Source organism: Rhodopseudomonas infernalis, from assembly GCF_022271405.1.
In the GTDB taxonomy this organism is placed as follows: domain Bacteria; phylum Pseudomonadota; class Alphaproteobacteria; order Rhizobiales; family Xanthobacteraceae; genus Rhodopseudomonas; species Rhodopseudomonas infernalis.
In genome coordinates this window covers 1-55987 of sequence record NZ_JAJNAL010000005.1, presented here as the reverse complement: position 1 = coordinate 55987, position 55987 = coordinate 1, and the positions used below count along the sequence as shown (strand labels likewise).

General features: G+C 65.9%; 51 protein-coding genes and 1 pseudogene (1 of these 52 cut by a window edge). 28 read left to right on the top strand and 24 right to left on the bottom strand.

Annotation, left to right across the window (positions count from 1 at the left end):
- Positions 1-836: the 3' portion of a GlxA family transcriptional regulator gene (locus LPW26_RS05440; protein ID WP_238733265.1), read on the top strand. 100 nt of this gene lie to the left of the window's left edge; the window shows 836 of its 936 coding nt (coding positions 101-936); the start codon falls outside the window, past its left edge; the stop codon is at positions 834-836.
- A 177-nt stretch (positions 837-1013) separates the two neighbouring features.
- Here the strand turns inward: LPW26_RS05440 and LPW26_RS05435 are convergent, their stop codons facing one another.
- Positions 1014-2114, bottom strand: coding sequence for a sensor histidine kinase (locus LPW26_RS05435; protein ID WP_238733264.1), 1101 nt, complete (start codon positions 2112-2114; stop codon positions 1014-1016).
- Positions 2115-2190: 76 nt separating this feature from the next.
- Positions 2191-3669, bottom strand: a complete 1479-nt coding sequence (gene gatA / locus LPW26_RS05430) for an Asp-tRNA(Asn)/Glu-tRNA(Gln) amidotransferase subunit GatA (RefSeq protein WP_238733263.1) — start codon at positions 3667-3669, stop codon at positions 2191-2193.
- Between the two features lie 178 nt (positions 3670-3847).
- Between gatA and LPW26_RS05425 the strand changes: the two genes are divergently transcribed.
- Both LPW26_RS05425 and LPW26_RS05420 read left to right on the top strand, forming a co-directional pair.
- Complete coding sequence (locus tag LPW26_RS05425) at positions 3848-4135, top strand: BrnT family toxin (protein ID WP_238733262.1); 288 nt, start codon at positions 3848-3850, stop codon at positions 4133-4135.
- Positions 4083-4367: a BrnA antitoxin family protein gene (locus LPW26_RS05420; protein ID WP_406677047.1), complete on the top strand. Its 285-nt coding sequence runs from the start codon at positions 4083-4085 to the stop codon at positions 4365-4367. Before LPW26_RS05425 ends, LPW26_RS05420 begins: the two co-directional genes overlap by 53 nt.
- A gap of 3 nt (positions 4368-4370) precedes the next feature.
- On the opposite strand, the gene LPW26_RS05415 is transcribed toward LPW26_RS05420, so the two are convergent.
- The 4 genes from LPW26_RS05415 to LPW26_RS05400 all read right to left on the bottom strand — a co-directional run bounded on the left by LPW26_RS05415 (position 4371) and on the right by LPW26_RS05400 (position 6354).
- Positions 4371-4577: a hypothetical protein gene (locus LPW26_RS05415; protein ID WP_238733260.1), complete on the bottom strand. Its 207-nt coding sequence runs from the start codon at positions 4575-4577 to the stop codon at positions 4371-4373.
- A 10-nt stretch (positions 4578-4587) separates the two neighbouring features.
- Positions 4588-4875 (bottom strand): Asp-tRNA(Asn)/Glu-tRNA(Gln) amidotransferase subunit GatC, encoded by a 288-nt coding sequence (gatC, locus tag LPW26_RS05410; RefSeq protein WP_238733259.1) that lies wholly within the window; start codon positions 4873-4875, stop codon positions 4588-4590.
- A 75-nt stretch (positions 4876-4950) separates the two neighbouring features.
- Entirely contained in the window at positions 4951-6027 is a 1077-nt protein-coding gene (locus tag LPW26_RS05405) for an NAD(P)H-dependent flavin oxidoreductase (protein ID WP_238733258.1), read from the bottom strand.
- Between the two features lie 90 nt (positions 6028-6117).
- The gene (locus LPW26_RS05400) at positions 6118-6354 is read right to left on the bottom strand and encodes a hypothetical protein (protein WP_238733257.1); all 237 of its coding nucleotides are present in this window, start codon (positions 6352-6354) and stop codon (positions 6118-6120) included.
- A 172-nt stretch (positions 6355-6526) separates the two neighbouring features.
- Here LPW26_RS05400 and ruvX point away from each other — a divergent pair, with 172 nt between their 5' ends.
- A complete protein-coding gene (ruvX, locus tag LPW26_RS05395; protein ID WP_238733256.1) occupies positions 6527-7009 on the top strand; it encodes a Holliday junction resolvase RuvX in 483 nt (160 codons plus the stop codon).
- 32 nt (positions 7010-7041) lie between these two features.
- Positions 7042-7425, top strand: coding sequence for a YchJ family protein (locus LPW26_RS05390; protein WP_238733255.1), 384 nt, complete (start codon positions 7042-7044; stop codon positions 7423-7425).
- A gap of 260 nt (positions 7426-7685) precedes the next feature.
- Here the strand turns inward: LPW26_RS05390 and LPW26_RS05385 are convergent, their stop codons facing one another.
- From LPW26_RS05385 to ipdC, 3 genes are all read right to left on the bottom strand, one after another.
- A complete protein-coding gene (locus LPW26_RS05385; RefSeq protein WP_238733254.1) occupies positions 7686-9335 on the bottom strand; it encodes an isovaleryl-CoA dehydrogenase in 1650 nt (549 codons plus the stop codon).
- A 121-nt stretch (positions 9336-9456) separates the two neighbouring features.
- The gene (locus tag LPW26_RS05380) at positions 9457-10215 is read right to left on the bottom strand and encodes a M15 family metallopeptidase (RefSeq protein ID WP_238733253.1); all 759 of its coding nucleotides are present in this window, start codon (positions 10213-10215) and stop codon (positions 9457-9459) included.
- A 10-nt stretch (positions 10216-10225) separates the two neighbouring features.
- Entirely contained in the window at positions 10226-11857 is a 1632-nt protein-coding gene (gene ipdC, locus LPW26_RS05375) for an indolepyruvate/phenylpyruvate decarboxylase (RefSeq protein WP_238733252.1), read from the bottom strand.
- A gap of 339 nt (positions 11858-12196) precedes the next feature.
- On the opposite strand from ipdC, the gene LPW26_RS05370 reads away from it, so the two are divergent.
- From LPW26_RS05370 to LPW26_RS05350, 5 genes and pseudogenes are all read left to right on the top strand, one after another.
- Entirely contained in the window at positions 12197-13150 is a 954-nt protein-coding gene (locus LPW26_RS05370) for an aspartate carbamoyltransferase catalytic subunit (RefSeq protein WP_238733251.1), read from the top strand.
- A 19-nt stretch (positions 13151-13169) separates the two neighbouring features.
- Entirely contained in the window at positions 13170-14471 is a 1302-nt protein-coding gene (locus LPW26_RS05365) for a dihydroorotase (RefSeq protein ID WP_238733250.1), read from the top strand.
- A 210-nt stretch (positions 14472-14681) separates the two neighbouring features.
- Positions 14682-15293, top strand: coding sequence for a glycerol-3-phosphate 1-O-acyltransferase PlsY (plsY, locus tag LPW26_RS05360; RefSeq protein WP_238733249.1), 612 nt, complete (start codon positions 14682-14684; stop codon positions 15291-15293).
- 234 nt (positions 15294-15527) lie between these two features.
- Entirely contained in the window at positions 15528-16664 is a 1137-nt protein-coding gene (gene dprA, locus LPW26_RS05355; protein ID WP_238733248.1) for a DNA-processing protein DprA, read from the top strand.
- A gap of 13 nt (positions 16665-16677) precedes the next feature.
- A pseudogene (locus tag LPW26_RS05350) lies at positions 16678-16881 on the top strand (NAD(P)H-dependent oxidoreductase); the annotation flags it as partial.
- A 406-nt stretch (positions 16882-17287) separates the two neighbouring features.
- On the opposite strand, the gene LPW26_RS05345 reads toward LPW26_RS05350, so the two are convergent.
- Complete coding sequence (locus tag LPW26_RS05345; RefSeq protein ID WP_238733247.1) at positions 17288-17494, bottom strand: hypothetical protein; 207 nt, start codon at positions 17492-17494, stop codon at positions 17288-17290.
- 248 nt (positions 17495-17742) lie between these two features.
- Here LPW26_RS05345 and topA point away from each other — a divergent pair, with 248 nt between their 5' ends.
- The 4 genes from topA (at position 17743) to LPW26_RS05325 (ending at position 24116) form a co-directional block, all read left to right on the top strand.
- Positions 17743-20478: a type I DNA topoisomerase gene (topA, locus tag LPW26_RS05340; RefSeq protein ID WP_238733246.1), complete on the top strand. Its 2736-nt coding sequence runs from the start codon at positions 17743-17745 to the stop codon at positions 20476-20478.
- Positions 20479-20480: 2 nt separating this feature from the next.
- A complete protein-coding gene (gene rnr / locus LPW26_RS05335) occupies positions 20481-22853 on the top strand; it encodes a ribonuclease R (RefSeq protein WP_238733245.1) in 2373 nt (790 codons plus the stop codon).
- Positions 22850-23284 carry a DUF983 domain-containing protein gene (locus LPW26_RS05330; protein ID WP_238733244.1) on the top strand — a complete coding sequence of 145 codons (435 nt, stop codon included), beginning with the start codon at positions 22850-22852 and terminating at the stop codon, positions 23282-23284. The genes rnr and LPW26_RS05330 overlap by 4 nt, the downstream gene beginning before the upstream one ends.
- 73 nt (positions 23285-23357) lie before the next feature.
- A complete protein-coding gene (locus LPW26_RS05325) occupies positions 23358-24116 on the top strand; it encodes an NUDIX hydrolase (protein WP_238733243.1) in 759 nt (252 codons plus the stop codon).
- A 25-nt stretch (positions 24117-24141) separates the two neighbouring features.
- On the opposite strand, the gene LPW26_RS05320 is transcribed toward LPW26_RS05325, so the two are convergent.
- Positions 24142-25386 (bottom strand): MFS transporter, encoded by a 1245-nt coding sequence (locus LPW26_RS05320; protein ID WP_238733242.1) that lies wholly within the window; start codon positions 25384-25386, stop codon positions 24142-24144.
- A gap of 289 nt (positions 25387-25675) precedes the next feature.
- Here LPW26_RS05320 and rpmG point away from each other — a divergent pair, with 289 nt between their 5' ends.
- The 3 genes from rpmG to LPW26_RS05305 all read left to right on the top strand — a co-directional run bounded on the left by rpmG (position 25676) and on the right by LPW26_RS05305 (position 29600).
- Positions 25676-25843, top strand: coding sequence for a 50S ribosomal protein L33 (rpmG, locus tag LPW26_RS05315; RefSeq protein ID WP_011441304.1), 168 nt, complete (start codon positions 25676-25678; stop codon positions 25841-25843).
- Positions 25844-26611: 768 nt separating this feature from the next.
- Positions 26612-29113 (top strand): hypothetical protein, encoded by a 2502-nt coding sequence (locus tag LPW26_RS05310; protein WP_238733241.1) that lies wholly within the window; start codon positions 26612-26614, stop codon positions 29111-29113.
- A 16-nt stretch (positions 29114-29129) separates the two neighbouring features.
- Complete coding sequence (locus LPW26_RS05305; RefSeq protein ID WP_238733240.1) at positions 29130-29600, top strand: hypothetical protein; 471 nt, start codon at positions 29130-29132, stop codon at positions 29598-29600.
- Positions 29601-29617: 17 nt separating this feature from the next.
- Here the strand turns inward: LPW26_RS05305 and LPW26_RS05300 are convergent, their stop codons facing one another.
- Entirely contained in the window at positions 29618-30991 is a 1374-nt protein-coding gene (locus LPW26_RS05300) for a PleD family two-component system response regulator (RefSeq protein WP_238733239.1), read from the bottom strand.
- A 24-nt stretch (positions 30992-31015) separates the two neighbouring features.
- Positions 31016-31381, bottom strand: a complete 366-nt coding sequence (locus LPW26_RS05295) for a response regulator (protein WP_238733238.1) — start codon at positions 31379-31381, stop codon at positions 31016-31018.
- A gap of 142 nt (positions 31382-31523) precedes the next feature.
- Here LPW26_RS05295 and LPW26_RS05290 point away from each other — a divergent pair, with 142 nt between their 5' ends.
- Both LPW26_RS05290 and LPW26_RS05285 read left to right on the top strand, forming a co-directional pair.
- The gene (locus LPW26_RS05290) at positions 31524-31823 is read left to right on the top strand and encodes a DUF3572 domain-containing protein (protein ID WP_238733237.1); all 300 of its coding nucleotides are present in this window, start codon (positions 31524-31526) and stop codon (positions 31821-31823) included.
- Positions 31820-33106 carry a DNA polymerase IV gene (locus LPW26_RS05285; RefSeq protein WP_238733236.1) on the top strand — a complete coding sequence of 429 codons (1287 nt, stop codon included), beginning with the start codon at positions 31820-31822 and terminating at the stop codon, positions 33104-33106. Before LPW26_RS05290 ends, LPW26_RS05285 begins: the two co-directional genes overlap by 4 nt.
- Positions 33107-33220: 114 nt before the next feature.
- Here the strand turns inward: LPW26_RS05285 and LPW26_RS05280 are convergent, their stop codons facing one another.
- Positions 33221-34045 (bottom strand): cell envelope integrity EipB family protein, encoded by an 825-nt coding sequence (locus tag LPW26_RS05280; protein WP_406677081.1) that lies wholly within the window; start codon positions 34043-34045, stop codon positions 33221-33223.
- A gap of 297 nt (positions 34046-34342) precedes the next feature.
- Between LPW26_RS05280 and LPW26_RS05275 the strand changes: the two genes are divergently transcribed.
- From LPW26_RS05275 to LPW26_RS05260, 4 genes are all read left to right on the top strand, one after another.
- The gene (locus tag LPW26_RS05275) at positions 34343-34810 is read left to right on the top strand and encodes a RidA family protein (RefSeq protein ID WP_238733234.1); all 468 of its coding nucleotides are present in this window, start codon (positions 34343-34345) and stop codon (positions 34808-34810) included.
- 15 nt (positions 34811-34825) lie between these two features.
- The gene (locus tag LPW26_RS05270) at positions 34826-35578 is read left to right on the top strand and encodes a glycerophosphodiester phosphodiesterase (protein WP_238733233.1); all 753 of its coding nucleotides are present in this window, start codon (positions 34826-34828) and stop codon (positions 35576-35578) included.
- An 87-nt stretch (positions 35579-35665) separates the two neighbouring features.
- On the top strand, positions 35666-36895 hold the full coding sequence (locus LPW26_RS05265) for a GNAT family N-acetyltransferase (protein ID WP_238733232.1): 1230 nt from the start codon (positions 35666-35668) through the stop codon (positions 36893-36895).
- Between the two features lie 50 nt (positions 36896-36945).
- Positions 36946-37374, top strand: a complete 429-nt coding sequence (locus LPW26_RS05260) for an HIT domain-containing protein (protein ID WP_238733231.1) — start codon at positions 36946-36948, stop codon at positions 37372-37374.
- A 102-nt stretch (positions 37375-37476) separates the two neighbouring features.
- Here LPW26_RS05260 and tsaA read toward each other — a convergent pair whose 3' ends face one another.
- The 4 genes from tsaA to LPW26_RS05240 form a co-directional block, all read right to left on the bottom strand.
- A complete protein-coding gene (tsaA, locus tag LPW26_RS05255) occupies positions 37477-37938 on the bottom strand; it encodes a tRNA (N6-threonylcarbamoyladenosine(37)-N6)-methyltransferase TrmO (RefSeq protein WP_238733230.1) in 462 nt (153 codons plus the stop codon).
- 69 nt (positions 37939-38007) lie between these two features.
- Entirely contained in the window at positions 38008-38352 is a 345-nt protein-coding gene (locus LPW26_RS05250; protein ID WP_238733229.1) for an AzlD domain-containing protein, read from the bottom strand.
- Positions 38349-39089 (bottom strand): AzlC family ABC transporter permease, encoded by a 741-nt coding sequence (locus LPW26_RS05245; RefSeq protein ID WP_238733228.1) that lies wholly within the window; start codon positions 39087-39089, stop codon positions 38349-38351. The genes LPW26_RS05250 and LPW26_RS05245 overlap by 4 nt, the downstream gene beginning before the upstream one ends.
- A 127-nt stretch (positions 39090-39216) precedes the next feature.
- Positions 39217-40317 carry a transglycosylase SLT domain-containing protein gene (locus LPW26_RS05240; protein ID WP_406677036.1) on the bottom strand — a complete coding sequence of 367 codons (1101 nt, stop codon included), beginning with the start codon at positions 40315-40317 and terminating at the stop codon, positions 39217-39219.
- An 83-nt stretch (positions 40318-40400) separates the two neighbouring features.
- Here LPW26_RS05240 and LPW26_RS05235 point away from each other — a divergent pair, with 83 nt between their 5' ends.
- Both LPW26_RS05235 and LPW26_RS05230 read left to right on the top strand, forming a co-directional pair.
- Complete coding sequence (locus LPW26_RS05235) at positions 40401-41330, top strand: glycine reductase (protein WP_238733226.1); 930 nt, start codon at positions 40401-40403, stop codon at positions 41328-41330.
- A 124-nt stretch (positions 41331-41454) separates the two neighbouring features.
- Complete coding sequence (locus LPW26_RS05230; protein ID WP_238733225.1) at positions 41455-43503, top strand: glycosyltransferase family 39 protein; 2049 nt, start codon at positions 41455-41457, stop codon at positions 43501-43503.
- Between the two features lie 392 nt (positions 43504-43895).
- On the opposite strand, the gene clpA is transcribed toward LPW26_RS05230, so the two are convergent.
- Positions 43896-46286 carry an ATP-dependent Clp protease ATP-binding subunit ClpA gene (gene clpA / locus LPW26_RS05225; RefSeq protein WP_238733224.1) on the bottom strand — a complete coding sequence of 797 codons (2391 nt, stop codon included), beginning with the start codon at positions 46284-46286 and terminating at the stop codon, positions 43896-43898.
- A 211-nt stretch (positions 46287-46497) separates the two neighbouring features.
- The gene (clpS, locus tag LPW26_RS05220; RefSeq protein WP_238733355.1) at positions 46498-46827 is read right to left on the bottom strand and encodes an ATP-dependent Clp protease adapter ClpS; all 330 of its coding nucleotides are present in this window, start codon (positions 46825-46827) and stop codon (positions 46498-46500) included.
- Positions 46828-47305: 478 nt separating this feature from the next.
- Here clpS and LPW26_RS05215 point away from each other — a divergent pair, with 478 nt between their 5' ends.
- Positions 47306-48706 (top strand): TadE/TadG family type IV pilus assembly protein, encoded by a 1401-nt coding sequence (locus tag LPW26_RS05215; protein WP_238733223.1) that lies wholly within the window; start codon positions 47306-47308, stop codon positions 48704-48706.
- Between the two features lie 415 nt (positions 48707-49121).
- Positions 49122-50855, top strand: coding sequence for a serine hydrolase (locus LPW26_RS05210; protein ID WP_238733354.1), 1734 nt, complete (start codon positions 49122-49124; stop codon positions 50853-50855).
- A 376-nt stretch (positions 50856-51231) separates the two neighbouring features.
- On the opposite strand, the gene LPW26_RS05205 is transcribed toward LPW26_RS05210, so the two are convergent.
- The 4 genes from LPW26_RS05205 to LPW26_RS05190 form a co-directional block, all read right to left on the bottom strand.
- Positions 51232-51954, bottom strand: coding sequence for a DnaJ domain-containing protein (locus LPW26_RS05205; protein ID WP_238733222.1), 723 nt, complete (start codon positions 51952-51954; stop codon positions 51232-51234).
- Between the two features lie 52 nt (positions 51955-52006).
- On the bottom strand, positions 52007-52744 hold the full coding sequence (locus tag LPW26_RS05200; protein WP_238733221.1) for a VWA domain-containing protein: 738 nt from the start codon (positions 52742-52744) through the stop codon (positions 52007-52009).
- Between the two features lie 101 nt (positions 52745-52845).
- Complete coding sequence (locus LPW26_RS05195; protein WP_238733220.1) at positions 52846-53673, bottom strand: alpha/beta fold hydrolase; 828 nt, start codon at positions 53671-53673, stop codon at positions 52846-52848.
- Between the two features lie 281 nt (positions 53674-53954).
- Entirely contained in the window at positions 53955-54878 is a 924-nt protein-coding gene (locus LPW26_RS05190) for a division plane positioning ATPase MipZ (RefSeq protein ID WP_238733219.1), read from the bottom strand.
- A 229-nt stretch (positions 54879-55107) separates the two neighbouring features.
- Between LPW26_RS05190 and panC the strand changes: the two genes are divergently transcribed.
- Positions 55108-55959: a pantoate--beta-alanine ligase gene (panC, locus tag LPW26_RS05185; RefSeq protein WP_238733218.1), complete on the top strand. Its 852-nt coding sequence runs from the start codon at positions 55108-55110 to the stop codon at positions 55957-55959.
- Positions 55960-55987: the final 28 nt, after the last annotated feature.

The window sequence follows — 55987 nt, the reverse complement described above, 5'->3', positions numbered from 1 at the left end:
TCGATGTATGCGCGGCTCAGTCTCGATTTTCGGCGACGGGCGGACTGACCATCGAGGCTCCCTTGCCACTGCACGCCGCCAGCGAGGCCGATGTCGTCATCCTGCCAGGCTGGCGCGATGCGCATGAAACGGTGCCGCCGGAGATCACCTCCGAACTCCGCGCCGCGGAGGCGCGCGGTGCCATCGTCGTCGGCCTCTGCCTCGGCGCGTTCGGCCTTGCCGAAGCGGGACTACTCGACGGGCGACGTGCGACGACGCATTGGGCGTGCGTAGAGAATTTCGCTGCACGCTTTCCCGAGGTCGTGGTCGATCGCGGCGCCCTGTTCGTCGACGAGGGACGCATTCTGACTTCGGCAGGAATCGCGTCGGGGCTGGATTGCTGCCTGCATCTGCTCGGCCGGATCGCCGGCACGGCCGAAGCCAACCGTGTCGCCCGGCATCTCGTCGTCGCCCCGCAGCGCGCGGGAGAACAGCCGCAACTGATCGAACGCCCTGCGATCGGCTCCACTGCCGATCTCAGGATCTCCGAACTGCTGGAGGCGCTCCGGGCCGATCCGGTTGCGACGCCGTCGCTGGACGAGTTGGCCGAGCGCGCCGGCATGAGCCGCCGCAGCCTCACCCGTTACATCCGGGCGCGGACCGGCGGCAATCTCGGCGACTGGTTGCGCCGCGTCAGGCTGGCGCGCGCGCAGGATCTGCTCGCCGGCGGCGCGCGAGGACTGGAAGATCTCGCCACTCGCTGCGGCTTTCCGGATGCCGCCGCATTGCGGACGGCGTTCCGCATCGAATTCGGCCTGACGCCGCGGCAATGGCTGGCGCGGCAACGGATGGATTAGCGCGACGCTTGGGCTGTTGCATCAGTCACAACATCATGGTGAGGCGAAGCGCCGTCTCGAACCATGCAGCACTCGCACCAGTGGCCGCATCCTTCGAGACGCCCTGCTTTGCCTGGCTCCTCAGGATGACGAGTCGGTGGATGCGCAGACGTCATCACCGATCAATCGATCACGCGCCTAATGCGGTGCGGGCGTCGGGGCAGCGTCGAAGGTGAGCGTGAACCAGGTGCCCTGCCCGCGAATGGTCCTGGCGTTGAACGCGACGTTGCGAGCGTTCTCTTTCAGGGTCTGCAGGATCAGCGCGCCGAGCTTGCGCGGCGACGGCCATTCCTGCCCTTCCGGCAGGCCGACGCCGTCATCCGACACCACCACCGAGACACGGCCGGCCTCGACGCTGCAGATCACCTTGACGCGTCCGCCGCTGCGCCCGACGAAAGCGTATTTCAGCGCATTGGTCAGCATCTCGTTGACCAGCAAGCCGGCCGGCATCGCGATGTTCACCGACAACGGGCAATAGGTCGTGCTGACCTCGTAGGCGACGCCGTCGCGGCCGTTGGCCTGCATCACCGCTTCGGTGACGTCGGACAGATACTGCCCGAGGTCGATGTCCTGGCTGCCGGCGCTCTCCGCGGACAAGATCCGGTACAAAGCCGTCAGCGCGTCGATCCGGCTGGCGAGCCGCGCCAACGCGACGGTCTCGCCTTCGGCGGCGGAGCGCGCCTCGAGCCGCACCAGCGCGGTGACGAGCTGCAGATTGTTCTTCACTCGATGCTGCAGTTCGCGCATCAGCGTATCGCGTTCGCGGATCTGGATTTCGAAGCGCTCGATCTGGGCGCGCTCGCGGCCGCCGACATCGACCAGCGCGGCGATCCGGAAGCTCTCGGGGCCGTCTTCGCTCTCGATCACCGAGGCGTAGGCCTGCACGATCAGCACGTGCTCGGTCGGCGTCAGCGGCCGGAACACGCCGAGAAAATCCTCGCCGACCCGGATCGCGGCACCGAGCGTCTTGGCGGGATCGTCCTCGTTGACCAGCGTGTCGAGACAGGTCCAGCCCTGGCCTTCGATGTCGGCCTGCGACAGGCCGAGCAGCAGCTCGAAGGCTCGGTTGATATAGGCGATGCGTTGCGCGTCGCCATTGCCGCGCGACACCGCGACGGCGACCGGGACATTGTCGAGCAGATGCTTGTAGCGGTCGTTTTCGATCGCGACCGCGATCTCCGACGAGCCCAAAATTCCGTCGACGCTTTGCGGAGACGGCACCCCTTCGTCAGTGCTCATTCAACCTTCCTGCCCGCTGTCAGCATGGCTGCAGCGCGAAACAAACGCAACGCAAAAGCGGCGCGCGGGTCGCCCCTCAGGCCCACCATTTCCGCGGCGTGAATCGCCCGGCGGATTGCTCGATCACATCGCCGAGCGAGAACAACGTCTCCTCGTCGAACGGCCGACCTATCAGTTGCAGGCCAAGCGGCAGGCCCTGCGAGTCGCTGCCGGCGGGAACCGCGATGCCGGGAAGCCCGGCCATGTTCACCGTCACGGTGAAGATGTCGTTGAGATACATCTCGACCGGATCGGCGCCGCCCTTCTCGCCGATGCCGAACGCCGCAGACGGCGTCGCCGGCGTCAGGATCGCGGACACGCCCTGCTCGAAACACTGTTCGAAGTCGCGCTTGATCAGCGTGCGGACTTTTTGCGCGCGTAGGTAATAGGCGTCGTAGTAGCCCGCCGACAGCACGTAGGTGCCGATCATGATGCGGCGCTTGACCTCGGCGCCGAAGCCGGCGGCGCGGGTCGCCTCGTACATCTCGACGATGTTACGGCCGCCCACGCGCGCGCCGTAGCGGACGCCGTCATAGCGCGCGAGATTGGACGAGGCTTCCGCCGGCGCCACGATGTAATAGGCCGGCAGCGCGTATTTGGTGTGCGGCAGCGACACCTCGACGAGTTCCGCGCCTGCGGCCTTGAGCCACTCGGCGCCCTGCGACCACAGCTTCTCGATCTCGGCCGGCATGCCGTCCAGCCGATACTCCTTCGGGATGCCGATCTTCATGCCTTTCACCGAGCCGCCGATCGCGGCTTCGTAGTTCGGCACCGGGCGATCGACCGAGGTGGTGTCCTTCGGGTCAAAGCCGGCCATCGAGCGCAGCAGGATCGCGGAGTCGCGCACCGTGCGGGCGATCGGACCGGCCTGATCGAGCGACGAGGCGAACGCCACGATGCCCCAGCGCGAGCAGCGGCCGTAGGTCGGCTTGATACCGACCGTGCCGGTGAACGCTGCCGGCTGGCGGATTGAGCCGCCGGTGTCGGTCGCCGTGGCGCCGAGGCACAGGCCGGCTGCGACGGCGGCGGCCGAGCCGCCCGACGAGCCGCCCGGCACCAGCTGCGCGTCAGAGCCGGCGCGGCGCCAGGGATTGACCACCGGGCCGAAGCACGAGGTCTCGTTCGACGAGCCCATCGCAAATTCGTCGTTGTTGAGCTTGCCGAGCAGCACCGCGCCGTCGCGCCACAGCTGCGTCGTCACGGTCGACTCGTAGGTCGGCTTGAAGTCGCCGAGGATCTTCGAGCACGCCGTGGTCCGCGTGCCCTTGGTGGCGAACAGGTCCTTGATGCCGAGCGGGATGCCGGCCAGCGGACCGCCCTCGCCCTTGGCGATCTGCGCATCCGCCGCCTGCGCCATCTTGCGCGCCTCGTCAGGCGTCTCGACCACGTAGGCGTTGAGCACGCGCGCCGCCTCGATGGCGTTCAGATGCGCATCGGTCAATTCGACCGCGGTGAAGGACTTGGTGGCGAGCCCCTCACGGGCCTCGGCGAGCGTCAGCGATGTCAGATCGGTCATGGTTCAGGCACGCCTGGAAGTGGAGCCGGCGCAGGCCGGTCGAGGCGCCGCGGATCGTGCGGCTGCATTGCAGCGCTGGCTAGCACAGCGCCTTCGACAATTGAAGCGATTGTGCCGCTTCGGCCGGCGCGGCTAGAGTCGGGCATTGACGACCTGAATATTGTAGTTACATAATTGCATGTCGATCACATTCGATCCGGCAAAGCGGGATTGGACCCGGCGACATCGTGGCCTCGACTTTGCCACCGATGCCGCATCGGCGTTTGCCGGACGTATCGTGACGAAGCTCGACGATCGCTTCGACTACGGCGAGGACCGCTACATCACTGCAGGATACGTCGGTCCGCGCATGGTCGTGATCGTCTGGACGCCACGTGACGGCGACCATCATGTGATTTCGATGAGGTACTGCCATGCCAAGGAAGAAGTCCGCTGGGCCGCCCTCTTTCGGCAAGGCTTTGACTGACGATCCTGACGATGCTCCTGAACTGCTCGACGAGTTCTTCCGCACCGGGGAGATTCGCATCGACGGCAAGATCGTCCGCCGCGGGCGGCCGCCGCTCGGGGAGCAGCCGAAGAGTTCGGTGACGCTGCGGCTCGATGCCGACGTGCTGGAAGCCTATCGCGCGCTCGGACGCGGCTGGCAGTCGCAGATCAACGCCGACCTGCGCCGCGTGCGGAAGCTGAAGAAGGCCTGAGGGCTATTTGTTGACCGGGCTGCAGAAGAACGGCGACAGCGTCTTGTCGTTTTCAGGGGCGTCGCGATTGGCCTTGGCGGCGGCCTGCAGGCCGTCGAGGACGGCGTTCATCGCGGTGTCCTGATCGACGACCTTGCCCTTGCGCTCCATCGCATCGAGGTAGTCCATATAGGCCTGATAGGCCTTCTCGTCGTCGCACAGCAGGCACATCGCGCGGTTCCTATTCGACCACCTTGGGCACCAGGAAGAAGTGATCTTCCGTGGCCGGCGCGTTGGCGACGACCTGATCGGCGATCTCGCCGTCGTTGACGACGTCGACCCGCTTCTTCATCTGCATCGGCGTCACCGAGGTCATCGGCTCGACGCCGTTCACATCGACTTCCGACAGCTGCTCGACGAACGCCAGCATCGCGTTGAGTTCGCCCTGCAGATGCGGCACCTCCTCGTCGGTCACGGCGATCCGCGCCAGATGCGCGATGCGACGAACGGTGGCGGCATCGACCGACATTATATATGGCCTTTTCCCGAGATGGCGATCCGCGCCGTATAGCAGAGCCGGGTTTAGCGCCGCAACCTCAGCGGATCAGCCGGCAAGCCGGCTCAGCCGCGCCAGCGCGGCGCCGGCCAGCGCCCGCGTCAGTTCCGCCGCCGGCATATCGCGGCCGAGCCGCACCGCCTGCCCGGCCCACAGATTGGTGAAGTCGACCTTGCCCTGCTTCTCGGCGACGGCCTTCAGCGGCCCGAGCGCAGCGGCGGCGTGCGGGAACGCCGGCGCGTCGGCCGACACCGGGCCGACCTCGCGCATCACCCGGTTGGCGATGCCGCGCGCCGGACGCCCGGTCATCACATTGGTCATCACCGTCGCTTCGTCGGTGCCGCGCGCCAGCGCCGCGCGCACCAGTTCGCTGGTCCGCGATTCCGGGCAGCGCAGATAGGCGGTGCCGATCTGCACGCCGGCCGCGCCGAGCGCGAACGCGGCTGCTATCGCCCGGCCATCGGCGATGCCGCCGGCGGCGATCACCGGGACATGAACCGCATCGACCACCTGCGGCAGCAGCGCGAACAGGCCCGGCTGCTGCGCGATCGATTGGGTCAGGAACATGCCGCGATGCCCGCCCGCCTCGGCGCCCTGCGCGATGATCGCGTCGACGCCGTGCTCCTCCAGCCAGATCGCCTCGCGCACGATCGTCGCCGAGGCGATCAACTTGGCGCCGGTCGCCTTGACGCGCGCCAGCAGCGACGCCTCGGGCAGACCGAAATGGAAGCTCACCACTTCGGGCTTCAGCTCTTCGACCAGCGCGCACATCGCCGCGTCGAACGGCGCGCGGCTGGCGGCCGGCACCGGCGCGGCCGGGTCGAGGCCGTGTTCCTGATAGTAAGCGCCGAGCCGCTGCTTCCACGCCGCCTCCTGCGCCGGATCGGCGTCGACCGGCGTGTGGCAGAAGAAATTCAGATTGATCGGCGCCGCGATCTGCTGGCGGAAGATGCCGACCTGCTCGCGCGCCTTGTCGGCGCTCAGCATCGCGCAAGGCAGCGAGCCCAGTGCTCCGCCGCGCGCGGCCGCGACCGCGAGTTCGGCGTCCATCGCGCCGGCCATCGGCGCCAGCAGGAACGGAAACTCGATGGCGAACAGATCAAGGATACGGCGGTCGGGCCACATGGTCGACACTCACAATGACGGGAAGAATGAAGGGTGTGGCGCGCGCCGCTGCGCGCCTGCGCCGGTTTAGCACGGCGGCACGGCGCCCCGCTATCCTGCGCCGGACGGCGCCGGACGCAGCTTCAGTAAAAACCGGCGCAGCGCGATCCCGGCCCAGACGGCGGTCAGGACGCCGAGCGGCCAGACCCCGTGCAGGAAGCTCGAGATCGCTCCCAGCCCGCAGGCGATCGCGAACACCAGAATGAACCAAAAGCTGTGATCCTCCAGCGCGTAGCTGAGCACCATGACGGCGACTGCAGCCAACCCGAACCAGCCAAGCGCGTCCATCTTCAACCTGCCAGCAACCCAAATCCGGATGCTATCTCGCAGCGATCGCGGGGCACGCGCAAGCGCGATGTAGCGCCTCGGGATTGTCCATCGGCGCATGCCGGATCGCCGTTCGACCGGAGCCGTCCGGCCTTGCCTATGCGCGGCCGCCGTCGCGTGCTATGCGGCGGCCATGCCAGCTCTCATCCTTCCGCTGATCGAAGCCGCCGCGCATTGGCCGGCGCGCGGCACCTTGCTCGGCCTCGACCTCGGCACCAAGACGATCGGCGTCGCCGGCTCGGATCCGGATCGCAAACTCGCCACCGGCATCGAAACCGTTGCCCGCAAGGCGTTCACGGCCGACGCGCGGCGGCTGCTGGCACTCGGCGCCGAGCGCGCGGCCTGCGGCTTCGTGCTCGGTCTGCCGCTCAACATGGACGGCAGCGAAGGCCCGCGCGCGCAGTCGACCCGCGCCTTCGCGCGCAATTTTTCGCGGCTGACCGAGCTGCCGATCGGGCTGTGGGACGAGCGGCTGTCGACGGCGGCGGTCGAGCGCGAGCTGATCGCCAACGATGTCAGCCGTGCCAAGCGGGCCAAGGTGATCGACGAACACGCCGCGATCTATATTCTCCAGGGTGCGCTCGATCGGCTCGCCGCGCTCCGCCGCGCCGGCTGATCGCCCTCTGATAGCCAACGATGATGCATGCCATGACCTGCGTCTGCGGCTCCGGCAAATCCTACGACGACTGCTGCGGCCCGCTGCTCGCCCGCGCCCGGCAGGCCCAGAGCCCGGAAGCGCTGATGCGCTCTCGCTACGCCGCCTATGTGCTGAAAGACTTCGACTACATCGTCGAGACCACCGATCCCGACACGACCGCCCTGTTCGACCACGACGCCAACCGCGCCTGGATGGAGCAATCGACCTTCGTCGATCTGCTGGTGCTCGCCAGCAGCGAGAAAGGCAGCCGCGGCAACGTCGAATTCGTCGCCCGCTTCAGCCGCAACGGCACCGACCAGACCCACCACGAGCACTCGCAATTCCGCAAGCACAAAGGCCGCTGGTACTTCTCCGGCGGCGAGACGGCCGGCTAGCCCGGTCCGTCATTGCGAGCGCAGCGAAGCAATCCAGCGCGGTGCACTCAGCTGCATTGCTTCGCGGAGCCTGTGCCCGGACGGCGCGAAGCGCCGATCCGGGTGCTCGCAATGACGGGGAGAGGTTGTGGCAGTGACTCGTCATGGCCGGGCTTGTCCCGGCCATCCAAGCCTTGGCGCGAGGTACGGCCGAAAGGCGTGGATGCCCGCGACGAGCGCGGGCATGACGGGGATGGGTGTGGCAATGGGGCTGATGCGCTTCACATCTCCGGCAGCGCCCGCGCCAGCAAGCCACGCGCCTGCTCGGCGCTGAGATTTGCGGCGCCGTACATGGTGGCGGGCTCCGGGGTCAGCCGCGTCCGCGCGAACAGTTCGGCGTGCGGCGGGTGGATCTCGCTGAGCGCGGCGGCGGCGGCGAGCTTGGCCAGGGTCTCGACGGCGAGCCGCGCGGTGCGTTCATTGTCGGCCTGCAGGAACGCGCGGGCGACGAGGCTCGCGGCGGCGGGTCCGCCGGTCAGGCCGGCGGTGTCCTGGATCAGGCTTTGCAGGACTTCCGTGCCGGCGTCGCTCTCGCGCGACATCGCGCGCAGCACGTCGAGGCACATCACGTTGCCGGAGCCCTCCCAGATCGCATTCACCGGCGCCTCGCGGTAATGACGCGCCAGAATGCCGTCCTCGACATAGCCGTTGCCGCCCATGCACTCCATCGCCTCATAGACGAATGGCGGCGCCGATTTGCAGATCCAGTACTTCACGGCCGGAGTCATCAGCCGCATGTAGGCGGCTTCGAGGTGATCGTGCGGCGCCTGGTCGAAGGCCCGGCACAGCCGCATCACCAGCGCGACCGAAGCCTCGACCTGCAGCGCCATGTCGGCGAGCACCGCCTGCATCAGCGAGTGATCGACGAGGTGTTTCTGGAACACGCTGCGATGACGCGCGTGATGCAGCGCATGCGCGAGGCCCGAGCGCATCAGCCCGGCGGAGGCGATCGCGCAATCCTGCCGGGTCAGTTGCACCATCTGGATGATGGTGCGGATGCCGCGCCCCGGTTCGCCGACCGGCACCGCATAGGCGCCGGTGAACTCGACCTCGGACGACGCGTTGGAGCGATTGCCGAGCTTGTCCTTCAGCCGCTGGAAGTGGATGTCGTTGACCGAGCCATCGGGCTTGAAGCGCGGCATGAAGAAACAGCTCAGCCCCTCCTCAGCCTGCGCCAACACCAGAAACGCGTCGCACATCGGCGCCGACATGAACCATTTGTGGCCGATGATGCGGTAGGCGTCGCCGTCGCGGACCGCACGCGTGGCGTTGCTGCGCACGTCGGTGCCGCCCTGCTTCTCGGTCATGCCCATGCCGATGCTCATGCCGCGCTTCTCGGACCACGGCGCGAAGGCGGTGTCGTAGCGCTTGCTGCTCAGCACCGGCATCACCTGCGCCAGCAGATCCGGCTGCGCGGCGAGCGCTGCGACCGACGCGCGAGTCATCGTCACGGGGCACAGATGCCCGGTCTCGACCTGCGCCGCCATGTAGAACTTCGCGGCCCGCGACACTTCGGACGAGCCACCGGCGGATTGGCCATTGGCGTCCCACGTCGAGTTGTGGATGCCGGCGTGAAAGCTCTCCTGCATCAGCTCGTGATAGGCGGGATGAAATTCGACCCGATCGAGGCGAACACCCTTGGCGTCGAAGGTCTTCAGCCGCGGCGTGTGCTCGTTGGCGAGCCGGCCGCGCTCGGCCATATGCGCCGAGCCCCAGGTCCGGCCGAAGGCTTCGAGTTCGACATGCGCATGGCCGGCATTGTTGAACGTCACCGCCTCGACCAGCGGCCGATCGGCGCCGAACAGATCGACGTCCTCGAACGCCGGCGACTGATTGAAGACCTCGTGGGTCGCGAAAGACGGCTGCGTCATGAGTGTTCCCGGCGGGCGGCGAATGGATTCGCGGGCATCTTATGCAGAAACATCGGCCAGATCACGCCGGATCGGGCGTGACCTCGGCAAATCCCCGATGGTGTTCGCCACCGCAAGGCAGCTATCGGGGTCGCGGCCTGATCGGGAAATCATGCGCCACCCGCGGCGTGCCGGGCAGCGAGAAGTGCCACCATTCCTTGGAGAAGTTGACGAAGCCCTGGCGCGTCATCGCGCCGAGCAGGATGCGCCGCCAGCGCCGCTGCGCCGGGCTGATCGACTTGGCGGCGGTGTAGGCCTTCGCGTCGGAGCAGTCGTAGCTCGTGCCCATGTCGACGCTGTCTTCCGGCGCGCGCATGGCTTCCGGTGCGGTGCAATCCGCATAGGCGCGGTTCGGATCGAACGGCGGGCCTTTCGGCGCCCGCAGATCGACCAGCGTCAGATCGACCGCCGCGCCGGTCGAGTGGCCGGAATTCGCGGCGATGTAACCGAGCCGGAACAGCTCGCTCTTGCTGAAGGTCGGATTGTAGCGCCGTTGCGCAGGCGTCTCGTTGCCGTCCTGCGCCCACGCCACCATGTCGCGCGAAGCCCGCGCCGGGCGGTAGCAGTCGAGCATCTTCAGGGACAACTGCTGGGGTGCCAACTCGCGCTGCACGTTGACCAGCGCCAGTCCGACAGCGCGCTTCACGATGCACTCGTTCGCATCATAGCCCGCGAGCCGCCGCCCGACGAAATTGTTCGCGCCCGTATAGCGGATGTCCTGCCGAATGCTCGGATCGAGATCGCGCAGATAGACGAAGTCATCGGGCAATTGCTGCGCCTGCGCCGCACCCGCCGCGAGGATCATTGCGGCGAGCAGCGCAGCTCCGCGTCTCAACACCATTGTGCCCTGCTCACTTCATCCGCTCGCGCGCGGCCTTGAAGCCGGTGACGAAGCGCGCCAGCGTATGCGAGGTGGCGCCGCGCGGCAGCATTACTTCGATCAGCGAGAACTGCCCGCGCCGCGTCGCCGCGGCATCGAGTGCGGCGGCGAGTTCGGCGCGCGTAGTGACGCGCTCGCCGTGGCCGCCGATCGATTTGGCGATGGCGGCGAAGTGCCAGTCATCGAGATCGTTGAACTTCGACTCCGGCTGAAACACCCGCAGCATTTCCCAGCTGCAATTGTTGAACAGCACCACGATCGGATCGAGCCCGTAGCGCTCGCAGTTACCGAGCTCCCAGCCGGTCATCTGGAACGCGCCGTCGCCGACCAGTACCAGTGGCCGCAGCCCCGTCGCAGCGACGCCGATGCCGGCTGGCACGCCGAACCCCATGCCGGCGTAGTAACCGGGCGCGGCGAGCTGGGTGTTGTCGATCTCCATCGCGGTGAACAGGCAGTCGCCGATATCGGCGGTCATCGGCATCTTGCCATGTTTGTCGAACAGATCGTTGATCGCGGTGGCGATATCGGACGGCGCGATCGCGCCTCCGTCGGCGACCAGCTTGCGCGGATACGCCATGCCGTTGCCGGCGTTGCGCGGCCGCGGCGGATGCTGCGCGGCATGGGCGTCGAGACCGGCGATCAGGTCGGCCAGCGGCAGGTCGCGATAGACGTGATGGCCGATCTGCACTTCGCGGCCGCTCGCCAGCACGGTGCGGCGCGGGTCGGTCATGTTGGTCGACAGCGCGAAGTTGGTGTCGGACAGGATCACGCCGAACATCAGCACCAGGTCGGCCTCCTCGACCAGCGCCGACAGCCCGGCATCGCCGGCGGCGCCCATATAGGTGCCGGCGACGACATCGTCCTCGCCTTCGAGCAGCCCGCGTCCCATGAAGGTGGTCACCACCGGCAGCCCGAGCTTGCGGGCCAGCGCCGCGACCTGCTTCTCGACGCCGTAGCGGCGGATTTCGACGTCGACCACCACCACCGGCGATTTCGCCTTGGCGACGCGCCCCAGGATTTCCTGCGCGCACTCGTCGCGCGCTCCTGGATCGGCGGCGCGTTGCGGCAACTTCGCCACCGCCTCGACTTTGGCATCGACCAGGTCGCGCGGAAACTCGATGTAGACCGGCAGCGACAGTTCCAGCGCGCTGCGCAGCACGCGGGCGATCTCGGCCGGCGCGGTCGCGGGATCATTCAGCACCGCCTGCGCGCAGGTGACTTCCTTGAACACCGCGAGTTGCGAGTCGACGGTGCGGACCTGGTGATGCAGCAGATAACCGCTGCTGCGTTCGCGCATGCCCGGTGCGCCGGCGATCACCACCACCGGCGAACGCTCCGCATAAGCACCGGCGATCGAATTGACCAGATTGAACGCGCCCGCCCCGTAGGTCACCACCGCGACACCGATGCCGCCGCGATAGCGCGAGGCAGCATCCGCCGCAAAGCCGACCGCCGGCTCATGGCTCAGCGTGAAATACGGCAGCGTGCCGCTCTCCTCGATCACCTTGAAGAATGGCAGCACGAAATCGCCGGGGATGCCGAAGATCTCCTTTGCGCCGTGATCCTTGAGCGCGTCGAGCAGAGCGGTCGCAAGCGTCGGCATGAAGACTCCTGGGCATCGCACGAGGGCCCGTCCGCTTTATCAGAGCAGCGACTTTCGACCAACTCACCCCCGTGTCCCGGACGCGCTGCGGCATCTCTGATGCCGCTGCGCGATCCGGGACCCCGGTTTCTTGGACATTCAACCACTCGTGCGTGTCTTCCGCTCAACCGGGGCCCCGGATCTGCAGCGCACGACGCTGCTTGCGCAGCGCCCTGCGCTGCGTCCGGGGCACGGCCCACATTGAACGAGGTAGAGCCTTCACAGCGCGGGGGATTATTCCGCACCCTGACCCGTTCGCGCTTGCCCGCTCTGGCAAGTCTGCCTATAGCTCTTGCTTTAATGACCCCCGCATTGAAATCGACATTTGTCCTCGCTCACCGGCATCTGCTGGGGATCGAAGGGCTTTCCGCCGCCGACATCACCGGCCTGCTCGACCTCTCGGAAGAATATGTCGAGCTCAACCGGCAGGTCGACAAGAAGCGCGCGAGCTTGCGCGGCCGCACCCAGGTCAATCTGTTCTTCGAGGCCTCGACACGGACGCAATCGTCGTTCGAGATCGCCGGCAAGCGGCTCGGCGCCGACGTGATGAACATGAGCGTGTCCTCGTCCTCGATGCGCAAGGGCGAGACACTGATGGACACCGCGGTGACGCTGAACGCGATGCACCCGGACATCCTGGTGGTCCGCCATCACGCCTCCGGCGCGGTGGAACTGCTGGCGCGCAAGGTCGACGGCTCGGTGATCAACGCCGGCGACGGCGCCCACGAGCATCCGACCCAGGCGCTGCTCGACGCGCTGACGATCCGCCGCAACAAGGGCCGGCTCGAAGGGCTGGTGGTGGCGATCTGCGGCGACGTGATGCATTCGCGCGTCGCCCGCTCCAACATTCTGCTGCTCAACACCATGGGCGCCCGCGTCCGCGTGGTCGCGCCCTCCACGCTGCTGCCGCGCGGCATTGAGCGGCTGGGCGTCGAGGTCGCGCGCGACATGCGCGAGGGGCTCGACGGCGCCGACATCGTGATGATGCTGCGGCTGCAGCGCGAGCGCATGAACGGCTCGTTCGTGCCGTCGAGCGGCGAGTACTTCCAGTATTTCGGCCTCGACCAGAAGAAGCTGTCCTATGCCAAGCCGGACGCCCTGGTGATGCATCCGGGGCCGATGAACCGCGGCGTCGAGATCGACTCCGCCGTCGCCGACGGCGCGCAGTCGCTGATCCGCGAACAGGTGGAAATGGGCGTGGCGGTGCGCATGGCGGTGCTCGAAGCACTCGCCCGCAACCTGCCGAACGCTTGAAGCTGGAACGGGACCCGACATGCTGACCGACCGCCGCCCGATCCTGCTCGCCAATGCCCGCCTGATCGATCCCGGCCGCGACTTCGACGGCGTCGGCGACGTGCTGATCGCCGATGGCGTGATCCGCGACGCCCGCCGCGGCATCGGCGCCGCCGGCGTGCCGGAAGGCACCGACATCATCAATTGCAACGGCATGGTGGTGGCGCCCGGCCTGGTCGACATGCGTGCCTTCGTCGGCGAGCCCGGCGCCAGCCACCGCGAGACCTTCGCCTCCGCCAGCCAAGCCGCCGCGGCCGGCGGCATCACAACGATCATCTGCCAGCCGAACACCTCACCGGTGATCGACAATTCGGCGACGGTCGACTTCGTGATGCGCCGCGCGCGCGACACCGCGATCGTCAACATCCATCCGATGGCGGCGCTCACCAAGGGGCTAGCCGGCCTCGAAATGACCGAGATCGGCCTGTTGAAGGCCGCCGGCGCGGTGGCGTTCAGCGACGGCGACCGCAGCGTGATGAACGCACAGGTGATGCGCCGGGCCCTCACCTATGCGCGCGATTTCGATGCGCTGATCGTGCATCACACCGAGGATCCGGATCTCGTCGGCGAAGGCGTGATGAACGAGGGCGAATTCGCCACGCGGCTCGGTCTGTCCGGTGTGCCGAATGCGGCCGAGGCCGTGGTGCTCGAGCGCGACGTCCGCCTCGCCGCGCTGACCGGCGGCCGCTACCACGCCGCGTCGCTGACCTGCATCGAGTCGCTGGAAATCCTGCAGCGCGCGCGCGACGCCGGCCTCAACGTTTCGGCGTCGGCATCGATCAACCACATCTCGCTGAACGAAAACGACATCGGCCCGTACCGCACCTTCCTCAAGCTGTCGCCGCCGCTGCGCACCGAGGACGACCGCAAGGCGCTGATTGCCGCGATCTCGTCCGGCCTGATCGACGTGGTGATGTCGGACCACAATCCGCAGGACGTCGAGGTCAAGCGCCTACCCTTCGCCGAAGCCGAGGCCGGCGCGATCGGGCTGGAGACGATGCTGCCCGCCGGCTTGCGGCTGGTGCACAGCGGCGAGCTGGATCTGTTGTCGATGATCCGCGCGATGTCGACGCGCCCGGCCGAATTGCTCGGCCTGCCCGGCGGCACGCTGCGCGCCGGCAGCCCAGCGGACCTGATCGTGATCGACATCGACACGCCGTGGATCGTCGATCCGAACGAATTGAAATCGAAGTGCAAGAACACGCCGTTCGACGAAGCGAGATTCTCCGGCCGGGTGGCGCGGACCATCGTCGGCGGCCGGACCGTTTATGAGCATGTGTGAGTGAGTTTGAAGGGCTGACGGAAGCCGACGAGCAAAGCGTCGCCCCGTCATTGCGAGCACCCGGATCGGCGCTTCGCGCCGTCCGGGCACAGGCTCCGCGAAGCAATCCAGAAGCGGCGTGCACTGCGCTGGATTGCTTCGTCGCTTCGCTGCTCGCAATGACGAGCTGATAGTCTGAGACTGTTGCCGCGCTAGATTGTTTGGAGAGTTGTGATGATCGGGATTTATATCGTCGCCTTGGTGATCGGCTATTTGCTCGGCTCGATCCCGTTCGGCCTGATCCTCACCAAACTCGCCGGCACTCAGGATCTACGTTCGATCGGCTCCGGCAATATCGGCGCCACCAACGTGCTGCGCACCGGCCGCAAGGGCCTCGCCGCCGCGACGCTGCTGCTCGACGCGCTGAAGGGCACCGCAGCGGTGATCATCGCCGCCATGCTCGCCAACGGCACCGACGCCGTTGCCGCCAACGCGGCGATGCTGGCGGGGCTCGGCGCGTTCCTCGGCCATTTGTTTCCGGTGTGGCTGAAGTTCAAGGGCGGCAAGGGCGTCGCCGTCTATATCGGCGTGCTGCTCGGCCTGTTCTGGCCCGGCGCGCTGGTCTTCTGTCTGCTGTGGCTCGCCACCGCCTTCACGTCGCGCTACTCGTCGCTATCCGCGCTGGTCGCCGCCTTCATCACCCCGATCTTCCTGTGGTGGTTCGGCCACTCTGCCCTCGCCTCGCTGTTCGCCGTGCTGACGCTGTTGCTGTTCTGGATGCACCGCGAGAACATCAAGCGCCTGCAGGCGGGAACGGAAGGCCGGATCGGCGAGAAGAAGTAAGCGGCTTCGTTCGTCGCTCATCTCCGCATCATTGCGAATACCCGGATCGGCGCTTCGCGCCGTCCGGGCACAGGCTCCGCGAAGCAATCCAGAAGCGCAGTGCTCGGCGCTGGATTGCTTCGCTTCGCTCGCAATGACGGCGGTCAAATAGCTCCAAGTACCATTACGTCCTCCGGCCTTCGTCGAGCTTGTCCACCCGCATAAGTTGCGCAACACTCTCCTGCGGGGGTGTGCGTGGCCGGAAGTACCAGCGAACAGTCAACGACGCTTCTCACCGACGCCCAGCGTATCGACTGGTTGCGACTGATCCGCGCTGACAATGTCGGGCCGCGGACCTTCCGGTCGCTGGTCAATCACTTCGGCTCGGCGCGCGCGGCGCTGGAGCGGCTTCCTGAACTCGCCCGGCGCGGCGGCGCGGCGCGGGCTGGACGCATCCCGTCCGAGGACGAAGCGCGGCGCGAGATCGAGGGCGGGCGGCGGCTCGGCGTCGCGTTGGTGGCGCCCGGCGAAGCCGGCTACCCGCCGCGGCTGGCGACGATCGACGACGCGCCGCCGCTGCTCGGCGTGCATGCCCTGCCCGACGCGCTGGGGCTGTTAGCGCGGCCGATGATCGCGATCGTCGGCTCGCGCAACGCCTCCGGCGCCGGACTGAAATTCGCCACGCAGCTCGCCGCCGATCTCGGCGCGAGCGGCTTCGTGGTGATCTCCGGGCTGGCGCGCGGCATCGACCAGGCGGCGCATCGCGCGAGTCTCGACAGTGGCACCGTCGCGGTGCTGGCCGGCGGCCATGACAAAATCTACCCGGCCGAGCACGAGGACCTGCTGCTCGACATCATCCAGGCGCGCGGCGCGGCGATCTCGGAAATGCCGCTCGGCCATGTGCCGCGCGGCAAGGACTTTCCCCGTCGCAACCGGCTGATCTCCGGCGCCGCAGTCGGCGTCGCGATCATCGAAGCGGCGTTCCGCTCCGGCTCGCTGATCACGGCGCGGCGCGCCGCCGATCAGGGCCGCGAGGTGTTCGCCGTCCCCGGCTCGCCGCTCGACCCGCGCGCCGCCGGCACCAACGATCTGATCAAGCAGGGCGCGACGCTGATCACCAGTGCGGCAGATATCGTGCAGGCGGTCGCAGCGATCTTGGAGCGGCCGATCGACCTGCCCGGCCGTGAGCCGGAACATCAGCCGCCGGCGAGCGAGCCGGATGCCAGCGATCGCTGCCGCATCGTCTCCTTGCTCGGCCCCTCACCGATCGGCATCGACGATCTGATCCGGCTGGCCGGGATCAGCCCCGCGGTGGTGCGGACGGTGTTGCTGGAGCTCGAACTCGCCGGCAGGCTGGAGCGCCACGGCGGCGGCCTGGTATCGCTGAGCTGAGGCGTCAGGTCGGATGTCGCGCGGCGGCTTCTATGGCGCCGATACGCCGATGGCGGTCGGCGAGCATCTGGAAAGCTATCTGCGCTTCGTGTTCGGCTTCATCGGCATCACCGATCCGGAGATCATCTCGGCGGACGGCATCCAGGTCGGTCCGGAACATCGCGAGAAGGCAGTCGCCTCGGCCCTATCCGCCGCGGCCGGCCTTCGGGCTGCCTGAGCAAAGTCCAGCCGCGAACGGCCCCTCAAAAAAGCAACGGCCCGAAGTGGGGTCCACTTCGAGCCATCTCGGAGACGGACGTACATCCGGCCCGTCTCCCGCTTAGATAGAACTCTGAATGAGTTGGGTTAACAACACGTAAACGCGCTTTTGGTTCCCCCACGGGACCCACGCGCCCGTCATGCCCCGCCTTGTGCCGGGCATCCACGGCTTGCTGACGGAAACGCATCGAAGGCGTGGACGGCCAGCGCCGCACCGAAGGGGTCGGCAGTGCCTCGCGATCCGGTGCGGCGCAGATCTCGGGAGTCAGGACTTCGCCCGTTCAATCATCGCATGATCGGAATCGAGAGAAATGATGATTTGGAAATGGCTTAAGCCGAAAAGCCAAATTTGCGGATCAACCGCCTCACTCTTGTGAAGAACGGCTCCGGCGTTGGGCACGGCCAAGTTCGGTGGCTTCCATCCGCGCCATGTCGAGCAGGTAACATAGGACATCCAGCCGGTGCAGGTGTGCGATCTGGATCAGATCGGCGACCACTTCGGCAACATAGCCGGCAGCCTCCACCGGGCCGCCGTCGCGATATATGGAGCCGTGGCTCCCCTGTCGTGGCATGGGCTGAAGTCCTTTCGCCGCTGAATCGAGTTGCCTAAACCGCGGAATAGACCCGTGATACTACTCTAGGTTGCACAACTCTAGGTTTAGTTTTCGTTTCCTTCATTCGAATTACGTGTTGTTCAAGCACGACTGCAACGGAGGGTCGATTTGACAGCGACCGTCTCACAACCCATGTTCCGGCCCATGTGGCCGGCGCGAGTCTCGCGAAACAGGCCCAATTCTTCCAGCCAAGTCATTGGATTCCGATGAATCTCGTCATTGTCGAGTCGCCCGCTAAGGCCAAGACGATCAACAAATATCTGGGCCCGTCCTACGAGGTCCTGGCATCGTTCGGCCATGTGCGCGACCTGCCGGCCAAGAACGGGTCGGTCGATCCCGACGCCGATTTTCAGATGATCTGGGAGATCGACCCCAAGGCGGCGGGGCGTCTCAACGACATCGCCAAGGCGCTGAAGGAAGCCGACAAGCTGATCCTCGCCACCGACCCTGATCGTGAGGGCGAGGCGATCTCCTGGCATGTGCTGGAGGTGATGAAGCAGAAGCGTGCGCTGAAGGACCAGAAGGTCGAGCGCGTCGTGTTCAACGCCATCACCAAGCAGTCCGTTACCGACGCGATGAAGCATCCGCGCCAGATCGATGGTGCGCTGGTGGACGCCTATATGGCGCGCCGCGCGCTCGACTACCTGGTCGGCTTCACGCTTTCTCCGGTGCTGTGGCGCAAGCTGCCCGGCGCCCGCTCGGCTGGCCGCGTGCAATCGGTGGCACTGCGCCTGGTCTGCGACCGCGAGACCGAAATCGAGAAATTCGTCCCGCGCGAATACTGGTCGCTGATCGCCACGCTGACGACGCCGCGCGGCGACACGTTCGAGGCGCGGCTGGTCGGCGCCGACGGCAAGAAGATTGCGCGGCTCGACATCGGCACCGGCGCCGAGGCCGAGGACTTTAAAAAGGCGATCGAGGCCGCGAATTTCCGGGTCGCGTCGGTCGAGGCCAAGCCGGCCCGCCGCAACCCCAGCGCCCCCTTCACCACATCGACGCTGCAGCAGGAAGCCAGCCGCAAGCTCGGCTTCGCGCCGGCCCATACCATGCGGGTGGCGCAGCGGCTGTATGAAGGCGTCGACATCGGCGGCGAAGTCGCGGGTCTCATTACTTATATGCGAACCGACGGCGTGCAGATCGATTCCTCCGCCATCACGCAGGCGCGGAACGTGATCGGCGAGGATTACGGCAGCGCCTATGTGCCGGGCTCGCCGCGGCAGTATCAGACCAAAGCCAAGAACGCCCAGGAGGCGCACGAGGCGATTCGCCCGACCGACTTGTCGCGCCGTCCGTCCGAGGTCGGCCGCCGGCTCGACCAGGATCAGGCCCGGCTGTACGAGCTGATCTGGATCCGCACCATCGCCAGCCAGATGGAGTCGGCCGAGCTCGAACGCACCACCGTCGACATCGAGGCGAAAGCCGGCTCGCGCGTGCTTGAGCTGCGCGCCACCGGCCAGGTGGTGAAGTTCGACGGCTTCCTCGCCGCCTATCAGGAAGGCCGCGACGACGACAGCGAAGATGAAGACTCCCGCCGGCTGCCGGCGATGAGCGAGAACGAGGCGCTGAAGCGCCAAGCGCTGGCGGTGACGCAGCATTTCACCGAACCGCCGCCGCGTTTTTCCGAAGCCTCGCTGGTCAAGCGGATGGAAGAGCTCGGCATTGGCCGGCCCTCGACCTACGCGTCGATCCTGCAGGTGCTGAAGGATCGCGGCTACGTCCGGCTGGAGAAGAAGCGGCTGTACGGCGAGGACAAGGGCCGCGTCGTCGTGGCGTTCCTCGAGAATTTCTTCGCCCGCTACGTCGAATACGACTTCACCGCCTCGCTGGAGGAAGATCTCGACCGCATCTCCAACAACGAGGTGTCGTGGAAACAGGTGCTCAGCGAGTTCTGGCGCGGCTTCATCGGCGCGGTGGACGAGATCAAGGAGCTGCGCGTCGCGCAGGTGCTGGACGTGCTCGACGAGATGCTCGGGCCGCACATCTATCCGGCCCGCGAGGACGGCGGCGATCCGCGGCAGTGCCCGAGCTGCGGCAACGGCCGGCTCAATCTGAAGGCCGGCAAGTTCGGCGCCTTCGTCGGCTGCACCAACTATCCGGAATGCCGCTACACAAGGCCGCTCGCTGCCGATGGCGGCGCCGATGCCGATCGCGTGCTCGGCACCGATCCGGACACCGGCCTCGAGGTCGCGGTGAAGTCCGGCCGGTTCGGCCCCTACATCCAGCTCGGCGAGGCCAAGGACTATGGCGAGGGCGAAAAGCCCAAGCGCGCCGGCATCCCGAAGGGCACCTCGCCGTCCGATGTCGAACTCGACGTCGCGCTGAAGCTGCTGGCGCTGCCGCGCGAAGTCGGCAAGCATCCGGAGAGCGGCCAGCCAATCAAAGCCGGCATCGGCCGGTTCGGGCCTTACGTGCAGCACGAGAAGACCTACGCCAGCCTCGAGGCCGGCGACGACGTGCACGCCATCGGTCTCAACCGCGCGGTGACGCTGATCGCCGAGAAGGTCGCCAAGGGTCCGAGCAAGGGCCGGTTTGGCGCCGATCCCGGCAAGGCGCTGGGCGATCACCCGACGCTCGGCGCGGTCGCGGTCAAGAAGGGCCGCTACGGCGCCTATGTCACCGCCGGCGGCGTCAACGCCACGATCCCGAACGACAAGACCGACGAGACCATCACGTTGCCCGAGGCGATCGTGCTGCTCGACGAGCGCGCCGCCAAGGGCGGCGGTGCCAAGGCCAAGAAGAAGGCGCCCGCCAAAAAGGCGGCGCCGAAAAAGGCCGATGGCGACGCAAAGCCGGCCAAGAAGGCTGCGGTCAAGAAGGCCAAGCCGAAAGCCGAGAGCGCAGCCGCCAGCAAGGCGCGCGCGCCGGTGACGGCCAAGACGGCGGCCAAAAAGGCTGCGAAGCCCAAATCCGCGGCCAAAAGCAGCGCCGCCAAGAACGGATAGTTGTGAGCAAGACGCGCGACGCGAAGTTTCCGGACAAGGCCACCCTGCTCGCCTTCATCCGCGCCCATCCCGGCAAGATCGGCACCCGGGAGATCGCGCGCGAATACGGCCTGAAAAACGCCGATCGCGCCGAGCTGAAGCGGATGCTGCGCGAACTGTCCGACGCCGGCACCATCCGCAAGACCGGACGTCGCAAGGTTGCCGAGCCGGCCGCGCTGCCGCCGACGCTGCTCGCTGATATCACGTCGCGCGACGCCGACGGCGAATTGATCGCGGTGCCGTCCGAATGGGACGAGCAGGACGGCGACGCGCCGAAGATCCGTATCCACACGCCGCGCCGGCCGAAGCCCGGCACCGCCGCTGGCCTCGGCGACCGCGCGCTGCTCCACGTCGAGCCGTCCGAAAACCGCGACGAAGGCCCCGCCTATGTCGGCCGCGTCATTCGTGTGCTCGACCGCGGCCGCGCCCGGCTGCTCGGCATTTTCCGCGCTCTGCCCGATGGTGGCGGACGACTGGTGCCGGTCGACAAGAAACAGGCAGGCCGCGAACTCAACATCGCCGCGCATGATGCCGGCGGTGCGCAGGACGGCGATCTCGTCAGCGCCGAGCTGATACGCACCCGCGCCTTCGGGCTGGGCTCCGGCCGCGTCAAGGAACGGCTCGGTTCGCTGGCGACCGAGAAGGCGGTCAGCCTGATCGCGATTCACAGCCACGACATCCCGCAGGAGTTCTCCTCGGCGGCGCTGCGCGAGTCCGAGGCCGCCGAGCCCGCGACGCTGAAGGGACGCGAGGACTGGCGCGAGCTGCCGCTGGTCACGATCGATCCGCCCGACGCCAAGGACCACGACGACGCCGTCTATGCCGAGCCGGACGAGGATCCGCAGAACAAAGGCGGCGTCATCGTCACTGTGGCAATCGCCGACGTCGCCTACTACGTGCGCCCGGAGTCGGCGCTGGATCGCGATGCGCTGCGGCGTGGCAATTCGGTGTACTTCCCGGACCGCGTCGTGCCGATGCTGCCGGAGCGGATCTCCAACGATCTTTGCTCGCTGAAACCAGGCGAGCCGCGCGGCGCCCTCGCCGTCCGCATGGTGATCGGCGCCGACGGCCGCAAGCGCTCGCACACGTTCCATCGCGTGCTGATGCGCTCGGCCGCCAAGCTCAACTACGCGCAGGCCCAGGCGGCGATCGACGGCCACCCCGACGACACCACCGGCCCGCTACTCGACACGATCTTGAAGCCGCTCTACGACGCCTATACGATCGTCAAGCGCGGCCGCGATGAGCGCGATCCGCTCGATCTCGATCTGCCAGAACGCAAGATCGTGCTGAAGCCGGACGGCACCGTCGACCGCGTCATCGTGCCGGAGCGGCTCGACGCGCACCGGCTGATCGAGGAGTTCATGATCCTCGCCAACGTCGCCGCCGCCGAGATGCTGGAGAAGAAGGCACTCCCGCTGATCTATCGCGTGCACGACGAGCCGAGCGTGGAGAAGGTCCACAACCTCGTCGACTTCCTGAAAACGCTGGATCTGTCTTTCGCCAAGGGCGGCGCGCTGAAGCCGGCGCAGTTCAACCGCATTCTGGCGATGGTCAAAGGCGAAGACGCCGAGCCGCTTGTCAACGAAGTCGTGCTGCGGTCACAGGCGCAGGCCGAATACAGCTCCGAGAACTACGGCCATTTCGGCCTCAATCTGCGCCGCTACGCGCATTTCACCTCGCCGATCCGGCGCTATGCCGATCTCGTGGTGCACCGCGCCCTGATCCGCGCACTGAACCTCGGCGACGGTGCGCTGCCGCAGACCGAGACCGTCGAAACGCTGGCGGAGGTCGCGGCGCAGATCTCGCTGACCGAACGCCGCGCCATGAAGGCCGAGCGCGAAACCGTCGACCGACTGATCGCGCATCACCTCGCCGACCGGATCGGCGCGACGTTCCAGGGGCGGGTCTCCGGCGTCACCAAGGCCGGGCTTTTCGTCAAGCTCGCCGACACCGGCGCAGACGGGCTGATCCCGATCCGCACGCTCGGCGGCGAGTACTACAATTACGACGAAACCCGCCATGCGCTGATTGGAACGCGCAGCGGCGTCATGCATCGATTAGGGGATGTGGTCGACGTCCGTTTGGTAGAAGCTGCACCAGTCGCCGGCGCGCTGCGGTTCGAGCTGATCAGCGGCGGCGCAATCGCGGAACGCCAGCATCGCAAGGGCCCGAAGGGCAACGCGATCGGCCGTGCCAAGACGGGGAAGACCAGGGGCGCCAACGAAGGCGGATCCGGTCCACGCGCAAAGAGTTCGAAACCGAAGGGTCACAAGGCGAAAGGCAGCAAACCGCCGAAACCGAAGAAAAACAAACCAGGGAAGGAAAAGCGATGAAAAATATCGCGACGGAGCAGCCAGTGGTCTGGACCGCCGAACAGGCGCCGGCGGAACAACGCAATGTCTGGCTGGCAATGGGGCGCGGCTTGCGTGGACGCTGTCCGCGCTGCGGCGAAGGCAAGATGTTCCGCGCCTTCCTGAAGACCGCGGATCACTGCACGCATTGCGGCCAGGATTTCACCGGCCACCGCGCCGACGACCTGCCCGCTTACCTGGTGATCGTCATCGTCGGCCACATCGTGGTGCCGATTGCGCTGTCGATCGAAACCAATTTCGCGCCGGCGGTGGCATTGCAGCTCGCGATTTATCTGCCTATCACATTGGTGTCCTCGCTGCTGCTGCTGCAACCCGTGAAGGGATCAGTGGTCGGCCTGCAATGGGCATTCCGGATGCACGGCTTCGACGACGCCCATCCGGAGAAGACCTGACGATCCGAACGACGACGGCACCCTCGCCGACGCGCAAAAAACGCAACGATAAGAAACGAGAACAGGGGTGGACATGAGCGAGACAGCGACGCAACAAGCGACCGTCGTCGAACAGGGAGAGAAGGAAGCCGATCACCACCCGTATTTCCGGCCGAAGGATGCCGCGACGCTGATCCTGGTGGATCGCAGCGGCCCGGTGCCGAAGGTGCTGGTCGGCCGACGCCACGACAAGGTGGTGTTCATGCCGGGCAAATTCGTGTTTCCCGGCGGCCGCGTCGACAAGCTCGATCACCGCGTGCCGGTTGCGGCGAACATTCCGCCCGAGCTCGAGGCCAATCTGCTCAAGGGCAGCCCCAAGATCACCCCTGCCCGCGCCCGCGCGCTCGCCATCGCGGCAATCCGCGAAGCCTGCGAAGAAACCGGGCTCTGCCTCGGCTGCAAGACCGGCGCGACGCCGTCGAGCCTCGAGGGCCCCTGGCAGCCATTCGCCCAGGAGGGCCTGCTGCCAGATCCGTCCGGCCTGTTCCTGATCGCCCGCGCCATCACGCCGCCGGGCCGCGTACGCCGGTTCGACACCCGCTTCTTCACCGCCGACGCATCCGCCATCGCTCACCGCGTTGAAGGCGTGGTGCATGCCGATGCCGAACTTGTGGAACTGGTGTGGGTCGAGCTCGGCTCCAGCCCGCTCGCCGATTTGCACGCGATGACCAAGAACGTGCTCGGCGAACTCGACCGCCGCCTCGCCACCGGCCCGCTGCGACACGACGCACCGGTTCCGTTCTTCCATTTCTACGGCGGGAAGATGCAGAAGGACATTCTGCCGGGCGGTTGAGCGTCCGGCAGTGTTGCTCGATCGGCTAGCGGCGCGACCAGCGCGCCGCTAGTTCGAGCACCAGAGCAAGCGCGGCCAGCGCAGCGCCATAGCCGCACACGGCGGCCCAGCCACCGTGCGACCATGCGAAGGCCGCGCCGGCCGATCCGATGGCGCCGCCGAGAAACATCACCGTCACGAACACGGTGTTGAGCCGGCTGCGCGCTTCGGGCACCAGCGCGAAGACGATGTGCTGGTTGGAGATCAGCGCCGCCTGCACGCCGAAGTCGAACACGACCACGCCCAGCACCAGCGCGAGCACGCTGCCCCAGACGCCGAACAGCGCCCACGACGCCAGAACGAGCGCGGCGCCGATCGCGATCACCGGCTCGGGTCCGCTGCGATCGGCGATGCGCCCGGCGATCGGCGCCGCCAGCACGCCGACGACGCCGACCAGGCCAAACAGGCCGGCCGCATCGGCGCCGAGTCCAAAGCGCGGCTCCTGCAGATGCAGCGCCAGCACGGTCCAGAACACGCTGAACGAGGCGAACAGCGCCGCCTGCACCAGCGTGGCGCGGCGGAGCTGCGGCTGTTCGCGCCACAGCGACAGCAGCGAGGCCAGCGCAGCGCCGTAGCTGATCGGCCGATGCGGCACGTGGCGCGGCAGCAGCCAGGCCATCAGCGCCGCCGCAGCGAGCGCCAACGGCGCCGCCAGCCAGAACATCTCGCGCCAGCCCGCATGGCTGGCGACAAATCCCGCGACGGTTCGGCTGAGCAGGATGCCGCACAGCAGCCCCGACATCACCAGCCCGATGACCTTGCCACGCCGGGCCGGCTCGGCCAAAGCGGCCGCAAACGGCAAGATCTGTTGCGCCACGGTGGCACAAGCGCCGAGCACCAGCGAGGCGACAATGATCAGTCCCGCCGTCGGCGCTACGGCCACCGCGACAAGCGCCAGCGCCAGCAGCACGAACTGTCCGGCGATCAGCCGACGCCGATCGGTGAGATCGCCGATCGGCACCAGCAGGAACAGCCCGAGCGCATAGCCGAGCTGAGTGGCGGTCGGGATCATCCCGGTCAGCGGCGACGCACCGAAGTCGCGCTCGATGATGCCGAGCATCGGCTGGTTGTAATAGATGTTGGCGACCGCAATGCCGGACGCCATCGCCATCGCCAGGGTCAGGCCATTGCCGAGCCCGGGTTGCGCCACGCCGTCGGCCGGGTCCCGCTTGCGTGGCGGCTCGGGTCTCGGCTCTTCCGCCGCGCGCAGGGCGGGCTCACTGACGCTCATCGTTCGCCTTTCGTCTGAGTTCGGAACCGTCCCAAGATGGGCCGCGGCTGACCGTTTTCGAGGCCGGCCGAACGAGGATCTGCGATGCACCGGCGTGCGTCTTGTTGGATTTGCACGTAAATCCCCGCCAAGCGCGCAAAAAGCGGAGCACGCCACGAAAATTGCGTCTGATCCGGCACTGGATTGCTGGCCTGAACCTTGACTTTCGGGCATTCGCGGCTAGTTTGCGCGCCAAACGCGGGTCCTGACGTTCGACCTCGCACTGATTCCCGACATCCGAGGTTCCGACATGGCCAAAGCGGTCACCATCAAGATCAAGCTCGTCTCGACTGCCGACACCGGCTTTTATTACGTGGCGAAGAAGAATTCGCGCACGATGACCGACAAGATGACCAAGAAGAAGTACGACCCGGTCGCGCGCAAGCACGTCGAGTTCAAGGAAGCCAAGATCAAGTAAGCCGGCGTCACCTGCGCCTTCAGCTTACTGAACTTGAGATGGGGCCCTTCGGGGCCCTTTCTGTTGCGATCATGCCATCGAACAGCATCGACACCGCCGGTCTCGCGCCCAGGTTCGTCACGGAGCGCGAAGAACGGGCATCATCGCAGTCAACCCTCCTTGCTTCAAAGCAAGATCAGAAGCCGAGCCCGCAAACGCCGGCGGCTTGAGACTGGTTGCCTGCTCCAAGCAGCGCCGTCTCCTCACGCGCAGAGTCGTCATCCTGAGCCGCGCGCATAGCGCGCCTCGAAGGATGCGGCCAAGGTACATATCCAAAGGTGCTTGCGGCTCATCCTTCGAGGCCCGCAGCGCCGCGCCAAAGCGCGGCCCAGCGATCCCCTCGAGATCCGGTCAGAACCGCTCCGGCGCCGCGCCGGGTCAGCTTTTGATGCCGGGCACGATATGAGCGGACTCAATAACTGATTTTATCAGACAAATCGTCCGCCGGACTCACCGATCGCAACTGAGCCCGCAATGACGAGCAACCCGCTCAGCGGACTGTTCAACGTGCAGCGATCGCGAAATTTGCCTTCGCCAACACACCACCACTCGCTTTGCGAACCTGTTGCCCAACAGTGCGGGCTGACGTGCTACATCGTAGGATTACTAATCGACGACTTTGTACTTTATAGTTTTTCAGATCGGCACCAGAGTCGCCCGCGACATCAAATACTCACATACCTTTAAACGATTCAATTACCCCACCTGTTTGGTACCAAGAGCGCTCACATGAGCAACCTCCGCACATTGATTTCGGCTCTCCGGTCGCTTTTCCTCGCGCGACTTTCCGAAAAACGCATCACCTCAACTGCAAACGTCAAAGCCCTCGGCAATTTCAACCGCACGGGCTGGCGTCATCTCGCCGCCGACATCAATGGGCTACCGGTGGTCTCCCAACTCGGCCTTCGCATTTCGGCGAAGGACCTCGAGCCGCTGTCGACCATCCAGCAGATCGCCGAGTTGATGCTCAGTCGCGCAAAATCGAAGCCGGCCGCCAAGGCGAAGCTGGCGCATGATCCCTGCGTGCGCAAATCGGGGACCATCAGAAAAAAATCGCCGTATTTAGGCGGCTCTGGATTGACGATTCCGTCGAGGGCCGAGTCCGAAACTGGCGGAGGTACTCGGCTTGTTCGATCCGGTCGCGACGCGTGCCCTGGCGAAGTTGTCAAACTCCCGTCCCGGCTTCGGCGGCCGTCCGAGACCAAGACGCTGACGCTCGACGGCGATCGTCTCTTGGTGCAATTCGGACGCGACGATGAGCCGATCCCCGACCTCGGCAGCAACCTCATCGCAGCCCCGATCCCGCCCAACGTGCTCGCCTTCCCGGTTGAGCAGCGATCCGAATTCGACGACCGCCAGAGCGAAATCCGGCTGGTCGATCCGGACTCCGGCACTGAGTGGAATGCCAACTGTCCGATCTATTTTGACAAGCAGTGGTCGCTCGACATCGCAATCAGGCCAGCTGCGGAGATTGGCGGCCTGCCAGCCGAGCACCAGCGGCGGCCCATCTTCTTGCCGCTCATGTCGCAACCGGTCGAGCTACTCATCAAATTGACGGATCTCAGTGTTGGCGGCATCGAGCTGCGCGTCGATCAGACGTTTGCAACGCTGGAACTGCCGCCGTCCGGATCCAGCGTCCCGGTGCGACTGTCGTTCACGCCGGTGATCAACGGCGAGCTCCAGAGCGCCGGTGCGAGTTGCAAAGCCCGGCTGCTGGTGCAGATTTTTTACCGACTCAACCTGGTCGATTCGATCGACGTCGATCTGACAGTGGTGGCATTTCAGCCGACTGAGCTCGAGCCAATGCCGGCGCTCGCGCCGCGGCCCGTGCACATGATCGACCATCGCGAGGATGAGGAAGATCGCGCGCGCGCGCTCGGTTGGCTCGGCGACGATGTCGCTCCCCGCACGATGGTGATTTCCGTCACCAGTGACGCAACGCAGACCACACTGGATTTCACGATCCGCCAGACACCGGATTCGACGCCGGACTCACCGGCGAAACGCGCCGTTGGAGACACGACGGATCTGTCCGTTTATCTGTCGGCAAACAGCTTCGTTTCGCATGAGGATCTCAACGCACTGCTGATCGACGTGCGCGTCGCCTACACGAGGCTGATCCTGAAATCCTTCGGCGGATCCGCCACCAGCGACAGCAGCGTCTGTCAGAGCGCTCTGGACGACCTTGCGAAGCTTGGTGTCCGCGCCTGGCGGTTGCTGTTCAATAACACGGCGGCCGACGACTCCCTCGTCGCCGTCGGCAAATATCTGAAGCAACTGAAGCTGCCGAACCGCTCCATCATTCAGATCGTCGCGAGCAAAACGATCTCAGACTTCGTGTTTCCGTGGGCGCTGCTCTACGACGACGACCTCGGCGCAGCCCGGCCGGCGCAATGGGCGGGCTTTTGGGGGGCACGCTATCAGATCGAACAAGCGGTCCGCCGTTCCAATCGCGAACGGCCGCAGCCATCGCAAGCGCTCGACTACACCTATTTGTCGTGGAAGCAGTTCGCCGAGTCCGAGAACCTGCGCACGGTCCTGAGCCGATTCATCGCCAAGCCGCGCGTCGACTTCCTTGGTGACATCACCAGTGCCGACCAGTTGATCGACGCGATCCAGGACGACCGCATCAACTTCTACTGCTTCTTCTGTCATGGCCACACCCAGGCGCCGGGCGACCCCGTGTTCAAGGGCCTCCTCGATCGACAGATGCAGATCATCAAGGACGTCGAAAACAGTTTGGCGCTGCTCGGTGACGAGCAGGCGCCGAAGCGGCAAGTCCTGAAAGACTACATCGTCACCCTGAGAGAGCTTCTGCGATCGAACCTCGCCGCGACCGATCACGAGATCAAGTTCGCCGACATCAGCATCCAATATCAGCCGTTCGCAGCGCTCGTCAGCAATCTCAAATTCCACTCCCAACCGGTGCTGCTGATGAACATGTGCCAATCGGCGCAGCTGTTCCCCGGCGCGAGCGAGTGCTTCGTGGCGCTGTTCCTGAAGCTGAAGGCGGCCGCGGTGATCGGCACGGAATGCGAGATCAGCCCGGCGCTCGGCGAAGCGTTCGGTCGATCTTTCATCGCCGCCATGATGCATGACGGCACGACTGTCGGAGAAGCACTGCTCGACGCACGCAACGCCCTGATTGCCCAGAACAACCCGCTCGGCCTCGTCTACACCTTGTACGGCCAGGCCACCCGTTCATTGATTCCGAAAGCCTCTCCCATTTGACGAAGGAGATTGCGCCATGACCACCCCTGTGGACCAGCAAGCGATTCAGTCGGAGATCAGCAACCTGCTCGGCTCGTCCGAGGACAATCTGATCGAGCAACTCGGCATCCGGAAATTCGCCGTGACCAAGGAGCCCGCGCTGGAGTCGGACATCGCGCTGCGACCGACTTTCGACGCGCAAGCGATGGGGCCGCTCGACGGCGTCAAAGCGCTCGGGCGCGCGGTGCTGGTGCGCTGGGCCAAGGAGCTGCAGCAATTGATCTGCGGCACCGATGCCGCATCCGCCGCCGATCGCGCCAAGCTGATCGACGCTTTCAGCGCCAGCAAGGTCGTCGGCGGCGTGATGCTGGCTTCGGGGCTGATCGCGATCGGCTGCCCGGCCGCACTGGCGCCGATAATCGCCGCCATCGTGATCTCGCGCTTCGTCGGCTCGGCGGTGGAGGTGTTCTGCGAGAAGTCCAAAGTCTGGGTCGACGAGCTGACCTGAGCTCGCCTGTCGGAACCCTACGCCGCCGCCGCCACGACCCGATTTCGTCCGTCGTGCTTGGCGCGATACAGCGCTGTGTCGGCGCGCTTCAGGAGGTCGCGGACCGGCTCGGCCTTGCTTTCAAGGGTCGACAGGCCGATCGAAATCGTGACGTCGATGCGGTGCGCGCCCTTCTCGATCGCAAACGGCTCGGCCGCAATCGCGCGGCGCAGCCGTTCGGCGACCATCTGGGCGACCTGCAGATCGGTTTCCGGCATCACGATCACGAATTCCTCACCGCCATAGCGGCAGGCCAGATCGATGCCGCGGATCGACTTCCTGATACGCGTCGCGAACTCGCGCAGCACGTCGTCGCCAGCATCGTGGCCGTACGTGTCGTTGATCGACTTGAAGAAGTCGATGTCGAGGATCATCAGCGCCAGCGGCTTGCCGCGGGTGCCGGCCTGCTCGGCCAGCGTGGCGAGATGGCTTTCCATGTAGCGACGATTGTGCAGCCCGGTGAGGCCGTCGGTGATCGCCATCTCGATCGAATGCTGCACGTTGTCGCGCAGATGATCGGTGTAGCGTCGGCGGCGGATCTGGGTGCGCGCCCGCGCCAGCAGTTCGTTCTTGTCGACCGGGCGCAGCAGATAGTCGTTGACGCCGATCTCGAGCCCGCGCAGCAGCCGCGAATTGCTGTCCGCATCGGCAATCGCCAGGATCGGCACATGCCGCGTGCGCTCCAGCGAACGCGCCTGGCTGCACAGCCGCAGCCCATCGAAGTTCTCGAGGCCAAGCGACACGATCAGCAGGTCGTAATTGCCTTCCGCGGCGTGGAACAGCGCCTCGGACGGATTGGGCTCGACGTCGATGTCGTGCTCGGCGCTCAGCAGCGGCGCCAGCCGCTCGTAGGACGACGGCCGGTCGTCGACCAGCAGGATGCGCCCGCCGCGGCCCTGATCATTGACCGCCTCGCGTTCCGGCGCCTGCACGCCGATTTCGAACGAGGTGATCGCCCGCATTCGCAATTCGTCGGTCATCATCTTCAGCCGCGTCAGCGACCGCACCCGGGCGATCAGCACGACGTCGGACACCGGCTTTGTGAGGAAGTCATCGGCGCCGGCCTCCAGCCCGCGGACGCGGTCGGCCGGACTGTCCAGCGCCGTCACCATCACCACCGGGATGAAATGCGTCTTCGGATTGGCCTTGAGCCGGCGGCAGACTTCGAAACCGTCCATGTCCGGCATCATCACGTCGAGCAGCACCATGTCGCATTCAGCGCGCTCGCAGATCTCCAGCGCCTGCGCGCCGTTCGACGCCGTCACCACGTCGAAATACTCGGCCGACAGGCGCGCTTCCAGCAGCTTGACGTTGGTGGGAATGTCGTCGACCACCAGGATCCGTGCGGACATGCCTTCTCCTAACCGATGAAGCTCCTAGCCGATGAAGCGGCGCACCGTCTCGATGAACTTGCCCACCGAAATCGGCTTCGACAGATAGGCTTCGCAGCCGCCTTCGCGGATACGCTCTTCGTCGCCTTTCATCGCGAATGCCGTCACCGCCACCACCGGGATGTGGCGCAACTCTGGATCGTCCTTGATCCAGCGCGTGACATCCAGACCGGACACCTGCGGCAGCTGAATGTCCATCAGGATGAGATCGGGACGCAGCTTGCGGACCAGGTCGAGCGCTTCATAACCGTTGCTCGTCCCCGACGTCTGGTAGCCATGAGCTTCCAGCAGGTCGCGAAAGAGCTTCATGTTAAGCTCGTTGTCCTCCACGATCAGGACGGTTTTGGCCATCCCGCCCTCCTATCCTGATACGAGAATGCCCGGGTCTGGGACAAGTGCGCGGTTTGACCGGCCGCCACACTTACCCCATGCAAGACTCGGGCATGATTGAATAAAATAGAGACCAGAAGTTACGGAAAGGCAAACATTCCCGATGCCAAAGCGCGTTCACAATCTGCGGCAAGTTTCTGAAATCGTAGCGGTTCAGGCGCTATCCTTCATCGCCTCCGCCCCCGAACGGCTGGGCTTGTTCCTGGCCGAGACCGGGATCGGCCCGGAGACGCTGCGGCTATCCGCAGCCGATCCGCAGTTCCTGGTCAACGTGCTTCAGTTCATCATGCGCGATGATGCGACGGTGAAGGCGTTCGCAAGCTCGGTCGATCTTGATCCGACCAATGTGGCGGCGGCACTGCAGGCGCTGGAAGAAAAACCCTGGGAGCGCGATATTCCGTGAGCGAATTGCCGCGCGGACCGCTGCGCTTCTGCCGTGACTGCTTCGCCGACAGCGGGGCGGACGCGCGGCGCTGCGTCGTGTGCGGGTCGCCGCGGCTGGTCGGCCATCCGGAGCTGCCGAACCTGACATTGGCGCATATCGATTGCGACGCATTCTATGCCACCGTCGAAAAGCGCGACAATCCGGACCTCGCCGACAAGCCGGTGATCATCGGCGGCGGCAAGCGCGGCGTGGTGTCGGCGGCCTGCTACATCGCCCGCACCTACGGCGTGCGCTCGGCGATGCCGATGTTCAAGGCGCTGGCGCTGTGCCCGTCGGCGGCCGTGGTGCGGCCCGACATGGCCAAATACGTCCGTGTCGGCCGCGAGGTCCGCCAGGCGATGCTGCAGCTGACGCCGCTGGTCGAGCCGCTTTCGATCGACGAGGCGTTTCTCGATCTGTCGGGCACCGAGCGGCTGCACGGCTCCATCGCCGCCAAGGTGCTGGCGCGGTTCGCGCGCGACGTCGAGCGCGACATCGGCATCACCGTGTCGGTCGGGCTGTCGTACAACAAGTTCCTCGCCAAGATCGCCTCCGATCTCGACAAGCCGCGCGGCTTCGCAGCCCTTGGGCAAGACGACGCCCGCGCCATGCTGGCGCCGCGGCCGGTCGGCTTCATCTTCGGCGTCGGCCCCGCCACCGAGGCTCGTCTCGGCCAGCGCGGTTTCCGCACCATCGCCGATCTGCAGAAGGCCGATGAGATCGAGCTGATGCGGCAGTTCGGCGACGAAGGCCGAAGGCTGTGGCGGCTCGCGCGCGGCATCGATACCCGCGAGGTGGTGCCGGACCGCGGCGCCAAGTCGATCTCCAACGAGACGACCTTCGACACCGATATCCGCGACCTGGAAACGCTGGAGCGCATCCTGTGGCGGCTGTCCGAGAAGGTCTCGTCGCGGCTGAAGGGTGCGACGCTGGCCGGCTCGACGGTGACGCTGAAGCTGAAGACCGCCGACTTCCGCCAGCGCACCCGTTCGCAGACCATCCACGCGCCGACGCAGATGGCGGGCCGCATCTTCGCGATCTCGCGCGAGATGCTGGCCAAGGAGATCGACGGCACCGCCTTCCGCCTGATCGGCACCGGCGTCAGCGCGCTGACTGATCAGACGCAAGCCGACGAATCCGACCTCCTCGACCGCCGCGCCGCCACCGCCGAACGCGCCATGGATGACCTGCGGAAGAAGTTCGGCAACGCCGCGGTGATCCGGGGATTGAGCTATACGGGGCCGGAGAAGCCGCGGGAGTAATCGTGCTGCCGCCCCGGATGCAATGCCCGTGCCCCGGACGCTGCGCAGCGCTTTCGCCCGGCACCTTGTACGGGACACGGTGAACGGCCTTGGAGGAGAAGTGAATCAGCCGCACTACTTACACGGCTTCATCGCCTTGACGTCGAGCTTGCCCATGGCGCCGGCGAGGACGAAGTCGTTGTAGTCGAGCACGAGCGAGCGGGAGACGCCGTTTTCGTAGAGCTCGAAGCTCATCGCGTAGACCGGGGTCTGCTCGCCGGTATCGGACTTGGCGCTGCGGTCGTAGTAGCTCACGGTCACCGGCCAGCGGGTCAGCGATTTCATCGACGCCTCGCCGGTCGACGGGTCGGGATTGGTCACGGAGCGATCGCCCGGAATCGGCTGACCGATCACCGTCAGCGTGTTGTAGACCTTCTCGCCGCCGTCGGAGCCGTCATAGACCTGCAGCTCGAGCAGCGACTTGCGGTCGCGCGCCGCGGCGATGATGCGTTCGATCTGTTCGGTCGGGAACACCGTCTTGCCATCGAGCGTGAAGGTCTTCTGCACCGGCTGCTTCAATTTCACCGTGATGGCGTCGCCGGTGCGCTCGGCGACGCCGTCGACGTCGCTGGAGTCGCTGTCGTTCATCTTGGTATCGATCTTGAAGCGATAGCTCTTGCCGGCCGCGTCTTCCCAGCTCGACGAGCGCAGATCGCTCAGCGTGTTCTTGCCCTCGCCGCTCTCGATCTCCGACACCTGGCGAAAATCCGAAGTGTAGCCTTCGCAGGCATTGCCGGAGAAATTGTACAGGATGCGGCCGCGCACCGTGCTCACCGACGCGTTGTTGCGCGTCTTCATCAGGCTGAGTTCGTACAGCGCCTGATGCGGCAGGAAGCTGATGTTCGGACCAGCGGCAGCAGCGGATCCGGTGCCGAGCGCGGCAACGCCGAGCATCGTCATCGCCAGCGTGGTGAAGCGGAGGCTCGTCTGGGGTAGCTTGCGCATGTCGTCTCCGTGGGAACCTCGGTTGAGGATAGGCAGCGGCCCGAACCGCCGCAACAGCTGCCATCGAAGGAACACTCGATTACGGTGAAATCGCGGACGAATTCGCATCAAACCTGGCTGATCGCGCGCGCGGCGGCTTGCTTGCCAGAATTGCCGCAATCGGCCAAACAGGTGCGCCCGGTCGCGCCGCCGGCCGGGACGCATGACTAACAAACGACGAACCGACGTCTGAAAAACATAATGGGGACCGCGATGGCCGGAGCAATCGAGCAGAAACTGACCGCGCAGGGAATCGTCCTGCCTGAACCTACCAGCCCGGTCGCCAATTACGTCGGCTTCGTCCGCACCGGCAATCTCCTGGTGGTGTCCGGCCAGATCTGCTTCGACACCGAAGGCAAGCTGATCGCCAAGGGCAAGCTCGGCGCCAATGTCAGCATCGAAGACGGCAACGCCGCGGCGCGCGGCTGCGCGATCAACCTGCTGGCGCAGCTCAAGGCCGCACTCGGCGATCTCGACAAGGTGGTGCGCGTGGTCCGGCTCGGCGGCTTCATCAATTCGACGCCCGACTTCACCGATGGCCCGAAGGTGATGAACGGCGCCTCCGACCTGATGGTCGCGGCGTTCGGCGACAAGGGCCGCCACGCCCGCACCACGATCGGCGTCGCCTCGCTGCCGGCCGACGCCGCTGTCGAGGTCGAAGGCCTGTTCGAAGTCGCCTGATCCGGACCTGATGCGATGCGCGCTCCCGACTGGCTGACCGCACGCCCGGTCGCGCATCGCGGATTGCACGACCGCGCCCGCGGCGTGCTCGAGAACATGCCGGCGGCCGTCCATGCGGCGATCGCCGGCAATTTCGCCATCGAGGTCGACATCCAGCTCACCGCCGATGGCGAGGCGATGGTGCATCACGACGACAACCTCGGCCGCCTGACGGAGGGCGATGCGCCGCTGCTCTCGCTCACCGCCGCCGAGCTGCGCCAGGTCGCGTTCAAGGATACGCCCGAGCGGATGATGTCGGTCGGAGATCTGTGCGATCTCGTCGCCGGCCGCGTGCCGCTGGTGATCGAGCTGAAGAGCCATTTCGATGGCGACCGTAAACTCGCGTCCCGCTTGATCGAGGTGCTCGCCGCCTATCGCGGCCCGGTCGCGGCGATGTCGTTCGATCCCGACCAGGTGCTGGCGCTGCGCCAGCTGTCGCCCGACCTGCCGCGCGGGATTACTGCCGAGCGGCGCTACGACGATTCCTACTGGGCCAAGCTCGATGAGGCCCGGCGCAGGCCGATGGAAGCGCTGCGCCATGGCCTGCGGACGCAGCCGCACTTCGTCGCCTACCGGATCGACGACCTCCCCGCCCCCGCGCCTTGGATCGCCCGAAACCTGTTCGGCTGCGCGCTGTTAGCCTGGACCGTTCGCACACCGGAGCAACGCGTTCGCGCGGCCGCACAGGCCGACCAGATGATCTTCGAAGGCTTCGTTCCGGAACCGTGATCGCCACACCCTTGCGCCGCGTGCGCGAATTGCCCAATCTCAGGCGATGACGCTGTTGCCCTCATTACCCGTGACCGGTCCGGCTGATTGACCCGTTCGTCCGACATCACGCTCGAAGCCGTCCCCTCGATCGACGCCGTTCCGGCGGCGGAGTGGGACGCCTGTGCCCGCGGCGCGCTCGCACCGCCCGCGCCTTCATCCGACGCGTCAACCGCCTCCTGCACGACGTCGGCAGCCGCCTACAATCCTTTCACCTCGCACGCGTTTTTCTCCGCGCTGGAGACCTCGAAATCGGCCAGCGTACGGACCGGCTGGGGCCCGCGCCACCTGCTCGCGAAACAGGGCGAGCGGATCGTCGGCATCGTGCCTTGCTACCTGAAGGCGCATTCGCAGGGCGAATACGTGTTCGACCGCGGCTGGGCCGACGCCTATGAGCGCGCCGGCGGCAGCTACTATCCGAAGCTGCAGTCCTCGGTTCCGTTCACGCCCGCGACCGGCCCTCGTCTGCTGATCCGCCCCGGCGAGGACGCCGGCGAAGTCGCTGCGGCATTGTCGGGTGGCCTGATCGCGCTGTGCAAGCTGAGCGAGGCGTCGTCCGCCCACGTCACCTTCGCGCGCGAGTCGGAATGGCACTTTCTCGCCGAACAGGGTTTCCTGCAGCGCACCGACCAGCAGTTTCACTGGCACAACGCCGGCTACGGCAGCTTCGACGATTTCCTCGCCACGCTGAACTCACGCCACCGCAAGGCGATCAAGCGCGAGCGCCGCGATGCGCTGGCCAACGGCATCACCATCCATCACCTCACCGGCGCCGACATCACTGAGGATGCCTGGGATGCGTTCTTCGAGTTCTACATGGAGACGGGCTCGCGCAAATGGGGCCGGCCGTATCTCAACCGCGCGTTCTACTCGCTGATCGGCGAGAGCATGGCCGATGACGTGCTGCTGGTGATGGCGAAGCGCGACGGCCGCTGGGTCGCCGGCGCGATCAACTTCATCGGCGGCGACACACTGTTCGGCCGGCACTGGGGCGCGGTCGAGCACCACCCCTTCCTGCATTTCGAGGTCTGCTACTATCAGGCGATCGATTTCGCGATCGCGCGCGGCCTCAAGGTGGTCGAGGCCGGTGCCCAGGGCGAGCATAAGGTCGCCCGCGGCTACCTGCCACAGACCACCTACTCGGCGCACTACATCGCGGATCCGGCGCTGCGCCGCGCCATCGCCGATTATCTGAAGCGCGAGCGAATGTACGTGGACGAGATGGGCCGCGAACTGACCGAGGCCGGCCCGTTCCGCAAGGACACCGATCCGGCTTGACCGCTTCGCGCGTCGCGGCGAAAGTCCGGCCGAAAATCGCCGGAGTCGCCATGACCGCCTATGATCCCCAGAACCCGTTCGCCAAGATCCTGCGCGGTGAATTCCCGTGCCACAAGGTCTATGAGGACGAGCACGTGCTCGCCTTCCTCGACATCATGCCGCGGGTGCCCGGCCATACGCTGGTGATCCCGAAGGCCCCGGCGCGCAACATCCTCGACATCACCGCCGAGGATTTCGCCCACGTCGCCCGCGCCGCGCACAAGGTCGCCGCGGCGGCCATGAAGGCGTTCGATGCCGACGGCATCGTCGTGCAGCAGTTCAGCGAGCCGGCCGCCGGTCAGGTCGTGTACCATTTGCACATGCACGTGATGCCGCGCCACGACGGCGTCGCGATGCTCCCGCCCGCGAGTCGGAAAGAAGAGACGGCGGTGCTGGAAGCGAACGCCGAGAAGCTGAAGACGGCGCTGCAGACCAGCTGATTAAACTGCACCCGCCTCTCCCCGTCATTGCGAGCGAACGAAGCAATCCAGGAGCTCAGTGCACCGGGCTGGATTGCTTCGCTCGCAATGACGACAGATCGGTTACTTCACCACCGAATGCACGCACCTGTCCGGCTTGAGGTCGATCAGCGGGGTGCCGTCGAGGCAGTCGAGGCCGCGAACCAGCACGGTTGCGCCTTCGATACCGACCAGCGCGGCGGCCGAGATGCCGATCGGATTGGGCCGCACCGGCGAACGCAAGGCAAACGTGCCGCGCGGACCGTCGTGACCGTGGCCGCGCTGCAGCACCAGGTCGCGCCGCGCCTGATGCAGCCAGTACACCACCTGCACCTGCTCGAATTTATCGAGGCCGGCCAGCGCCTGCGTCCACGGTTCGAAAATCTCGAGCCGGCAGATCGGCCCATCGAAGCTGCCCTGGCGGGGGGTCTGGCCGCGCGCGGTCCACGGCGTGCGGATGCGGCCGATGAACACCAGACCGGCATCGGTCGGCGGCGGCGGCGTGACGGCGATCTCGCCGTCGCGGAGTTCGTCGTAATTGGTCATCTGCATATCCGTTCGCAGTGATCGCGCAGCGTAGCCATCTGGCGGCGCCCGGCAACCGCGGCAAAAGACTCAGCCGAGCGCAAACTGCCCGGCGATCAGCACCGCCTCGCCAACCACGACGCCGATCAGGATCGAGCGTTTGGTCGCCATGAAGGCAATCAGGCCGATCGCGACCGAACCGTAGCGCAGGCCCCACGGCACGCTCGCCAGCGCGCCGGGCGGAAACACCAGAATTTGCGCGATCACGCCGGCCAGGATCGCGGTCGCCACCGCGCGGACCCAAATCAGTAGTTCCGAGCCTTCGTCGATGCCGCCGCCGAGCCAAAGGCCCACCATCCGCCAGATCTCGTTGGGCAGAAAACCCGCCAGCACCAGCACGAGCAGTGCGTGCCAATCGCCGATGAAGCCGCTCATGCCCGCCTCGCCTTCCAGCGATGCACCCCATAGGCGATCGTGCCCGCCGCGACGCCGCTGATCAGCACGTCAACGCCGGTCTGAAAATACGCCACCACCGGAAACAGCAGCACGCCCAGACCGAGCGCCACCATGTCGGCGATCTCGCGGCAGTTGCGTGCCGTCGACAGCAGGAACGCGAGCGGCGTCAGCAACAGCACGGCGGCGCCGAACAGCTGCGGCAGGTTGGCGGCGAGCAGATAGCCGATCACATTGGCGATCAGGCAGACCGACACCAGCCCGCTACCAAGCCCGATGGCGAAAGGGATCCGACGCTCGCGCGGCACCTGCGGCAGCAGCCGGAAGCACTCGACCCACATCGTCACCGCAACGAAATGCGCCGGCACGATCAGCTGTCGCAGCTTGGTGCTCGGCGTGCGCATCAGCGGCAGCACCGACACCACCATCGGAAACAGCCGGATCGCGCTGAGCGTCACCGCGATCGCCGCCTGCAGCACGGTCGCGCCGGAGCCGAGCGAGGAAATCAGGATGATCTGCGCCGGCCCGGCCCACACCAGCAGCGTGCTCAGCAGCACCCAGCCGAGGCTGAAGCGGCTGTCATGCGCCAGCGCGCCGATGCCGATATAGGTCGCAAACAGCACCAGCGTCAGCACGGTGGAGCCGACAGCGCGGACGCCCTGTAGATAGGCACGGCCCGGACTCATCCATTGCGCGGAATCGAGCGAAGCGAGCGCCATTGGAAAGCAGCATCCTTTAAGGCCTGTCGGCGAATCCGGCACCGTGCGGCGCCGCGCGCACTCTATCGACGGGCCGCCGCGCCGTCGAACGACGAGGCGCATGAGCGAATCGCATGTCTCGCTGCAATCAGCCGCGGTTGCGCAGCACCAGACAGGCGCTGCCGGCCTTGCGGATCCGGCTGCACAGCTCGTTGGCCTCGGGCCGTGTCTCGGCGCCGATCCTCACCTGATAGAACGGCCGCGTGCCGCGGCTGCGGAACACCGAGCTCGACAGGCTGGGATCGTGCTCGCCGATCACCGCGCTGAGCCGCGACATCGCCCGCGCGTACATTGCCAGCGCCCGGTCGCGGTTGAAGCCGGCCGCGAGCTGCACACCCCACGGCTTGTCGGCACCGAGCTTCACCCGTTGCTCGAGCTGCGCGACGAACGGATTTGGCGCGCGGCGCAGCAGCGCCATCAGCGTCTTGCAGTCGGTGTTCGCCTTGGTGTCGGGCTGTTTGGGATTGCGCCCCGCCGCCGCCCAATCGTCCACCGTGGTGCCGGTGATCGCATAGACATAAGACCGGGTCTGCTGCGGCATCGGGCCGGTGCCGGCGAGCCACTCCTGCACGCGTCGCGGCCCCGCATTGTAAGCGGCCGCAGCAAGACCAAGATTGCCGAACTGGCCGCGTAGCTCGTTGAGGAATTCGGCAGATTTCGGCAACGCCTGCACCGGGTCGAACGGATCGAGCAGACTGCGCTCGCTGGCGGTGCCGGGCATGAACTGCGCGATGCCCTGCGCGCGCTTGCCGTTCCGCGTCACCGGCCCGACCGCGTCGGGCTGAAACCGGCTCTCCTGCCAGATCACGCGCGCAAAATACTCCAGCGGCAGATCGTGCGCCTTGGCGGCGGATTCGATCATCAGGCAGATCGACTCGCGGGTGTCGCGATCGGCTGGCTTCTCCGGCTCCTGCTTGGCCGCCTCGGCCGGTTTATCGCTCGCCTTCGGATCGGTCGCCTCGGGCTTGGCCGCCTCGGGCTTGTTCGCCTCAGGCTTGGCCGCCTCCGGGCTCGGCGATGGGGAAGCCGGTGGCTCCGGCTGCTTGGCCGGCGTGCTCTCGGCCGCGGGTGCGTCAACGGGCTTGGCAGGCGCCGCATCTTCCGCACGCACCAACGAGATGGCGGCGGCCGTGAACAACACCGCAAGCCCCGCGCGCCGGCGCAAACTTCGAACTCCGCGCAGTCTCATGCCGCGTCCCGTATCGTCGCGCGTGTTGACAAGGCTGGTCGCCGGAGGTGCAATCGGTCATCCCCTTCAACGCAGATCCTATCATGGCCGACCAGCCCGACACGACCGCCTTTGCTGCCGACGACGACGTGCCGATCGCCTACATGGCGCGGACACGGGCCTATTATCAGGCCATCGGCTACGACGCGCCGTATCGCTGGGCGCATCATGTCGGCGCGCCGTTCCAGCCGCTGTCGAAGCCGCTGGCCCAGTCGCGCGTCGCGCTCATCACCACCGCGGCGCCGTACGATCCGGCGAAAGGCGATCAGGGCCCCGGCGCGCCGTATAATGGCGGCGCCAAGTTCTATCAGGTCTATGCCGGCGACACCGCGTCCGATCACGATCTGCGGATCTCCCATATCGCCTACGATCGCATCCACACCACCGCCACCGACAGCGGCAGCTGGTTTCCACTGCCGGAGCTGCGGCGGCTGGCGAACCAAGGCCGCTTGCAGCTGGCGCCCAACTTCTTCGGCGCCCCGACCAATCGCAGCCACCGCGTCACCCTCGACACCGACGCGCCCGAGATCCTGACGCGCTGCAAAGCCGACAACGTCGATGCGGCGGTATTGGTGCCGAACTGTCCGGTGTGCCATCAGACCGTGTCCTTGGTCGCGCGGCATCTCGAACAAAACGGCATCGCCACCGTGATCATGGGCTGCGCCAAGGACATCGTCGAACACGCCGCGGTGCCGCGATTCCTATTCAGCGACTTCCCGCTCGGCAATTCCGCCGGCAAGCCGCACGACCCGGCGTCGCAGGCGTTCACGCTCGAACTGGCGCTGCGCGTGCTCGAAACCGCGCCGGCTGCGCAGACCACGGTGCAATCCCCGCTGCGCTGGCGCGACGATCCGTCGTGGAAGCGCGACTACAATAACGTCGCCAATCTCAGCGCCGAGGAATTGGCCAAGCGCCGCGCCGAGTTCGACGCCCAAAAACAGCGCGCCCGGACCCTGCGCGAAAACGCGGAGTAAACAATCCGTCCCCGTCGTTTCGAGCGAGGCGGGACAATCCAACTCGTGCTCGGCGCAGGGTCGTTTCCCCGCCCTGTGTCTGTCCGCGGCATGTCGCCTTTCCGGCAATTGCCTCGCCGCCCGGATGCACTACAACGTCGGTCTGATCCACGATCCGGCCCGCGGCTGCGTCGCCGGTCTGCAGAGGACGACGGCCATCAAGCGCAAGCAGCCCAAGACCCGGCGGCCGAAGAAGAAGCATCACGGCAAGCCGCAACCGGTGGGAAAGCCCGCGGCGACGGACACCGTGGACTCCGAGCCGGCCGCTGCGCCGTCGCCGTCCGCTGTCTCGCCGTCCGCTGCGCCGCCACCTGTTCGCGACACTGCCGCGGCGGCTGTGAAGCGTCCCGCGCCACCTCAACCAAGCCCCGCTCCCGCGCGGAAAGCGACGGTCAAATCCGTGCAACGGCCGGCGCTGCCTGCATCCGTGCAGCCGTCCGAGCCGAAGCCCGCCGCCACGCCAGGGCTGGCGCTGCGGGCTTGCGACGCGGTACTCGACATTGCGCGCAACGAGCCGCGGCGGATGCTGCTGTGGATCCTCGGAATCTATGGCGGGCTTTGGTTCGTCGCGGCGTTCAGCTTTCCGAGCCTGCCGGCGGTCGGCTACGAGATGGCGCTGCGCGGCCACGAATGGCCGACCGGCCCGTGGAGCGATCCGCCGCTGGCGCCGTGGCTGACGCAGATCGCGGCGCTGATCACCGGCGGCTGGACCGGATCGCAGATCGTGCTGTCGATCGGCTCGGCGCTGCTGGCGCTGCTGCTGCTGTGGCGGCTCGGTGCGGGCATGATCGGCCGCAGCGGTGCGACGCTGGCGGTCGCGCTGACCATTCTGATCGGCTGCTTCGGCGCCGAAATCCTCGGCTACGATCCGGCCATCGCGGCACTGCCGCTGAGCGTCGCGGCGGTCGCGTTGTATCGGCGCGCCGTGCTGAGCACGATTCGGGCGCCGTGGATTGCGCTGGGCCTTGTCTGCGGCCTGCTCGGCAATGCCGAACACGCCGGCTTCGCGCTGATTCTGGTGCTGGTCGCGCATCTGCTGCTGACGCCCGAGGGCCGCCGGCAGGTACTCACCCCGGGCCCGGTGCTTGCGGCAGCACTCGCCATCGCGGTGCTGACGCCGCATTTGTTGTGGCTGGCGCAGCCCGGCGCCGCCACGGCGGAGGGCGTCGGCGCACGGATCGTCGCCGCGTTCGGCTTCCTGTCGGGGCAGGTAGGTCTGCATCTCGGCCTGATCGGGCTCGCCGTGCTCGCCGCCCTGCCCCGGCTGCCGCTGCAAGGGGAGCCGGCCCAGTTGACGCTGCAAGCGCCGAGCGGCTTCGACCGCTCGTTGATCCTCGCCGCCGCCTTCGGGCCGTCGCTGCTGGTCGCGCTCGGAAGCGTGGTCGGGTGGTTCAGCATCGGCGCCACCACGGGCAGCGCGCTGGCGGCGTTGTCGGGGCTCGCCCTCCTGATGCTGCTGCCGCCGCAGTTCGCGCTGCGCGCGCCCCGGCTCGCGGTCGTTCTATGGTTGCTGGTGCTGGTCGGCGCGCCGTTCGTCGCGATCGGCTCGATCTACAGCCGCGCCTATGGCAGCGGACCGCTGCCGACCGAGCTTTATCCGACGCGCGCGCTGTCGAATGCCATGCAGGCGGTGTGGAAGAGCCGCACCACGCGGCAGCTCGACATCGTCACCGGCAGCGCGCGGCAAGCCGGGTTCGTGGCGCTGTACGCCTCGCCGCGGCCATCGGTGTTCATCGACGCGGATGTCGCCAAGAGCCCGTGGATCAGTCCGCAGCGGCTGAAACAGTCCGGCACGCTGGTGGTGTGGACCACCGACGAATTCGCCCGGACTGACGAGCTGCCGCCGCCCTATCGCGCCGCGCTCGGCGAGGTTGCGCCGGTGTTCGGCACCATGGTGCTGCCGCTCGGCCGCGGCAAACTCAAAGCCTACGGCTGGGCGATGATCCCGCCCGAGGGCGTGACGGTGCAGGGACCCGCGGCCGTGGCACCACCGGTGACCCCGCCCGCGGCAGAAGTGCCCTCATCTGCGCAACCCTCTGAGCCTGCGGACGCGCAGCAGGCTCCCCCATCTGTATCAGCAAAGCCCGCGCCGGCGGGACCTTCATCGCCTGCCACTCCGCCAGCAGCGAACTAGCAAAGCGCGCCTTCAACAATCGCAACGTCACGTCCGTCATTGCGAGGAGCGAAGCGACGAAGCAATCCAGCTCAGTGCACAAGTCTGGATTGCTTCGCTTCGCTCGCAATGACGGGTGGAGAGGTGATCGCCCAAGCCCTTACGCTGAGGAGCGCAGCAAATGCCTTCCCCCCGTCAGGGCCGGGCTCGTCCACCGCCATCCACGTCTTGCCTCCGAACGAAGGTCTGCGTGGATGCCCGGGACGTCCGGGCATGACGGCGCACCAATCGGATGCAACCCGTTGAACGGCGCGCGCTGACCCGGCGCACAGCGGCGCCGCGTAGTTGGGGCGCAACAAAAAGGCCGGCGATCGCTCGCCGGCCTTTGCTAACTCACCACTCGCTCGCCGCGATCAGGCTTCTTCGACCCGATCCTTGGCGCGGGGCTTGGCCTTGCGGGAGCTGCCGCGCTTCTTGGCGCCCGGCAGGTCCTCCGGCTTCGGCGTGACCGGGCCGTCGAGGAATTCGAAGGCGATCTTTTCCAGCTCGACGCCGGCGACCGCTTCGTCCTTGACCAGCACGACCTTGACGTGGCCGCCGCCCTTGAGCTGACCGAACAGAACTTCGTCGGCCAGCGGCTTCTTGATGTGTTCCTGGATCACGCGCGACATCGGCCGCGCGCCCATCTGCTCGTCGTAGCCATGCTGCACCAGCCAGGCCTTGGCCTCGTCGGTCAGCTCGATCGTGACGTCGCGATCGGCGAGCTGCGCCTCGAGCTGCAGCACGAACTTCTCCACCACCATGCCGATGACGTCGGCATTGAGATGAGCGAACGACACGATCGCGTCGAGACGGTTGCGGAATTCCGGCGCGAACTGCCGGTTGATCGCCTCATGGTCATCGCCTTCCCGCTTGTTACGGGTGAACCCAAACGCCTGCTTGGCGAGATCCGCCGCGCCCGCGTTGGTGGTCATGATCAGGATGACGTTGCGGAAGTTGACCTGCTTGCCGTTGTGGTCGGTGAGCCGGCCGTGATCCATGATCTGCAGCAGCACGTTGTACAGATCCGGATGCGCCTTCTCGATTTCGTCCAGCAGCACGACGCAGTGCGGATGCTGATCGACACCGTCTGTCAGCAAGCCGCCCTGATCGAAGCCGACATAGCCGGGAGGCGCACCGATCAGTCGCGACACCGTGTGCCGCTCCATGTACTCCGACATATCGAAGCGCAGCAGCTCGACACCGAGCGACGACGCCAGTTGTTTGGCGACTTCGGTTTTGCCGACGCCGGTCGGGCCGGAGAACAAATAGCAGCCGATCGGCTTCTCCGGTTCGCGCAGGCCGGCACGCGCCAGCTTGATCGACGCCGACAGCGATTCGATCGCCTTGTCCTGGCCGAACACTACGCGCTTCAAGGTCGTCTCGAGATGCTTGAGCACCTCGGCGTCATCCTTGGAGACGCTCTTCGGGGGAATCCGCGCCATGGTCGCGACGGTGGCTTCGATTTCCTTGATGCCGATCGTTTTCTTGCGCTTGTTCTCCGCCACCAGCATCTGCGCAGCTCCGGACTCGTCGATCACGTCGATCGCCTTGTCCGGCAGCTTGCGGTCGTGGATGTAGCGCGACGACAGCTCGACGGCCGACTCGATCGCCTCGTTGGTGTACTTGAGCTTGTGGTAGTCCTCGAAATACGGCTTGAGGCCCTTGAGGATCGCGATCGCGTCCTCGACGGTGGGCTCGTTGACGTCGATCTTCTGAAAGCGCCGCACCAGCGCGCGGTCCTTCTCGAAGTGCTGCCGATACTCCTTATAAGTGGTCGAGCCCATGCAACGGATGCTGCCCGAAGCCAGAGCAGGCTTGAGCAAATTAGAGGCATCCATCGCGCCTCCGGAGGTCGCGCCGGCGCCGATCACGGTGTGGATCTCGTCGATAAACAGGATCGCGTTCGGATGCGCCTCGAGCTCCTTCAGCACTTGCTTGAGACGCTCTTCGAAGTCACCGCGGTAGCGTGTGCCGGCCAGCAGCGTGCCCATGTCGAGCGAGAACACCGTGGCGGCCGCGAGCACTTCCGGCACTTCCGAGTCGACGATGCGCTTGGCGAGGCCTTCGGCGATCGCGGTCTTGCCGACGCCGGCTTCGCCGACGAACAGCGGGTTGTTCTTCTGCCGGCGGCACAGCACCTGGATCGCTCGGTTGATCTCGGAGTTGCGTCCGATCACCGGGTCGATCTTGCCGTCACGCGCCTTCTTGTTGAGGTTGACGCAATATGTCTCGAGCGCATCGCCCTTCTTCTTGGAGTCCTCGCCGCCCTTGGCTTCGGTCTCCTCGTCGACGCCGCGCACCGGTCGCGCCTCGGAGACGCCCGGACGCTTGGCGATGCCGTGGCTGATGTAGTTGACCGCGTCGTAGCGCGTCATATCCTGCTCCTGCAGGAAGTACGCGGCGTGGCTTTCACGCTCGGCGAAGATCGCGATCAGCACGTTGGCGCCGGTCACTTCTTCGCGGCCTGACGACTGCACATGAATCACCGCACGCTGGATCACGCGCTGAAAGCCGGCGGTCGGCTTGGCGTCTTCGGACCCGTCGGTGACGAGGTTCTCGAATTCGGTTTCCAGGTAGTTGACGAGGCTGGCGCGCAGCTTGTCGAGATCGACGCTGCAAGCGCGCATCACGGCGGCGGCGTCGGAGTCGTCGACGAGTGAGAGCAGAAGATGCTCGAGCGTCGCGTATTGATGATGTCGCTCGTTGGCGATGGCGAGCGCGCGATGGAGGGATTGTTCAAGGCTTTGCGAAAATGTCGGCATCTCGTCCTCTGTGTCCCCCGCTCATCATGATCGCCGCTGCATCGTCACGCAACAACAACCTTACGACATATAGTGTCACAACCCGTCGCCGAAAGACCTGTTCCTTTTCGTCGGGCAGACACCAGGCGAGTCCGGGAAAACCCGCCTTTCAGAGCAATGCAAGAGCCGTTCCGAGATCGAGCGCCACTCTTCGTTCAGCGACTTCACTCCCCTACTTCTTCTCCATCACGCATTGCAGAGGATGTTGGTGCTTGCGGGCGAAGTCCATCACCTGCGTCACTTTCGTCTCTGCGATCTCGTAGGTAAACACACCGCACTCACCGATACCGTGATGGTGAACATGCAACATCACTTTGGTGGCGGCTTCGATATCCATCTGGAAGAATTTCTCCAGAACGTGCACGACGAATTCCATCGGCGTGTAGTCGTCGTTGAGGATCAGCACGCGGTACAGGTTGGGCCGCTTCGTCTTCGGCTTGACCTTGGTGATGACCGAGGTGGTCGGGTTGCCCGACCCGGACCGCCCGCCGTCGCCGGCCATCACCGTCGTGCGGCGCGGCTTTGACCCGCGGGCGGTTGGCCATGCGGATGCGTCAGCGTAGTCGTTCGATACATTCGATTGCAGCATGGCTCAGGTATTCGAATCCCCACGGAACTCATTTCACCGGAACCGGAACGCGCACAAATTGTGATCGACGATTCAGCTCCGGCTGTCCGCCACCCCGGCGGCCCGATCCCCGACAATGATCGGGTACCGCAAATATGGGTCGAGTGGCGGTGCGCCGCAAGCGTGGAGATTCCGGAGGTCTTCCAACCTTCCGGCGGCGCAGCAGGCGCCAAGCGTTAAGGCCGTCTTGCGATGGTCCACCGAATTTCGATTTCGCTGTTATCGGGGAATTCACTATCGCAGACGACCTAGTGCATTTGTCACGTAATTTAGGGAGTTTCTGAGGTCGGATTTACCGGACGTTCAGGGCCTCAACTGGAGATTGCGGCAATTCCTTACCTTCGGGTGTCGCATGTCGTTAAGATCTCCTGGCCGATTAGAGAGCATCGCGCGCCGCTTCGGGCGCGCCTCTGGCGGCAATGTCGCCGTCCTGTTCGCGATCTCGCTGCTGCCGATCCTCGGCTTCGTTGGCGCGGCGATCGACTACTCGCGCGCCAGCAAGGCCCGCACCGCTATGCAGGCGGCGCTCGATTCGGCGGCCTTGATGGTGTCGCGAGATCTGTCTTCGGGCGCGATCACCGCCGCCCAGGTGACGGCGAAAGCTCAAACCTATTTCACCAGCCTCTACACCAACACCGAAGCGACCGGCGTCACTGTCACGGCCAGTTACACCGCGAAGGACAGCACCGGCTCGTCGACCATTCTGCTGACGGGCGGCGGCACCGTCGGCACCGACTTTATGAACCTGTTCGGATTTCCAACTCTCGGCATCGGCAGCACCTCGACCGCAACCTGGGGCGGAACGCGGCTGCGGGTCGCCATGGCGCTCGATGTCACCGGATCAATGGCATATGATGACAAGCTGCCGACGATGAAGACCGCCGCCAAGAACCTCATCGAGAGCCTCCGCGCCAGCGCTCAGAGCGCGGACGACGTCTACATATCGATCATTCCGTTCGCCCACATGGTCAATGTCGGCGTCAGCAACAAGGGCGCGGATTGGCTGAAATGGGACGATTGGAACGAAAATGAAGGGAGTTGCACAACTTATCGGAACGACTACCGAAGCTACGACAATCGGACAGACTGCCAGAACGCCGGCCGCACCTGGACGCCGATGTCCACCAACAACTGGCGTGGCTGCGTCACCGATCGCGACCAGCCGGCCGACACCACCAAGGATGCGCCGACCAGCAACGCCACGCGGTTTCCGGCGCGCTATGCGCTGCTCAATTCGACGGTCTGCCCGGCGCAGATCGTGCCGATGACGTCGGTCTATTCGGCCGACAATGCGACCACGCTGAAGGGCAAGATCGACGCGCTGACCGCCAACGGCGGCACCAACCAGCCGATCGGCATGGCCTGGGCCTGGCTGTCGCTGCAGACCGGCAATCCGCTCAACACCCCCGCCAAGGACTCCAACTTCAAATACACCGACGCCATCATCCTGCTGTCGGACGGCCTCAACACCATGGACCGCTGGCCGTCTTACGGAAACGGTCAGGTGCAATACAACGGCCAGATCGACGCGCGGCAGAAACTGCTCTGCGACAACATCCGGGCTTCGGCGACCAACACCTCGCGGACCGTGATCTACACCATCCAGGTCAATACAGGTGGCGATCCTGAATCGGCGATCCTGCGCTACTGCGCTGACAGCGGCAACTTCTTTGCCACCACAACCGCTTCGGGCATCAGCTCAGCTTTCGCTCAGATCGGCAGCTCGCTGTCCAAGCTCCGGATCGCCAAATAGCCTTCGGTCGATTGTCGGCGCTTGGGCGCCCCCCTCAGTACGCGAGCGGACATCCGTCACGAATCGAGGCTAGCTCGGCCTGCCCCCCGCCGAGGTCGCCAGAGCCGGCCGCAGCGGTGCATGGAAGCTCTATGAAATACGCGCATAGATTGCATTCATCGAAAAACTGCGGCATCGCCGCAACGGATGCTTAACGTTTTCGAAACGCACCTCTCCTAACCTCTCCCTCTGATCGTTCGCGCCCTTGGGGAAAAGCCGCGTCAGCTCAGCTGCTTAATCTCGACCATCATCTCGACGAACGTCGGTCGAGCTGCCGCGGCTGATCTTAATGGCCGAATGGACAGCACTGCCGCCGTGTTGGGCATAATTTCGCCTCACGGTCCGGTGATTGATGAAAGATCGGACGGGGACGTTCATGCACCGCAACATCCATGTCAGCTCGCGTCTCCTGCGGGTTTGCGTACTCGGCCTGGCCACAATCTCGGCCGCGGTCATCGCCACCACCGACACGGCTGATGCCCGGCGGAAACACCGTCACCACCGGCACAAGGTCGAGCGCAGCAGCTACAACCCCGCATTCGCGTCGATCATCGTCGACGCCAATACCGGCGCCACCCTGACCGCGACCAATCCGGACGCGCTGCGCCACCCGGCCTCCCTCACCAAGATCATGACGCTCTATCTGTTGTTCGAGCGTCTCGAAGCCGGCAAGCTGTCGCTCGACAGCGAGATGGAAGTGTCCGAGCACGCCTCCTCGCAGGCGCCGACCAAGCTCGGCCTTCGTCCCGGCCAGACGCTGCGCGTCGAGGACGCGATCAAGGGCCTCGTCACCCGCTCGGCCAATGACGCCGCCGTGGTGATCGCCGAAACCGTCGGCGGCAGCGAAACCGATTTCGCCCGGTTGATGACCCGCAAGGCCCGCGCGCTTGGGATGTCACGTACGGTCTATCGCAACGCCTCGGGCCTGCCGAACGACGACCAGGTCACCACCGCTCGCGATCAGTCGATCCTCGGCCGCGCCATTCAGGACCGGTTCCCGCGTTACTATCGTTACTTCGCGACCGCCTCGTTCAACTATCGTGGCGCTTCGATCCGCAACCACAATCGCCTGCTCGGCAATGTGGAAGGCGTGGACGGCATCAAGACCGGCTACACCCGCGCCTCCGGCTTCAACCTCGTCACCTCGATGCATCGCGGCAACCGCTTCCTGGTCGGCGTGGTGCTGGGCGGCCGCAGCGGCAGCTCGCGCGACGCCATCATGCGCAACCTGCTGGCCGAAAACCTCGACAAGGGCGCGACCCGCCGCACCGTCGCGGCGATCACCGAGCGTTCGCCGTCGCAGAGCGACATCGAGGTTGCCGACGATACGCCGACGCCGAAGCCGACCCCAGTGGCGGTGCAGAACCAGGGCGCCATCCAGGTCGCCTCGGCGGCGCCCGAGCCGGCCGAGATCGAATCTCGAGTTGCCGTGCCGACACCGCGCCCCGCCGCCCCGATCGCTGCGGCCCGCATCGAAAAACCTGAGCCCGGCCCCTTCAACAGTGGGTCGCTCGAAAAGCCGCTGGCGCTGGTCCCGAACCCCGGTTCGTCCGAGCCGATGAAGCCGGTCCGGATCAAAACCGTCCAGGTCAAATCCGCTCCGATCAAGCTGGCCTCTGCGGTCGCCGCTCCGCCCGTCACCAACACGATCCCCGCGGCGCGCCGTGACATCGCCGAAACCTCGAACGCCGCCGTCGCCAAGGCCGAGTTGCTCCCGCAGCCCGCCAACCATGGCACCGGCAATGGCATCCTCGGCGTGCTGCCGGCTTCCCGGATGGCACCGTCGACCACCCAGGCGATGGCCTCGGCCGAGCCTGCCGCGCCGACCGTGCAGCAGAACGGCGCGATCAAGCCGGTCACCCACAGCGGCTGGATCATCCAGGTCGGCGCGCTGCAGAGCGAGAGCGAAGCCAAGGCCCGGCTCGACGCCGCTCGCGATCAAGCCCGCGGCATGCTCGGCAAGGCCGACCCGTTCACCGAGACCGTGGTGGCAAAGGGCGACCGCAAGCTCTACCGCGCCCGCTTCGCCGGCCTCGATCGCGACGAAGCCGAAGCGGTCTGCAAGAAGCTGAAGCGCTCCGACATCTCCTGCTTCACTATTAAAAACTGACCTGTCGCCAGCGACGGTTGCCGTTCGCAGTCATTGCGAGCGCAGCGAAGCAATCCAGCTCCGTACACTGAGCTGGATTGCTTCGTCGCAGAGCCTGTGCTCGGACGGCACGGAGCGCCGATCCGGGTGCTCCTCGCAAAGACGGAGTTGGGCTCCTGAACTCACCATCGACGCGGCCGGGTGCTTCCCGGCCGCGTTTTTGTTTGTGCGGGCCCCATCTGGGAGCCGCCGAGAACCGCCCGGCTTGAAACCACTCGTCAATCATTGCGCGATAAAAACATCGACAACAGCCACGCCGAATGGGCGGGCAGTCGGCGTCAAATCAGAGAACAGAAAAGCCCCTCGCAGTCTGTAGCGTAGAGTTGCGTTGCCGGAGTTAGCTGCGATGCGTGCGAAGCAAAGTATCCTTGGCCGCGTTTACACGGGCGGCAAGGTACGTCGACCCCCCTTGATCGGGATGGAGTTTCTTCATCAACGTGCGATGAGCACGCCCGATCTCGTCCGGCCCCGCGCCCGGCTTCAGGCCAAGGACCTCATAGGCTTCCTCGGTCGTCATTTTGCCGCCAAACGACTGGCTGCCCTGCCGCCCTGCCGCACCGCTCTGCGCGTTCTGACGCCAGGCGGGAAACCGGCGGTCCAGATAACTTTCAAGTAGCGCGCAGCTCTCGGCGTCGAAGCCGGTCATCATCGCGGCGAGTTCGGCCAGATCGAATTCGTCGAGCGAGCGGCCGGCCTGCGGCCCGGTCAGGATGCGGCCCCTGATCGCGCCGCTCTCGTGATCCAGCGTCATTTCCAGATTGGCAGAGCGGACCTGAGACGACTGTCCGGGCGAACGCCGTCCGCCGAAAAGTCCACCGAGATTGCCGAAGCCCGCATTGCTCAGGGGGGCCCAGCCGAGCAGACCCGCACCGAACAGCCCAAGCGGGATCGCCACCGCGAGCTGGCCGCGCACGCCCATGAACAGCGCGGTCGCCAGCGTCACGATGCCGCCCGAGACCTTGAGCGCACGCGCCAGCACGGCGGGATTCGCCGAACGGAACATCTGCAGCAGCGTGTAGAGAACGAAGACGGCGATGACGCCGACAATCAGCGTAGGCATGAGGCCAATATAGGCTGCCAGCGGACGAAATGCACCGCCGGCGACGCTGCGGCTATTTCATCTGGCCGAGCAGCAGGGCCGCGCCGCCGCCCTGCCGGGCGAGCCGCAGCAGCGCCTCACGGCCCCCCGCCGCATACGCCGCCGCCGCGCGCAGCAATTCGCGCAGCTGCGCCGCAGCGCCCGGGTCGAATCGGCACCACGCGCCGCCGGTCAGGCGGGCCATCTCGCGGAACGCGCTTTCGGCGACTGGATCGACGCCCTCCTGGAAAATGAAGACCGGCACCTTCAGCATGCCGAGCTCACCCGCTTTGGCGCACAGCTCGTCGACCGATTCTTCCATGGCGTCTCCGACGAAGACGATGGCGCGCACCCCCGAGGCGACGGCCTCCTTGCGCGCGTCCGACAGCACCCGGCCGATCTGGGTATGGCCGCCGCGGCAGTCGATCTTGCCCATCAGCCGCGCCAGCTCGTCGCTCGACGAGATCCAGCCCGAGGCCCGGCATTCGTTCATTCCGCGAAAATACACTAGGCGGATATCGAGACTGCCGAGCGCTGCCGCTTCTCGAAACATTTCGGCCTGCAGCGCGCAGGCCATGTCCCAGGTCGGCTGGCGGCTCATCGTGGCGTCAAGCGCGAACAGCAGCCGCCCGCGTCCCGCCGTGCCGGGCGCCATCGCCCGTGCCTTGGCGACAAACGCGGCGATCTCGTCCGGCGTATTGCTCGGCCGCAACGCGGTGTCGGCGGTCGCGCTGGGAGTCTGCTGTGTGGTTTTGGTCGGATGCTGAGGCATCGAAGCTCGCGTTGTGGAACGCGGCTTATGTGGCGTTCAGCAGCGGGAGGGTCAATGCCGGCAGCTGCGGCCGCTGGCTGCAGCCGAAGAGAGCAGCGCCGTCACCGCACCTGTGCCATCGCGCCAGGATTCTGCCGGACCCGCGCCGGTACTGGCCGTCCGGCTTCGGTCTCCAGGAACTTGTCGAGCGCGCTGCTGATCGATTCCTTGACGTCGTCGGGGCCGCGATCGCTCATGTCGGTGTGCTGGAAGCCGGTGTTGACGACGGTAATGCCCGCTTTGTCGCAGACCGCCTGATCGGGCACGACGCCAGGATCGGGCCTGAACACCGGGTCGTGGGATCGGAACGACAGGATGCGGAATTTGCCGTCGATCATGAACGGAACACGCAAATTGTCGAGCGTGACGACCTTGCGGATCCGGTCGGGATGCAGCTTGGCGTAGTACATCGAGATGTCGCCGCCATTTGAATGCCCGACCATCGTGAGGTGGTCGTAATCGGCGTTGGGCTGCAGCTTCTCGAGTTGCTTCACGGCGAATTCGATGTTGGCAATGCCGCGCTCGTAGACCGGCAGCCGGCCGACATAGGGTTCACCAACCTTGGTCACCAGCGGAGCGTCGGAGTCGAGATCGTGCTGGATGCTCACCGCCATGTAGCCGCGGGCGGCGAACAGATTGGCGAGGAACGAGTACTCGGTGTAGCGGACTGTGTTGCCGTGGTTGAGGATCGCGACCGGCAGCTCCAACAGACCGGCGTCGGCCTGCAGCTCCTTGTCGCGGCGGACCGCGATATCAATCGCTACCGGGCGATTCCGGACGGTGTCGAAGAAGGTCAACGTCTGATGACGGATCGCCCACTTCGAAGCGGTGAAATACGCTGCAGCTGAGACGAGGCACAGCGCGAGCAGAACGACTATTCCGCGCGTCATTGGTCCACCCTGTTTCGGCGCGATCCCCATGCCCGAGGTCTCGGAGGCCGATGCAGCAACTATAAATCACCGCACTATGACAGGAAGATCAAACATTAGGAGAATACCGCTCCTGACTTGTGCAACTGCACAATGCCGCGACAGAGCGGGATGTTTCCCCTGTCGGAGCGCGACTGGTGAGAATCTGCTCACACTGCACAGCCGACGCGCAGCACCGATTTCTCGCTGCCGCTCGATCATCACTACCAAAGCACGAGATAGCCGGGATCAGAACCGGCGCGCTACGCGCCGACGATGTCGTGTAGTTCGAGCGGCTGATCGACTTGCGCGAACCATTCGGCGCGATTGGCGGCCCGGCGGCGGCCGCGCTCGTCCAGCGGCAGCTTGAGCTGGCGAAGCAGCGCGCTGACCTCCTCGCGGGCTGTGACATGGCCCATGCTCGGCCTGGTGCCGAGTGTCGATTCGGTCAGATCGTCGAGCGCGGTCAGTCCGCGCGGAAAGAATTCGCGATACACCGAGCGTTCGGCAAATCCGTCAAGCGGCCGAAAGCCGATCTGCCGCGCGAGATCTTTCAGACTGGCGCCGACGAACTGGGTATTACGCGACGCCATCGTCGACAGCCGGTTGCGCACCACGATCCAGTCGGTATCGACGCCGTCGAGCTGGCGCCGGCTGCGCCGCGCGTCCTGCACCATCGCGGCGTAGTGGCTCGGCCCGGTCACGGAGAGCGTGGCCGGATCGACGCGCCCGAGCACGTCGAAATCCAGAAAGCTGTCGTTGATCGGCGTCACCAGCGTATCGGCCATCGAATGCGCGAGCCGCATCAGGTAACTGTCCGCGCCGGGCGTATCGATCACGATGAAGTCGTGGGTCTGTTCGACGGCCGCGACCGCTTCGGCGAATTGCTCGAACTCGGTCTGCTCATTGTCGGCGACCTGCATGGTCTCGCCGAGCCGGATACAGCAATGTCGCGGTAGTTCGAGATCGGCGCCGACGTGGCGCGCCCAGCTGCGGCGATTAGCGATAGTGCGGGTGAAGCTTTGCTGGCGGCAGTCGAGGTCGATGCTGGCGACGCGTTGCCCGGCCTTCAGCAGCGCCACTGCGATGTGCAGCGCCAGCGTCGACTTGCCCGAACCGCCCTTCTCGTTGCCGAGGACGATTACGTGCGCCGAGCCGGACTGTGCCTGGGTCGCCTGAACCAGCATCACTCTTCCTTTGTGGACATCTTCGAAGCGGCGGACTGCGCCGGTCAAGCAGATTGCGTAGACGCGCGGCGCGATCAATCCCGTTCGCGCTTCATCATGAATCGTAACCCTGTGAGCCGTTGTTCCGGAGGCCGAAATTCCGGTTCGGCTTGGCGCGGGAACACATCGTTTGATAAGATCGAAGTCCTGATGGCCCCGCCGTCGCTTCAATCATCCCTTGCGAGTTGTCATGTCCCGTCCGCCTGTCGTCGCCCGCACCCTTCCCGCCCTCCGCCGCGCGCTCGGCGAGCTGCGACGCCGCAACGCGTCGGTGGCGCTGGTCCCGACCATGGGGGCGCTGCATGACGGCCACGTCTCGCTGGTGCGCCTCGCCAAACGCCGCGCCGACAAGGTCGTGGTGTCGGTGTTCGTGAACCCGACGCAGTTCGCGCCGAACGAGGATTTCGGTTCGTACCCGCGAACCTGGAAGGCCGACGCCTCCAAACTCGCCGCCGAGAATGTCGACCTGATCTGGAATCCGGACGTGAAGGCGATGTACCCGGAGGGCTTCGCCAGCCACATCGGCGTCGACGGCCCGGCCGTGGCCGGCCTTGAGGATCGCTTCCGCCCGCATTTCTTCGGCGGCGTCGCCACTGTGGTCGGCAAGCTGTTCATTCAGGTCCGGCCGGACTTCGCGATCTTCGGCTCCAAGGACTATCAGCAGCTCCGCGTGGTGACGCGGATGGCCGCCGATCTCGACACCGGCGTCAAAGTGATCGGCGCGCCGACGGTGCGCGAGCGCGATGGCCTCGCAATGTCCTCACGCAACGTCTACCTGACGCCCGAGCAGCGCCAGATCGCCCCGACGCTGTACCGCGCCATGAAGGAAGTGGCCAAGCTGCTGAAGGCCGGCAAGAGCGCCGAGGCAGCCGTCAAGGTCGGCAGCCAGATGATCTCCAGCGCCGGCTTCGCGCTAGACTATCTCGAAGCCCGCCACGCTGAAACGCTGGCCCCGGTGCGCTCCCTGAAAGACGGCCCGATCCGCCTCCTCGTCGCCGCCAAGATCGGCACCACGCGGCTGATCGACAACATCGCGGTGTGAACTGTTCTGCATTTGATAAAACCACCGC

Bases quoted from the DNA above. Each gene is read 5' to 3' on its own strand.
- LPW26_RS05435 (WP_238733264.1), bottom strand. From the start codon at position 2,114: ATGAGCACTGACGAAGGGGTGCCGTCTCCGCAAAGCGTCGACGGAATT.
- gatA (WP_238733263.1), bottom strand. From the start codon at position 3,669: ATGACCGATCTGACATCGCTGACGCTCGCCGAGGCCCGTGAGGGGCTC.
- LPW26_RS05425 (WP_238733262.1), top strand. From the start codon at position 3,848: ATGTCGATCACATTCGATCCGGCAAAGCGGGATTGGACCCGGCGACAT.
- LPW26_RS05420 (WP_406677047.1), top strand. From the start codon at position 4,083: ATGCCAAGGAAGAAGTCCGCTGGGCCGCCCTCTTTCGGCAAGGCTTTG.
- LPW26_RS05415 (WP_238733260.1), bottom strand. From the start codon at position 4,577: ATGTGCCTGCTGTGCGACGACGAGAAGGCCTATCAGGCCTATATGGAC.
- gatC (WP_238733259.1), bottom strand. From the start codon at position 4,875: ATGTCGGTCGATGCCGCCACCGTTCGTCGCATCGCGCATCTGGCGCGG.
- LPW26_RS05405 (WP_238733258.1), bottom strand. From the start codon at position 6,027: ATGTGGCCCGACCGCCGTATCCTTGATCTGTTCGCCATCGAGTTTCCG.
- LPW26_RS05400 (WP_238733257.1), bottom strand. From the start codon at position 6,354: ATGGACGCGCTTGGCTGGTTCGGGTTGGCTGCAGTCGCCGTCATGGTG.
- ruvX (WP_238733256.1), top strand. From the start codon at position 6,527: ATGCCAGCTCTCATCCTTCCGCTGATCGAAGCCGCCGCGCATTGGCCG.
- LPW26_RS05390 (WP_238733255.1), top strand. From the start codon at position 7,042: ATGACCTGCGTCTGCGGCTCCGGCAAATCCTACGACGACTGCTGCGGC.
- LPW26_RS05385 (WP_238733254.1), bottom strand. From the start codon at position 9,335: ATGACGCAGCCGTCTTTCGCGACCCACGAGGTCTTCAATCAGTCGCCG.
- LPW26_RS05380 (WP_238733253.1), bottom strand. From the start codon at position 10,215: ATGGTGTTGAGACGCGGAGCTGCGCTGCTCGCCGCAATGATCCTCGCG.
- ipdC (WP_238733252.1), bottom strand. From the start codon at position 11,857: ATGCCGACGCTTGCGACCGCTCTGCTCGACGCGCTCAAGGATCACGGC.
- LPW26_RS05370 (WP_238733251.1), top strand. From the start codon at position 12,197: ATGACCCCCGCATTGAAATCGACATTTGTCCTCGCTCACCGGCATCTG.
- LPW26_RS05365 (WP_238733250.1), top strand. From the start codon at position 13,170: ATGCTGACCGACCGCCGCCCGATCCTGCTCGCCAATGCCCGCCTGATC.
- LPW26_RS05345 (WP_238733247.1), bottom strand. From the start codon at position 17,494: ATGCCACGACAGGGGAGCCACGGCTCCATATATCGCGACGGCGGCCCG.
- topA (WP_238733246.1), top strand. From the start codon at position 17,743: ATGAATCTCGTCATTGTCGAGTCGCCCGCTAAGGCCAAGACGATCAAC.
- LPW26_RS05330 (WP_238733244.1), top strand. From the start codon at position 22,850: ATGAAAAATATCGCGACGGAGCAGCCAGTGGTCTGGACCGCCGAACAG.
- LPW26_RS05325 (WP_238733243.1), top strand. From the start codon at position 23,358: ATGAGCGAGACAGCGACGCAACAAGCGACCGTCGTCGAACAGGGAGAG.
- LPW26_RS05320 (WP_238733242.1), bottom strand. From the start codon at position 25,386: ATGAGCGTCAGTGAGCCCGCCCTGCGCGCGGCGGAAGAGCCGAGACCC.
- rpmG (WP_011441304.1), top strand. From the start codon at position 25,676: ATGGCCAAAGCGGTCACCATCAAGATCAAGCTCGTCTCGACTGCCGAC.
- LPW26_RS05310 (WP_238733241.1), top strand. From the start codon at position 26,612: ATGAGCAACCTCCGCACATTGATTTCGGCTCTCCGGTCGCTTTTCCTC.
- LPW26_RS05305 (WP_238733240.1), top strand. From the start codon at position 29,130: ATGACCACCCCTGTGGACCAGCAAGCGATTCAGTCGGAGATCAGCAAC.
- LPW26_RS05300 (WP_238733239.1), bottom strand. From the start codon at position 30,991: ATGTCCGCACGGATCCTGGTGGTCGACGACATTCCCACCAACGTCAAG.
- LPW26_RS05295 (WP_238733238.1), bottom strand. From the start codon at position 31,381: ATGGCCAAAACCGTCCTGATCGTGGAGGACAACGAGCTTAACATGAAG.
- LPW26_RS05290 (WP_238733237.1), top strand. From the start codon at position 31,524: ATGCCAAAGCGCGTTCACAATCTGCGGCAAGTTTCTGAAATCGTAGCG.
- LPW26_RS05280 (WP_406677081.1), bottom strand. From the start codon at position 34,045: ATGACGATGCTCGGCGTTGCCGCGCTCGGCACCGGATCCGCTGCTGCC.
- LPW26_RS05275 (WP_238733234.1), top strand. From the start codon at position 34,343: ATGGCCGGAGCAATCGAGCAGAAACTGACCGCGCAGGGAATCGTCCTG.
- LPW26_RS05270 (WP_238733233.1), top strand. From the start codon at position 34,826: ATGCGCGCTCCCGACTGGCTGACCGCACGCCCGGTCGCGCATCGCGGA.
- LPW26_RS05260 (WP_238733231.1), top strand. From the start codon at position 36,946: ATGACCGCCTATGATCCCCAGAACCCGTTCGCCAAGATCCTGCGCGGT.
- tsaA (WP_238733230.1), bottom strand. From the start codon at position 37,938: ATGACCAATTACGACGAACTCCGCGACGGCGAGATCGCCGTCACGCCG.
- LPW26_RS05250 (WP_238733229.1), bottom strand. From the start codon at position 38,352: ATGAGCGGCTTCATCGGCGATTGGCACGCACTGCTCGTGCTGGTGCTG.
- LPW26_RS05245 (WP_238733228.1), bottom strand. From the start codon at position 39,089: ATGGCGCTCGCTTCGCTCGATTCCGCGCAATGGATGAGTCCGGGCCGT.
- LPW26_RS05240 (WP_406677036.1), bottom strand. From the start codon at position 40,317: ATGAGACTGCGCGGAGTTCGAAGTTTGCGCCGGCGCGCGGGGCTTGCG.
- LPW26_RS05235 (WP_238733226.1), top strand. From the start codon at position 40,401: ATGGCCGACCAGCCCGACACGACCGCCTTTGCTGCCGACGACGACGTG.
- LPW26_RS05230 (WP_238733225.1), top strand. From the start codon at position 41,455: ATGCACTACAACGTCGGTCTGATCCACGATCCGGCCCGCGGCTGCGTC.
- clpA (WP_238733224.1), bottom strand. From the start codon at position 46,286: ATGCCGACATTTTCGCAAAGCCTTGAACAATCCCTCCATCGCGCGCTC.
- clpS (WP_238733355.1), bottom strand. From the start codon at position 46,827: ATGGCCGGCGACGGCGGGCGGTCCGGGTCGGGCAACCCGACCACCTCG.
- LPW26_RS05215 (WP_238733223.1), top strand. From the start codon at position 47,306: ATGTCGTTAAGATCTCCTGGCCGATTAGAGAGCATCGCGCGCCGCTTC.
- LPW26_RS05210 (WP_238733354.1), top strand. From the start codon at position 49,122: ATGCACCGCAACATCCATGTCAGCTCGCGTCTCCTGCGGGTTTGCGTA.
- LPW26_RS05205 (WP_238733222.1), bottom strand. From the start codon at position 51,954: ATGCCTACGCTGATTGTCGGCGTCATCGCCGTCTTCGTTCTCTACACG.
- LPW26_RS05200 (WP_238733221.1), bottom strand. From the start codon at position 52,744: ATGCCTCAGCATCCGACCAAAACCACACAGCAGACTCCCAGCGCGACC.
- LPW26_RS05195 (WP_238733220.1), bottom strand. From the start codon at position 53,673: ATGACGCGCGGAATAGTCGTTCTGCTCGCGCTGTGCCTCGTCTCAGCT.
- LPW26_RS05190 (WP_238733219.1), bottom strand. From the start codon at position 54,878: ATGCTGGTTCAGGCGACCCAGGCACAGTCCGGCTCGGCGCACGTAATC.
- panC (WP_238733218.1), top strand. From the start codon at position 55,108: ATGTCCCGTCCGCCTGTCGTCGCCCGCACCCTTCCCGCCCTCCGCCGC.